Source organism: Actinopolyspora mortivallis (assembly GCF_003001495.1).
Lineage (GTDB): Bacteria > Actinomycetota > Actinomycetes > Mycobacteriales > Pseudonocardiaceae > Actinopolyspora > Actinopolyspora mortivallis_A.
On sequence record NZ_PVSR01000003.1, the window covers coordinates 56,926 to 114,596 of the forward strand.

A 57,671-nucleotide genomic window follows, 5' to 3' on the forward strand; every position below is an offset into this window, starting at 1 on the left:
GAAAGGCGACAAGGATGCGCAAGGGAACCTGCGGGAAGCGCGAAAAAAACACCCTTCTGGATGACACTTGTGAATCGATCAAACACGAAACGTGTAAGCATGAATCGCTGTTCGAGACAGCTCCGACTTCTCCGGAGCGCTCCGGAACACACCTCCGCCACGGCGTACGAATCAGCTCCCGCCGTGGAGTACGAATCAGCTCCCACGCGGCGGAACGGAAAACGGACACCGGAAAAAGGGACAGGCTCCGCGACCGGACACTTCCCGTCGTGCTCCGACGACGGTCCCCGACCAACCCCCACACGCCGGCCACGGACACCGCCCGGCCACCGCGTGGCCCCCTCCACTAACGGGAGGCGGTTTCTCCCAGGTAAGGAAGCCACAGCGGATCGGGATCGGTGGATCCGGCCAGCAGCCTCCAGTGCCTGCCCCGGGGAGCCCGCGGGGTCTCCGGCAGGGACCACCCCAGCTCACTCAGGGTGTGGTCCGCCTTACGCCGGTTGCATTTCGTACAACACGCCACACAGTTCTCCCAGGTGTGGGAACCACCCCTGCTCCGAGGCACCACGTGGTCGATGGTCTCGGCCCGAACACCGCAGTACACGCACCGGTGATTGTCCCGCATCATCAACGCCGGCCGGGACAGCGGAACCCTCCCACGGTACGGAACCCGGACGAACTTGCTGAGCCTGATGACCGAGGGGACCTCGATGCTGTGCGAGGCCGAGTTCCAGGTGGACCCCGCCGAATCACCGTGGACGACCTCGGCCTTGCCACAGACGAGCAACACGATGGCCCTGCGCAGCGGCAGAGCGGTCAACGGCTCGAAAGTCGCGTTGAGCAGCAGCACACGCCGCTTCGACCACGTCCCCACGCCCTCGGAACGCTCGGCCGAGGTCGACGGCACGTGTCCGCGCCTGCGGCCCCCGGCGCGTGCACCCCCTCGGTAGGGTGCCGGCGACGGAGCACCGCACGGAATCGGTTTTCGGTCGGGCACTCGACCACCTCCACCGTCTGCCGAGAACAGTCGAACACAAAACCCTCCCGGAACGCACGTGTGATCCGTGCCGCACCCGCCGGGTCAAACCAGATTCGGAAAGAACATCCGGTTAACCAGTCGGAAATCACGGCACCGAATCGATCAATGTCCGACCGTCCCGGCCGGTCGGTATCCCTTCCCTGGAAGGAACGTCCGCCTTCGGGAGGACACCCGAGGCGCGGTACGCACCCCTGTGGGGGTCGCGTACCGTGGGGACGGCGACCGAGCCCCTCCTGTTTCTGCCGAGGTCACCGGCCCGGTCCGTGAACAGAGCGGTCGAGGTGGGTGTTCTCCCACGAACACCCACCGGCGCGTCGTGGACGGCGGGGCGTTCACGAAGCGGACGAGGACGGTCGACCGCGCCTGCCGGAAGCGGTAGTCGAGCGGATCACCGCGGCCACGTCCTCGGAGGGCCCGGGCCGTAGGCACAAGGCAGTTCCCAGCGTCCGCATGGAGCCCCGAGACCATGAACGCGTTACCACTAGCGCAGTCCCAGTGTTCCGACGACGCCAGCCAGTGGTGCAGAACCGTCCTCGACTGGACCGGCAACGCGTGGTTGGCCAACTACTCCAAACTGCTGATCATCACTCCACTGAAGATCCTGCTGATCACGGTTCTGGCGTTCCTGCTGCGCTATGTGCTGCACAGAGTCATCACCCGACTCAGCCGCACCAACGGCACCGCCCCCAAACTGCTGCAACCACTGCGGGAACGACACGGCGACTCGGTCTCCGGTGAGACCCTGGCCGAGCAGCGCAGCCAGCGCGCCAGAACGCTCGGCTCCGTCCTGAAGTCCGTGGTCAGCTTCGTGATCTTCGGATTCGCGGCCATCTACGTCCTGCAGGAGTTCGGGGTCGATCTGGCCCCCCTGATCGCCTCCGCCGGAGTCGTGGGCGTGGCACTCGGGTTCGGCGCGCAGAACCTGGTCCGGGACTTCCTGTCCGGCATGTTCATGATGGTCGAGGACCAGTACGGGGTCGGCGACTGGGTCGACCTGGGAGAGGCCACCGGCACCGTGGAGACGGTGGGGCTGAGGGTGACCACGCTCCGCGACGTCAACGGAACCGTGTGGTACGTGCGCAACGGGGAGATCCTGCGGGTCGGCAACTCCAGTCAGGGCTACGCGGTGGCCGTGGTGGACCTGCCGATCGCGCACAGCAGCGACATCCGCCGCGCCCAGGAGGTCGCCGAGTCCGTCGCCGCCGCGGCGGCGCAGCGCGAGCCCCTCTCCAGGGACGTGCTGACCCCTCCGGAGATGCTCGGCATCAACCAGATCACGTCGGATACGATCACGTTGCGGTTGACCGCGAAGGTCCGTCCCGGACAGCAGTGGGCCGTACAACGTCTGCTCCGTGCCGAGATCAAGCGGGCCTATGACGAAGCGGACATCAAACCGCCTTATCCTGCGGGACGCCTGATGCCAGACTCGGGTGAGCAGCAGTGACGTCGACAGCCTCGCGAGGAGGGCACGTGAGCACTCCGGAAACCTTCTACGACCAGGTCGGCGGCGAGGCCACCTTCCGCGCCCTCGTGGCCCGCTTCTACCGGGAAGTGGCCGAGGACGAGCTGCTGCGCCCGCTGTACCCGGAGGAGGATCTCAGCGGCGCCGAGGAACGGCTCCGTCTGTTCCTCATGCAGTACTGGGGCGGCCCGCAGACCTACTCCGAACAGCGGGGACACCCCCGGCTGCGTATGCGCCACGCGCCCTTCAAGATCGGCCTGGCCGAACGGGACGCCTGGTTACGGTGCATGCGTATCGCCCTGGACGAGGTAGAGCTCACCGACGAACAGCGCGACCGTCTCTGGCGCTACTTCGAGATGGCCGCGCACAGCATGGTCAACTCCTGGTTCTGAACCGCCGGGCCCGTACGGACACGACCTGCGGATTCTCCTCCGTGAGGGAGCACTCCCCGCCGCGTCACACGGTCCTTCCGGGGAAGGCCGTGGCGGCGGTGGCGTGCCCCGTCCCCGGCCCCTCCCCCACCGCGAGATCGTCCTCCCCACGGGGTAGGACATCATCGACGGACGTCGACACCGGTACCAGCCCGGACCGGATCTCGTCGTAGCCCGGCAACCACACGCGTGGTCCAATGATCGACCAGGCACCGTCTGAGCGCATCGACACCGTGCCCGTCCTGCCCGCCGGGCCGGGAATCGGACGCAGTAAGGGGATGACCACTGTGCGCCGCTGGACCGAACAGAACCATGTCACCGGATCTCGTCCCCCTTGGTGGTGGAGCGCGACTCACTACGCGGTCGACGTCCGCCTGTTCGCCGACTCGGACGCCGACGGCGTCGGGGACCTGGACGGGATGCGTCACCGACTCGGTTACCTGGAACTGATCGGCATCGACACGATATGGCTGACCGGCGTGGCGATGACGGGTATGGGGCCCAACATCGGCGATCCACGCCAGGCCGCCTCCGTGCTGGAGTCATTCGAACGGCTGACATCGGCAGCACACGATTGCGATCTGCGGATCACTCTCGATATCGGTGTGGACGTGGCCGACCTACGACAGCCACGTTCCCAACAGGAGCTGGTGCGGACACTTCGTTTCTGGAACGACCTGGGAGTCGACGGTTTCCGACTGGCCCTCTCCCAACGCGGAACACCGCCGGAGGCCGACACCGGCGGTCCGGACCCGGAGACGACCAGGGCCATCAGGGCCGCGTTGGCGGACGACTCCAACCGGCTGATCGGCTCGTTCGTGGAGGAGCAACGCGCCAGTCGCGGCGTGTGGGACGTCGACTTCAACCGGACGCTGGCCGAGACGGACTTCGAGGCGGGCAGCATCCGCGAGGCCGTCGGCAAGGAGCTGGCCGCGTGCAGGGAGTTCGACACCCGCCCCGGATGGCTCGTCTCCGGACGTCATTTCCCCCGGCAGGTGACTCGCTTCGGAGGTGGGGAACTCGGGCGCGCACGCGCCCACGCCATGGCCCTCGTGCTGCTCGCCCTGCCCGGGGTGGTGTGCATAGACAGCGGCGAGGAACTCGGGCTTCCCGAGGTCGTGGGGGACGAGACCGAGATGCCCACCCAGGAGCTGCTCGGGGCACGGGTCCCCATGCCGTGGGAAGGCACGGCTCCCCCGTTCGGCTTCAGCGAGGCCGTGGACTCGTGCCTGCCAGCCCCGCAGGACTGGGGCGGGCTCACGATCGAGGCACAGTTGGAGAGCGCGGACTCGACACTGTCGTTGTATCGTGGGGCGCTGGAGCTTCGGAGGGCCTCCCTCGCCGGTGAGGACTCCGTGCCACCCGAGCTGTTCGCCGAGGACGAGGTGGAGTGGTACGGGGCTCCCCCGGGATGCCTGGCCTTCCGTCGGGGCTCGCGGGGACTGACCTGCGCGCTGAACACCTCTGCCCACCCCGTCCCACTGCCTCCCGGAGAGGTGCTGCTGTCCAGTGCCCCGCTGGAGGACGGACAACTACCGGCCGACACGGCCGCCTGGCTGAGCACGGGCTGAGCGCGCGCACCACCCGTCCGGTTCCGCCGAGGAGGAGGCACGTCACGCTCCCCGTCAGGGGAATTCCGAGGAGGCACGAAGGCACCCGCGCACCACGGCGCTCCGGAGGACGGCACACGAATTCCGCCCGGATGGGAAAGGAGAAACGTCGCATCGCGGGCGGTTCGCGACGACACACCACGGAGAACCGGAACGGGAACGAGTTCCCGAAAGAATCGTTACCCACGTGGTCGATTCAAGATCCACTCGATCGTGGGAACATCACACCTCATCCGGTTCTCCTCGTCCTTGACAGGATGGCCGCTGTGCACTTGACCGACTCGAACCGCCACCCTCCCGCGCCCTCTCCGGGATGGTGGCGGAACCGGATTTTCTACCGCGTCGACACCCGCGCGTTCAACGATTCCGACGCGGACGGGATCGGCGATCTCGAAGGAGTCCGTCACCGGCTCGGTTATCTGGAGCTGATCGGGATCGAGGCCGTCTGGCTGACCGGCGTGATCGCCTCCCCCGTGGGGCGGGCGAGGCAGGGGCGCGACGTGGACCCTCTCGTCGGAACCGTCGAGACGCTGGAGACGCTGGTCGCGGAAGCCCACGAGGCGGGCATCGGAATCGTGCTGGATCTGGCCGTGGACGGCTCCGTTCCGACCGATCCACGCGGGGTGGAGGAACTGGACGCGACACTGCGTCACTGGACGAGACACGGCATCGACGGGTTCAGGGTGGCCTCCACTCCCGGCATCACCGGCCCCGTCGACGAGAACACCCACGCGATACTGCGTCTGGCACGCCAGTGCCTCGGCGAGTCCCGCACCGTACCGCTCGGTGGACTCGTGCAGCACTGGCACACCGCGAGCGGTCCCCTGGTGGAACTGGACCTGGGGGTGGACGACCGCTTCAGCACCACCCCTTTCGAGGCCTTACGGATCCGCCAGGTCATCGACACGGTGCTCAACGACAGCGGCAAGGTCGGGAGCACACCGGTGTGGACCCTGTCCAACTGGGACCACCCGAGGCCGACCACGCGTTTCGGTGGCGGGGCCACCGGACTGGCCCGCGCCCGTGCCATGGCACTCGTCCAGTTCGCCCTTCCCGGCGTGGCCGGAGTGGACAACGGGACCGAACTGGGCTTACCCGAATCCGAGCGCCCGGACCGGACCAGCAGCCACCCGGTGCGGGGCATGATCCCCTGGGAGGGTTCCGACCCCCCTTTCGGTTTCTCCTCGGCCCCGGCGGGCTGGTGGCCCACGCCTCCCAGTTGGGCGTCCAGCACGGTGGAGACCCAGCTCGAGGACCCGGGCTCCACCCTGTCGCTGCACCGCAACGCCATGGAGCTACGCCGCTCCTACGAGCTGGCCACACTGGCACCGATCCGCTGGTACGGGGCGCCCCGAGGGTGTCTGGCCTTCCGACACGACCGGGGGAAGCTCACCTGTGCGTTGAACACCTCGTCCACATCGGTACCGGTACCTCCGGGCGAGATCGTGCTGTGCAGCTCCCCCCTCGACTCCGGCGATCGACTACCCCCGAACACCGCCGTGTGGCTGGTCTGAACACGCTTCCGCCCCGTCACGACCGGATGCGGTGTCCTCCTCGGAACCGTGCGGGGCGGCACTTCCACGAAGATCAGCGGTCAACCCCGCGAGGTCGTAGCCGTCGGTGTGGCGGGACAGGTCCAGATAGCGGGTGAAGTACATCGCCGCCACGACCGGCAAGGACAGCACGGCACTCGACGAGTCCCGCACCACGTTGTCGAACCAGCCGGCTTCGGCGCCTCCACTGACCACGGTCTCCGACACGGAAGCCACCACCGAGGGAAACGTCAGCGCCACGGACACCGTGACCAGGGTGGGAGGCACCCGACGCAGCACCATGTGCACCACCCCGCGCAACGCCTCCCGCGCCCCGGAACGCCGCACGGTGAAGGGAACGACGGCCACGCTGGCGAACACCCCGGAGACGATCCCGACCAGGGAGCCGAGCATCACGCCCACCGACAGCACCAGGATCAGCACGAGCCCGCCCGAGGAGGCCGGGGCCTCCTCGGACAACATCGGAGCCGCCCGCAGTTGGAGAAAGTACAGGGGCAGGGCCGTGAGCACCGCGGGAAGCACCACCAGAACCAGTCCGAAGCCGCACAACCCCGCCCAGCGCCTGCTCAACAGGTGCCACACACGACGCGGAACAGCCCGGTAGCCGGCACAGACCCAGGCCAGAGCAGCCACGCTGACCGCTATCACCGCGATCCGCGCGGGCATCACGAGCATCGCCCGCAGCACCCGACTCCAGACGTCCACCCAGCTTCCCTCGTCGACCCGCAGCAACCCGTCCCGCAGACCGACCCGTCGACACATTCCGAAACGACAGCTCACGGCCCAGCTCACGGCGTTGAACGGGACCACCACGAGCGCGGCCAGCGGGAAGAGCCACCACGTCCGCAGCAGCAGAACCAGCGCACCGCTCAGCGGCCCGGGCAGCCGGAAAGCCTCCCGGAAGGAACGGCTCATGCGCAACGCGTCCGGACTTTCCGGCATGGCGGGGTAGTCGTACACACCCCGATTCTCGGACACACGGTGTCCACGCGGGAACACCGCACGGAAGCACGGGGGAAGGCGGGATCAGGTCAACAGGGGCAGCAGTGCCCTCCTGCGCCGCACCACCGCACCGAAACGGGAGTCGATGCGCAGCCACGACTCGGTGGCACTGACCCGCACCACCTCGTCCTCCGAGGGGTCACTGACCAGAAAACCCATCCCCGTCAGGACGAACAAACACCGCAGCGGCACTGTCACCCGCAGACCGGAGCCGCTGACGGTGAACACCTCCTGGTCCATCAGCGAAGCCGGCGGGGTCCCCTTGGGACCGACGTTCTCCCGGGCGACCCCGACTCCGCGTTCGGCCACCTCCCCCACCACTCTGGCGGGGAGGTCGTCCACGTGACGCCACCCCTCGGGAGGAGGGAGCTCGGAGCGCCACAGCAGATCACGCTCCGGGCCGGGGTCCATCACGGGACCGTTCGACACCGTCAACGCGGCGAGCAGTTCGTTGCCGGACACGCTCACATCCCCGGGCTCGACCTCGCCCTGGACCGATCGGGTGCACAACGCGTCGAACGGGGTCGCCGACCACGCGTCCAACCGCCCGTCGGCCCTGGTACGCAGGCGGATCACCGCCTGCTCGTCCAGTCGTACGGCGCGGGCGACGAAAGCGCTCAGGTCGTCCCGTTCCACCGAGCGTGGCATCCGCAGCTCAGGCAATTCGACGCTCCTCGTCGGGGGCGGCCGGTTCGCGTACCCATTCTTCCAGGAAGGAGTACTCCCCCTCGGTCAGGCGGCGCGGTCGTCCGGCCCGCAGGTCGTAGGGCACCATGAGCGTTTCCGCCGTGGTCACCACCTCCTTGCCACCGGCCGCCACCGTGTAGTCCACCACGAACGAGGAACGCCGCAGCTCACGCAGTGAGAGACTCACCCGGACACGTCCCATCCGGTAGTCCACCGGAGCGCGGTAGTCGACCGACAGCCTGGCCACCACCAGACCCTCGGACATCCCCGCGTGTCCCCGGCGCTCCGCCTCGGTGAACAGCAGACTCGCCCGGGCCTCCTCCAGCAGCGTGACGGTTCTGGCGTGGTTGACGTGGCCGAAAGCGTCCATATCGGACCAACGCAGCGGTACCTCGGTGACGAAGGCTCCCACCTTTTCCTCTCCTCCAAGGGTCGGGCCGCCGACAGGGCCGACGCGGTGCGTGACACACCCGTCCGGGTGAACCACGGTACTCCGTCACGCTACGGACACCGCACCCGACGAGTCCTCCGTCACCGCGTCGGCCCCACAGATCAACGCACCATGCTGCGCAACTGCCTGGCGGCCACCGAGAGCGTGGCCAGATCCTGCTTGCCGGCCTGCTTGATCTCCTCCAGGGAGGAGCGGGCACGACCGATCCGGGAGGCGTTGGCCGCCTCCCAGTGGGCGATCTTGTCCTCCGGGGACTCACCCGGGTCACCACTGCGCAGCACGTCCACCGCTATCGCCCGCAGCGAGGTGTACAGATCGTCCCGCAACGCCAGCCGGGCCAACGCGTGCCAGCGGTTGCCCCGTTCCAGCTCGCCGACCGAAACCAGCATCCGCTCCATGTCGAGATACTCCGACAGGGCGAAGTAGAGCTCGGCGCTCTCCCGGGGGCTGCGTTCGGTCGGGACCCCGGCCTCACGCTCGGCCAACTCGGTGATCTCGGTGATGTCCAGCAGGGCGAAGGTGTCCAGCAACGTCCCGATACGCCGTGCCAGCTTCTCAGGCACTCCCCGTTCGATCAGCTCGTTCGCCCGCTTCGCGGCGTTCTCGGCCGCCTTGCCCTGGACCATGTCCCAGACGGACTCGGACAGTTCCACCACGGCCGGACGGAAACGGTGTATCTCGGCGCTGATGGCCAGTGGCTGGGGACGGTTCGACAGCAGCCACCGGGAGGCCCGGTCCAACAGCCTGCGAGTCTCCAGCATCATGGAGTCGACCACCTCGCTGGGCACCACGCCGTGCAGCCGCTCGATCTCGGCCCACAGCCCCGGCAGGTCGTAGACGGCGGTCACAACCTCGAAGGCCCGCACCGCGTCGGTCGTCTCGGCGCTCATCTCCTCCAACAGCCGGTAGGCGTAGGAGATGCCGGCCCCGTCGACGACCTCGTTGACCAGCAACGTGGTCGTGATCTCCCGTCGCAGCGGATGGTGCCGCACCGCGTCCGCATAGTGCTCCCGCAGCGGAGCCGGGAAGTACTCGGGAAGCCGGACCGCGAAGGACTCCGTGTCCGGCAGGTCGCTGGCCAGCACGTCCTGTTTCAACGCCAGCTTGACGTGCCCCATCAGGGTGGCCAGTTCCGGCGAGGTCAACCCCTGCCCGGCCTTCTCCAGCTCCCGGAACTGCTGGGGACTCGGCAGGGCCTCCAGGTCACGATCCAACCCGGATCGTTTCTCCAGCTCGGCCACCTGCCTGGCGTGCACCGAGACCATCTGGGCCGCGTGTGCCCGCGAGGTTCCCAGCACGGCGTTCTGCCGCTGGTTGTCGGTCAGCACGAGCTCGGAGACCTCGTCGGTCATCTCCCGCAGCAGCTGGTCACGCCGCGAGCGGTCCAACCGCCCCTCGGAGACGAGCTGGTCGAGCAGGATCTTGATGTTGACCTCGTGGTCGGAGCAGTCGACTCCGCCGGAGTTGTCCAGGGCGTCGGTGTTCACCTTGCCGCCCGCGCGGGCGAACTCGATCCGGCCGAGCTGGGTCATGCCGAGGTTTCCGCCCTCGCCGACCACCTTCGCGCGGAGTTCCGCCCCGTCCACCCGGACGGGGTCGTTGGACTTGTCACCGACCTCGGCGTGGGTCTGGGTGCTCGCCTTGACATAGGTGCCGATGCCGCCGTTCCACAACAGGTCCACCGGAGCCCGCAGAATCGCCTTGATCAGTTCGCTCGGAGCCAGCGCGGACACGCTCTCGTCGATGCCCAGTGCCGCACGGATCCGCGGGTTCAGCGGAATCGACTTCGCCGAACGCGGCCAGACACCGCCTCCCTCGCTGATCACACTGCGGTCGTAGTCGTCCCAGGTGGACCGGGGAAGTTCGAACAACCGGGCGCGCTCGGCGTAGGACGCCGCGGGATCGGGGTCGGGGTCGACGAAGACGTGCATGTGGTTGAACGCCGCCACCAGGCGTATGTGCTCGGAGAGCAGCATCCCGTTGCCGAACACGTCACCGGCCATGTCACCGATACCGACCACGGTGAAGTCGTCACGGTGGACGTCGGTGTCCAGCTCGCGGAAGTGCCTTTTGACGCTCTCCCAGGCTCCTTTGGCCGTGATCCCCATCGCCTTGTGGTCGTAGCCCACCGAACCGCCGGAGGCGAAGGCATCGCCGAGCCAGAAACCGTAGGAGGCGGCCACCTCGTTGGCGATGTCGGAGAACGTGGCGGTCCCCTTGTCCGCGGCCACCACCAGGTAGGTGTCGTCACCGTCGTGGCGCACGACCCCCTTCGGAGCCACGGCCCGTCCCCCGACCAGGTTGTCCGTCACGTCGAGCATGGCCGAGATGAACATCCGGTAGCAGGCCACACCTTCGTTACGCGTGGCCTCCCGGTCCGTCGCGGGGTCCCCCGTGGGAGCCGGCGGACGTTTCAGCACGAAACCGCCCTTGGCTCCGACCGGGGCGATCACGGCGTTCTTGACGGCCTGGGCCTTGGCCAGTCCGAGGATCTCGGTGCGGAAGTCCTCCCGACGGTCGGACCAGCGCAGCCCGCCACGGGCGACGGAGCCGAACCTGAGGTGGACCCCCTCGAAGCGAGGGGAGTACACGAAGATCTCGTACTGCGGACGTGGCTCGGGCAGACCGGGGATCTCCTGCGGTTCCAGTTTGAACGACCAGAACGAACGCGGGCTCTCCTCGGAGTCCCGGACGAAGTGGTTGGTCCGCAGCGTCGCACGGATCAGACTGAGGTAGTTCCGCAGGATCCTGTCCGCGTCCAGGCTCGTCACCTCGTCGATCGACCGGTTCAGGGCGGCGACGAGCTCCTGCTCGTGGGAGTCGCGGACGGAGTCGGACAGCTCGGGGTCGAAGCGGGTCTCGAACAGCCTGACCAGCCGCACCGTGATGTCACCGTGCGCGATCAGCGCGTCCTCGATGTAGTCCTGGCTGTAGGCGACACCGACCTGGCGCAGGTACTTCGCGTAGGCACGCAGCACAGTGGCCTGACGCCAGGTCAGCCCGGCGCGCAGTACCAGTGAGTTGAACCTGTCCACCTCCGAGTCACCCTGCCAGGCGGCCCGGAAGGCCTCCTCGAAACGCTGCCGCAGGGTGTCGAGTCGTTCCCCTCCGGACTGTTCGGCCAGATCGCGCTCGGGGCGCAGTCCGAAGTCGAAGATCCACCGCCGGGTCGTCTCGTCCGGGGACACCTCGTAGGGACGCTCGTCGACGACCTCGACCCCCATGCTCTGCAGCACCGGAAGCACCCGGGACAGCGTCACCCGCTCGGTGAGGAACATCTTGAACCGCCGGTCGCCCGGCAGCCCCTCCCGGGGCGTGTAGAACGACATCGCCAACTCACCCGGCTGGGAAAGGCCCTCCAACCGGCGCAGATCGGCCAGCCCCTCGGCGGCGTCGAAGTCCTCCTTGTAGGCCTCCGGGAACGCCGCTGCGTAGCGCTGCCCCTCCTCGCTGGTCGTCTCCGGGCCGAAGGAGACCGCTCGCCCGTCCCGCCTGGCTTCGTTGCGGTGGCCCCGGCGTTCGGAGTCGACCTCGTCGACCATGTCGTCTTCCCAGGTGCGGGTGGCCTCGCTGAGCAACCGCTGCACCCGGTTGAGATCCGGTTCGAGTCGGCTGCCGGGTTGCGTGTGCACGACGAAGTGGATCCGCGCCAGCGCGGACTCCCCCACCCTGGTGCTGTACTCCAGCCCCGTACCGTGCAGCTCTGCCAGCAGCACCTCCTGCATGGCCAGCCTCGACCGGGTCGTGTAACGCTCTCGGGGCAGATACACCAGGCAGGAGAAGAACCTGCCGTAGGGGTCACGACGCAGGAAGGGTTTGAGCTTGCGACGCTCGGCCAGGGCCAGCACCCCGGTGATGATGTCGAGCAGCGTGTCCGGATCGGTCGCGAACAGCTCGGTACGCGGATAGCTCTGGATCTCCTCCAGCATCCGCTGCCCGGAGAAGGACTCCATCGGGAAACCGGCCCGATGGATCACCTCACGTGCGCGTCGTTCGATGACCGGGATGTCGAGGACGTTCTCGTGCAGCGCCGTGGTGGTGAACAGGCCGATGAAACGGTGTTCGCCGGTCACGACGCCGTCCCGGTCGAAGGTACGCACTCCCACGTAGAAGGGGTGTCCGGCCCGGTGGACCGGGGAGCCCGCGTTCGCCTGGGTGAGGACGAGCAGGTCTCCCGCGTTGGACTCGGTTTCCGTCCTCGCCGAGAGGCTCCGGGCGGTGCTGCTGTCGGAACGCAGCACACCGAGGCCGCTGGCGAGCACCCCCCGCAGTTCGGACTCCCCGGCCTCCGGGTTCACGGCCACCTCGTCGTGGCGGTATCCCAGGAACACGAAGTGCCCGTCGGCCAGCCAGCGCAGCAGTGCCGCCCCGTCCCGGATCCGCTCGGCGGAAAGCGGCGGGGCGTCCTGCTCCAGAGCGTCGGCGATTCCGCGGGCGGTGGCGTGCATCCGGTCGGTGTCCTCGACGACCTCTCGCACGTCCGTGAGCACGGTCAACAGTCGCTGTTCGAGTTCACGAACCCGCGCGGACTCGGGGAGCCGGTCTATTTCGAGGAACATCCAGGACTCGGCGAGCGCGTCCTCGGGAGGATCGGAGGGGTCGGCGTCGGCCAGGACCTCACGCAGCTCACCGGCCACATCCCGCCGCACGATCACGATCGGGTGCACGACCCGCTGCACCTGGGCTCCGGCCCTGGTGAGTTCAGCGATCACCGAGTCGACGAGGTAGGGCATGTCGTCGGTGACCAGCTGCACCACCGTGGCGGGGCTCTGCCATCCGTCGACGGAACGCTCGGGGTTGAAGATCCGCACCAGAGGGCGGCCGGGAGCCCTGTGGGCGGCGAGTTCGTGGTGGGAACGGAGCGCTCCCACGAGGTCGGCGGGTTCGTCCCCGGCCATCTCCTCGGCGGGGACGTGTCGGTAGTAGGTGCGTAGCAGGTGGCCCAGTTCCGGGGCCGTTTGTACGGCTCGCTCCACCAGATCGGTCACATGCTCAACATCATCCGCGCCGTTCTCGGACAAGGGGGCCCGGTCCGTGTTCGACGCGGTGTGTTCAGTACTCAACTGTCCGGATTCAGAGGTCATCGTCACGCAGCTCCACAACTAGCGGCACCTCGTTGTGCCAACACGAACCACCCTAGAGGCTGTGCGACTCGCTGTGGGGACGGCCTCGAGCAGAGCTCGGTGAACGCTCAACGAACCTGGGGGGTCCAGGTCCGGCTGCCGTCGGAGCCCTCCTCCCCCACCGCGTGGCGTCTGTGCGCGCGTCCTTCCCTCCCCGGCACGTCGCTCGGGGAAGCGTCGTGTGTGCCCGTGGCGGACCGGTCGAACGGACTCCGTTCCCCGGAGACGGGCTCAGCGTCTCCGACCGTGGAGGTGTGGGAAGCCGCACCCGCCGCGTCGTGTCCGGTGGTTTCCTGACGTCCGTGCTGGTAGGCGACCAACGCCTCGGCCAGCAGGTCCGCCAGCCCCGACTGGTCGGTGCCGTCGACCCGCTCGCTCGCGGCCTCGACCCCGGGGAGGTCCCTGATCAGTTCACGACTCTGTTCCAGCAGCTCCTCGGAAACGGTCCCTCGGGGACTCTCGTGGTCGGTCTTGTCCGGGGAGGGGACCGCCGTGGACCCGGTGGACTGCTCCGCCGGGTCGTCCTCGGAGGCGGCACGCCGTCTGCGCCCGCCGGAGCGGAACGTCTCCGGTCCGCTGTCGCGAGCCGAACGCCCGCCCTGCTGCTCGGCCTCGATAGCGGCCTTGATCTCGGCGAGAGAACGCCCGTGGGAACGGCGTCCCGAGGAGGACTCCTCGTGTTGGTCCACGCGGTGTTCCTCCTCGGAGGCCGCTGTGGAGTTTCGGGACGTGTGGTGCTGTCCCGACGCGGGGGTCTCCTGCCGGGAGAGGGGAGGCTCGCCCGGAGTCCGGCCGGTGGGCCCCCGGAGATCCTCCGAGGGAGGAGACGACACCTCCGATGAGGTGTCGGCGGTCTCCGGCTCGGATGGCAGGATCGGCAACACGGTCGTCGTGTCGGCCGAAGCGCTCTCGGAGCCGGGGAAGGTGGAAATCAGTGAGGTCTCCCCGGAAGGATCCTCCCTGGGAGCGGCGAAGTGCCACCCGTAGTCGACCCCCGAGGCGGAGACTCCGTGGCTCCGGGGAGTGGGTTCCGGCTCCGTCATGGGGAAGTCCGCCGGTTGGTCCTTTCTCGTGGCCTGCTCTCCGAGGCTTACGGGAGTGTCCTGCCCCCCGGTCAGGTACGAGACGGTCGGTGTCGAAGCAGCCTCCTCCGAGCCGTGCTTGGTTTCCTCCGCCGCTGTGGCTGAGGGTGTGGACGTACCCGACTGGGGTGGGACGGAGGGTTCGGCCTCCCTGCGCCGTCTTCCGCCGCCGCCTTTCGCTCCGGTCGCCGCACGAGTACGACGTTCCCCTCGGGTCGGAGTGCCGACGGCGTCCTCGGCCGCCACTCGCGTGGGGGACTCCCCACGCTCCTGGCCCCGTGAGGTGTCCGGACCGGAAGGGCCGGTGAGGCTCTCCCCGGACTCGGTCTCTTCCGACCGCCGGACCAGAGCGTCCAGCAGTCTCCGAGCGGCTTCGCCGGTGTCCTCGTTCTTGGCTGTGCTGGGGCTGGGGACCTCGGGAGTCCGGTGGAGGGCCGCACCACCCGTGTCGCCGTTTCCGGTGGACCGGACGTCCCCCACCGACTGTTGCCGGGGAACGGCAGCCCCCTGGAACCGCCGGGCCGGGAACTCCTCGAGCAAACGCAGACGGGCGTGCTCGAGTGTCCTGCGGTGCCGGTGATCGACCGAGTAGGCCTCACGGAGGCAACGCAAGGCCTCCGGAAGTTCGGAGGCGGCCTCGTGCAGGTTCGCCAGCACGTTGAGGGCCGCGGTCTGCACGTCGAACAGCTCGTGCTTGCGCGCCCCGTCCAGCGCCTCGTGCAGGGACTCCACCGCCGTTCGTCTCCGCCCCGAGGGGAGGTGGACTCTCGTGGCCAGTGCCAGTCGCAGCCATCCCACGGGAGCGGCCGCGGCGGCCCGGGGAGGCTGGTGCAGCAGCTCCTCGGAGCAACGAACCGCTTCCGCTGTTCTCCCCAGTTCGAGCAGCCCCTGGGTCTGTTCGAGCACCAGTCCGGCCCGCACGCCACCACTGTCGATGGCGGGGTCACCGAGCCGTCGCAGGTACTCCATGCCACGCAGCGCCGCGTCGATCGCCACGGTGAACTCGCCGTGCCCCCGGTGGTGGCCGGCCCGGGCCATGTCGACCCTGGCTCGCAGCAGTCCCACCAGGTCCCGGTGGTGCTCGGACTCCGCCGCATAAAGCCGGTCCGCCTCGTCCAGGGCCCTGAGTCGTTCGGCGGAACGGCGGTGCATCGGAAGCGAGCCGCAGAACTCCACCAACGCGTGGGCTCGGAGGCGCGCAGGCACGTCCTCCTTCTCCAGCAGGGGGTCCAGCACCCGGCTGGCCACGTCGTAGCTGCCGCTGCCACGCGCACAGCAGGCCAGTTCGATCCGTAGCCGGTCGAGCAGTTCACCGGAGCCGGCCCGTTCCGCCTCCCGGAACACGCCGAGCGCGCGTTCGGTCTCGGCGGCGGCGTGTCCCAACCTGTTGGCGGCGAACAGCGCCACGTACTCGGCGTGGAGACGCTGTTCGGGATCACCGTTCTCTCTCGCCCACGAGGCAGCGCGGTTTCCGAGCAGCAGAGCCAGTTCCGGAACCCGCCAGCGCCACTGCCAGGCGGATTCCAGCAGCTCCTGGCCGGGCCTGCTCGCCCACGAACCGCGCTCCCTCGCCAAGACGACTCTCCGATCTCAGCCGCGTGTGAGTTTGCGGTGGGTCACCCGGTGCGGACGCGCGGCCTCGACGCCCAACCGGTCGATCTTGTTCTTTTCGTATCCCTCGAAGTTACCTTCGAACCAGAACCACTTGGCCGGATTCTCTTCGTCGCCCTCCCAGGCGAGGATGTGGGTGGCCACCCGGTCCAGGAACCAGCGGTCGTGGGAGATGACCACGGCGCAGCCGGGGAACTCCTGCAACGCGTTCTCCAGCGAGGACAACGTCTCCACATCCAGGTCGTTGGTCGGCTCGTCCAACAGCAGCGTGTTCCCACCCTGCTTGAGAGTCAACGCCAGATTCAACCTGTTGCGTTCACCGCCGGACAGCACTCCGGCTGGTTTCTGCTGGTCAGCGCCTTTGAATCCGAATGCGCTCACGTAGGCCCGCGAGGGCATCTCGACCTGGCCAACCTGGATGTGGTCCAGCCCGTCGGACACGACCTCCCAGACACTCTTGTCCGGGTCGATGCCCGCACGGTTCTGGTCCACATAGCTGAGCTTGACCGTGTCCCCGACCCGCACTTCGCCGCTGTCCGGCTGTTCGAGACCGACGATGGTTTTGAACAGGGTCGTCTTGCCGACTCCGTTGGGCCCGACCACGCCGATGATGCCGTTGGGCGGCAGCGTGAAAGACAGCCGGTCGATCAAGAGATTGTCCCCGAAGCCCTTGCTCATCTCGTTCGCCTCGACGACCAAGTTACCCAACCTGGGCCCCGGCGGGATCTGGATCTCCTCGAAATCCATCTTTCGGGTCTTCTCCGCCTCGGCGGCCATCTCCTCGTAGCGCTCCAGACGGGAACGCGACTTCTTCTGGCGCGCCTTGGTGTTCGACCGCACCCACTCGAGCTCGTCCTTGAGCCGTTTCTGGAGTTTGGCGTCCCGCCTGCCCTGCACGGCCAGTCGCTCGGACTTCTTCTGCAGGTAGGTCGAGTAGTTGCCCTCGTAGGGGTAGGTGTTGCCGCGGTCCAGCTCCAGGATCCATCCCGCCACGTTGTCGAGGAAGTAGCGGTCGTGGGTCACGGCGAGCACGGCACCGGAGTAGTTGGACAGGAACTGCTCCAGCCACTGCACGCTCTCCGCGTCCAGGTGGTTGGTGGGCTCGTCGAGCAACAACAGGTCGGGCCTGCTCAGCAGCAGCTTGCACAGGGCGACCCTGCGGCGCTCCCCACCGGAGAGGTACCGAACCTCCGCGTCGGCCGGTGGGCAGCGCAGAGCGTCCATGGCCTGTTCGAGCTGGGAGTCCAGCTCCCAGGCCTCGGCGTGGTCGAGCTCCTCCTGGAGCTTGCCCATCTCCTCCATGAGCTCGTCGGTGTAGTCGGTGGCGAGCTGCTCGGCGATGGTGTTGAAGCGGTTCAGCTTCTGCTTGATCTCACCGACGCCCTCCTCGACGTTGCCGAGGACGGTTTTCTCCTCGTTGAGCGGGGGCTCCTGCTGGAGGATGCCGACGCTGTAACCGGGTGACAGGAAGGCCTCACCGTTGTTCGGGTGGTCGAGTCCGGCCATGATGCGCAACACACTCGACTTACCGGCCCCGTTCGGCCCCACCACACCGATCTTGGCGCCGGGGTAGAACTGGAGCGTGGCGTTCTCCAGTATTACCTTGTCTCCGTGCGTTTTGCGCACGTTCTTCATGGTGTAGATGAACTCGGCCATATCTCCGATCGTAGATGTGTCCGCACGTGGCGTCTGCACTGCCATCCGTACGGTGTGCGCCCGCCCGAGCAGCGGGCGAACGCACACCTCACAACCCCGGGGCCAGCGGATTTCCTCGGTGGGCTACTCCTCAGGCACCCACCGGACGAGGTGTCCGCTCATCCGTGCCGGAGCCGACGATGTTGACGGCCCGCAGGTGGTACGGCAGAGCCTCCTCCTCGTTCGAGGTCTGGGTGTTCGAGGTCTCGGTCGAGTCCTCGCCGGCGCGGATGTCGTAGAGCACGTCGAGCCCCACGGCGCTGGCCTCCACCTCCGCGGTGACGCGGCGCTGTCCCTCGACCTCGTACTCCCTGGTTCGCAGCTTGCCGGTCACCACCACGGGGTCCTTCCTGTCCAACGAGCTCAGCACTCCCTGGGCGAGTTCCTTCCGACAGTGGACCGTGGCGTACACACGGTCCCCGTCCACCCAGCGACGGTTGGTCCGGTCGAAACGACGGGCGATGCTGACCATGCGGAAGCTCACCACCTGGTTGCCGCTGCGGGTCTCCCGGGACTTCGGCACGCTGAGGACTTCTCCCACGAGGGTGACGGTCGTCTCGTACACGAGTTCCACCTTCCGATCGAACTACGGTTGCCACGCCGAACGGCGCTGATCACAGCCTGCCGCCGGAGAACACGGGAAGCGACACCTTTCTCACTGTCTGTGCACAACCGCCGCCGTTGTGGACAACTTCACGAGGCGGAACGGGCGTCGCTCCCAGCGGACACGAACACCGTTAGATTACGAATCGATACAGCAAGCACAGCGAACACGAAAGAACGCAGATCGAGTTCACGTTAGTCGAGATGTACTACAATGGCTGGTCAGAGCTTCGGGGAAGCCCCCGAAGTCGTGCCGGGAAGTGATCCGGACACGGGGAACCGACCGCGTCCGATTATGATCCGCTTGCCATTCGATAGCGTCTCGGCAACACCGGCCGTGTGGGTTCCCCGCAAGCCGCCCACGAGCGATAGTCTCCCCCGTGCGACGCGCCACGCACCGGCACGTGCGGAGACGGGTCGTCGAGCCCTCGTAGCTCAGACGGATAGAGCAAGAGACTTCTAATCTCTAGGTCGCAGGTTCGAATCCTGCCGGGGGCGCCACCAAGTCATCCCGTTGGCCCGTGACGGGAGGCCAGGTCGATCACCGTGGCGTGATCGCCAGCATCCTGTTCGTGGGGCAGATGTGGGGCACCACCGTGGTGCGAGTGCTCCGCACTCTCGAATCCTGTCCCACTCAGTGCCCCGCGGACGGCGTCCCCCTGGGTGTCGGCGAGGTGGGCGTAGCGCTGGGTCATGGTGATCGTCGAGTGCCCGGGTTGCGATCCTCGCCAGCCCCGGAGGGCTGGCGCCACTGCGGTTGAACAGGGATTTCCAGGGTAACCACACCTCGGCTGTGACAATCCTGTGACCGACACGCCGAACAAACGCTTCGAAACCTCGCGGCGTGTCGACACACGCTTCCACCTCCGAAGCCGTACATCGACACTCGCTGATGCTCTTGCCGGAAACTCAGAACACCAGCGGCGTACCGTGTCCCTAAGCAAGATCAAGGACACCCTAACCATCAGGCTTCTGAAAGCAGCTATTCGTGTAGCCAACATGCGTCTCTTGACTGATGTCAACGCGCTGCCACCCGACCTGGACCTCAGCCCCCGTGGTACAACCAGCCTCACTACCTACATGGAACACGGCTAGCACTGACCCACTCCGTCCGAAGTGAGTTCTCCTCGGATGAGCGACGACTTCGGCAAACACAAGAGGACCGGCTACGAGACTGGCACCCCTTGAAGCAACTCAGAATTCATGTACCTAGGGACATCAAGCAGGTACACCCCCATCCGATAAGCCACCAAGCGTGAGGTAGCGTAAACGTACCGTTCCAGAGTGGAGCGTGCGCTACGAAGAGGAGCGAACTCGTATGGGTTGGAGAGAGCAAAAACCAGGCCGCAAGGCCCCGGATCCTTGGTTCGTATTCGGAGCACTGTTGAATGCAGCGCGGTTAGTAGTGGAACTAGCCAGACACCTGGGAGGAAACCTGCTTCGGTAGTCCACGTAGCGGCAACTACACAGAAGACTACCGAAGCATTGACTGACTGCACCCCACTGGAGAGACACTGGAGAGACAGCAGTCATGTAGCTAACTAGCAATACCAGTGTATCGTCCTCTGAATCGCATGCGATATATGGGCACCATCGCTGCTTCGCCTATACTATTTTAGCTGGCCAAGTGCTTATATGCTCATGGCAATCGCACTGCTCTAGTGGTTGGGGTCTTCTCCCGGGAAGACCCCAACCAAGTAGGACAACCGCTGATGTTCCTGGTTACATTTTGCGATCCTCGTCAGCCTTCAGAAGCTAACGCCACATGCTGCGCCCAGAGTACTCATTACGACAGTCATAATGTTGCCCCCCCTCGCCAATGTCACCAGCGTTACGTCATTGCAGCAACTGAGCAGGGGTCTTCCAGCCAGCCACACCCTACTTGCACCGCCTTCAGGTCGACATACCGAACAGACACTTCGGAACTTCACGGCATGTAGGAACAAGCCTGCTTCTCTGACGTCAGTACTGCCTTTTGTCGTATTATCCCGGAACGAACACAGGACTCATGCCCACTCATGTTCACCGCGCCACGACCAATGCTGGCACATCCCACCACGCTCTCGGGCGTCTCGACCTCCAATCACTGGCTCTCCCGCCAGCTCCGGGCATCCACTTGAGAACCTCCCGGGGTTTCGGGACACGCTTGGGGTTCCCAAGCGGCCTTGCGGTCCTTCCTCACCCCCGAAGCAGGGCCGGGTGATCGCTGTCGGTTGTTCGCGATACGTTCCTGGCCGATTCCGGTGAGTGAAGTAACCGACTGGGGTGAGTGGTGTACGCACACAGCGTCAACATCAACGGCGACAGACACGGCTTCTCGGAACACGCGCGTGCCACCGCGGAGCTGGCCGCCCGGTTCGCGGAACCGTTCGGGTACGCCGAGCTGGCATACGCCCTCGGCCTGTTCCACGACTGTGGGAAAGCTCGGTGCGCGTGGCAGGAAAAGCTGCTGCGAGTCGAGGGCACCGACGAACCGGTCGGCGTTCCTCACAAGGATCTGGGAACACACCTGCTGAAACCAGCGGCGGGCATCGCCGCGATGGCGATCCACGGCCACCACGGCGGGCTCTCCAACCGGGAAGAGCTGAAGGAGTTGGATCCGGAGGACGGTGACCTCACCGACGAGCCGGTGAAGCGCTTCCTCGAAGCCCTCCCCGAGGCGAAGGAATTCCTGGACCTGCCGGTGAACTCACTGCTTCCGCAGGAGTGGGCCGGTTCCCGGCTGCTGGCCGACCTGGGGATGCGGCTGGTGTTCTCCGCCCTGGTGGACGCCGATCATCTCGACACCTCGGCACACTTCGACGGCCTCGAGGCGCCACGGGTCTCCCCCGACACCGACATGTCCGCCCTCCGCGACACATTCGAACGAGCCCGTCAGAAGCGAATCGCGGACAGCGAGGACTCCCTGATCAACCGGGTCCGCGAGGAGGTCTACCGCACGGCGGTCTCATACGCGATGGGGCCGACAAGCATCTACGGCATGCCCGCCCCGACCGGGATCGGCAAGACCCTCACCAGTGCCGGTTTCGGGCTGCACCACGCGGCCGCGCACGGCAAGAAACGGGTGATCGTGGCGGTTCCGTTCACCACCGTCACCGCTCAGAACGCGGCCGAGTACCGGGAAATGCTCGGCGCGGAGAACGTGCTGGAGCACCACTCGGCCGTTCGCATGCCGGAGGAGGACCGGCAGGCGCTGAAGTACCGACACGCAGCGGAGAACTGGGACAGCCCGTTCGTCGTGACCACCACGGTGCAGCTGTTCGACTCGTTGTTCTCCCGCAACCCCGCCAGGATGCGCAAGCTGCACCGCCTCGCCGACTCGGTGATCATTCTCGACGAGGTGCAGGCCCTGCCGCTTCCCGTACTCACTCCGATTCTCGATGCGCTGCGCACCCTCTCGGAACACTTCGGAACGACCGTGCTGCTCACCTCGGCGACCTTGCCCTCGTTCCAGAGCCTCGACGTCTGGCGGGACCTGGAAATTCCCGAGATCGTTGATGCCCCGGCCGAACTGTTCGAGCGGATGCGCCGGGTGAATTACGAGTGGTGGCTCGACCCGCGGCCCACGTTGTCGGAGGTCGCCGACCACGCCGCCGAGCACGAGCAGGTGCTGCTGGTCGTGAACACGACCGATGACGCGAGGAGGATCTACCAGCACTGGAAGGAGTCCGGCCTCGAGAACATCGTCCACCTCTCGAACAGGATGTGCGGAGCACACCTGAAAACCCAGCTCGACGAAGTACGTACCCGGCTCACCTCCGGTGAGCCGGTCCGCGTGGTGTCCACGCAGCTCATCGAGGCCGGTGTGGACATCGACAGTCCGGTGGTCTACCGCGCCATGGCACCGGCCGACTCGTTGCAGCAGGCAGCGGGGCGAGCCAACAGGGAGGGCAAGGGAGCGGAGTTCGGACGAGTGATCATCTTTGATGCTTCGGACATGTCGCAGCCCGCCGGCTACCGGATCGGAAGCGATATCACGCGCCAGTACTTCGGTCCACAGTCCGACGGCTCGGTGATCGACCCGGACAACCTGGAGGTCCTGGACAGTTACTACCAGGTGCTGTACCGGCGTTCCAACACGGAAAACGCCGACCGCGCCACCGCGATTCAGGAAAACCGTTCGAAGCTGGATTTCCAGGCAGTGGCGGAAGGACCGCTGCGGCCGTCCCCCTCAGGGGGACAGGTACGCGAACCGTCCCTGGCGTTCCGGATGCTCGACGACGACACCGTTCCGGTGGTGGCGATCAAATACGACCCCGAGGCCGAGCGGCGCCTCAACCGTCTGCTCAGCGAGCCGGAGCGGAGCGGACCACTGCTGCGCGAGCTTCAACCCTACGTCGTGTCGCTGCCGCGTCGGCTCCTGCAGGATCCGGGGATCCAGGCGCTCTGCAAGCCCGTACTCGGTGACCTGCACGTGTGGGACCACAAGTACCACAAGGCCTACGGCATCGACACCTCGACCCTGATCGAAAGGAATGTCTTTTGAATCGGGAACTGCCGAAATCCCCCGAAGGAGCCCCACCTCTGACCGTTCAGGTCTGGGGTAAGGGAGCTCTGTTCACCCGCCCGGAACTCAAGGTGGAGCGGGTCACCTACCCCGTGATGACACCGACCGCCGCCATCGGCGTGCTCGAAGCGATCTTCTGGAAACCGGAATTCGGTTGGCGGCCGGTGGCCATCGACGTGCTCGAGCCGATCCACCAGTTCACCCAGAAACGCAACGAGACCACCGACCTGGTCATGCTGGAGGACGCGGTCAAGCACGGGACCACGGTGGACTCACCGGGCAAGCGGACCCAGCGGAACTCGGTGTGTTTGCGCAAAGTTTCCTATCGCATTCATGCCCACGTGGAGCTCCGGGAACACGCCACGAAACCCGAGGCGGCTTACCGCGACCAGTTCCGGCGGCGGGTGGAACGCGGCCAGTGCTTCCACCAGCCCTACCTCGGGACACGCGAGTTCAGCGCGCACTTCGGCCCCGCGGACGACACCACTCCGGAGCCGATCACCGCCGACCTGGGGATCATGCTGCACAGCGTGCACTACGGCGAGAAGTCCCCGTCGTTCTCCTGGTTCACCGCCAGGCTGGAATCCGGCCGGATGCACATCCCCCGCACGGGCATCAACGCGGGCGTCCCGGTGGAGGCGTGATGCTGCTGCAACGCCTGGTCGAGTACGCGAAGCAACACACCACCACACAGCCCTTCCACCGACGGCGTGAGTTCCGCTGGCAACTCGCGTTGTACAGCGAGAACCGCCGCGAGCCCCGGCTCGCTTCCCTCGTGGACCCGGACGACAAGAAGTCGCGCGGCCCCGCGCATCTGGCTCCGGCCGTGACCCGCACCGTCGGCATAGCGCCGCATCTGGGCGCCGACGACGTGCAGTACGTCCTCGGATGGGGCGACGACACCACCGACCCCGAACGGGTGCGCCAGTGCCACGAGGCCTTCGTACGACTCATCGAGGAGTGGGCCAACAGCGCGGCCGACACGGACGCCGCCGCCCGTGTCGTGCGGGAGTTCTACGCCAACGGCGGCGTGAACGAGCTGGCGGTTCCGCAGGAACCGTACACCGCCAAGCAGGGCGTGCTCATCACCGTGGACGAGGTTCCGATCATCGAGCACGAGTCGCTGCGCCGGTTCTGGGTGCAGGAAGTGGCCAGGCGCAAGAGCGGCGGCAACGAGGGGCTCTGCCTGGTGTGCGGCCAACACGCCCCGTTGGCCGAAACCATCCCCGGCAAACTGGCCAAACGGCTCGTCCCCGGAGCGGGTAACGATCCGGCGCTGGTCAGCGTGAACGAGATGGTGTTCGGCTACGGACTGACGAAGGGCCTGCGCAACACACCGATCTGCTTCGACTGCGGCGACGCGGTCAACACCGGTCTCACCCACCTGCTCGACTCCGAGCACGTCGTGCGCTTTCCACGGCAGGACAGCGCCATGGCGTGGTGGACTCTCGGAGAGCCCGACGACGACTTCCTGTCGGCGATGTCGACTCGGCCGAACGCCGACTCGGTCACCAGGTTGATCAGCCGGATGCACAACGGGCAGCTCGGTGCTGCCGGCAAACGTGCCGAGGAGTTCTCCGGGGACCGGTTCTGCTCGGTCACGCTGGGCGGAAACTCCTCGCGGGTCGTGATCCGCGACTGGATCGACAGACCGCTCGAGGAGGTCATGCGCAATCTCGCCCGGTGGTACGAGGACATTCTCGTAGCTTCCCGCTGGGAAGCCGAGGCGGTGCCCAGCGGCTACTGGAGTTTGGTGCTGGCCACCGGCAAGTGGGACTCGGAACGCAGGACGTATGCCGACCTGACCTCGAACTCAGCCCACCGTCCCGAGCACGTGCAGCGTGACCTGCTGAGCAGTTGTCTCCGGCGCAGCCCGCTGCCCACCTCGGTGCTGCACCACGTGCTGGGACGCGTCGCCGCGGACGGTCACCTCGATGTTCCGCGAGCAGCGCTGCTGCGCCTGGCGCTGCGTCGTCATCCTTCCAAGGAGGTTCCCATGTCACCAGGTCTGGACGAGAACCGCACGGACACGCCGTACGTGTCCGGCAGGATCTTCGCCCATCTCGAACAGATCCAGTACCACGCCAGCGACGGGCAGCTGAACGCCACTTTCGGCGACCGATTCCTGTCCTCGGCGATCGGGAATCCGACGCCGGCCATCCTCGCCGGTGAGAAGCTCGCCACTTCGTGGCTGGCCAAGCTGCGGCGTCGCGGGGACACCAAGGCCAAGGCCAACGCACTCGGGCAGAAGTTGTCCGAGCTTCACAGGCTGATCGATTCGGAACACGGCACGACCGGGTACCTCTCGCCCGATCAGCAGGCGATGTTCCTGCTGGGCTACCACCACCAGAAGGCCCACGACATGGACCAGGCCCGCAAACACAAAGCCGAGAAGGACTCGGGCTCGGAGTCCGAGGCCGAAAACTGACCACCCACTACTTCCCCGGAAAGGAACCGGCAATGGCCATCGAACCGCACCTCGACCCGACCGTCCGCCACGACATGGTGTTCCTCTTCGACGTCGCCGACGGCAACCCCAACGGCGACCCCGACTTCGACAACCGGCCTCGCATGGACGAGGAAACCGGGCACGGCCTGGTGACCGACGTGGCGATCAAGCGCAAGGTGCGCGACAGCCTGCCCATGGCCGCCCAGGGCACCGACAACGAGGACCGCTACGGCATCTTCGTCGAAGCCGGTCATGCACTGAACACCAAGCTGGGCGCCTCCAAGACCGAGACCGGTTTGGACAAGAAGAAGTCCCTCACCGACGAGGACCGGAAAACGGCGCGCTCCTGGCTGACCGAGCGCTATGCGGACATCCGCCTGTTCGGGGCCGTGCTCAACACCGGAACCACCAAGGACCTCGGCCAGATCTACGGCCCGGTGCAGGTAACCAACGCCCGCAGCGTCGATCCGGTGATGCCGCAGCACCACGCCATAACCCGTATCACCCAGACCAAGCAGGAGGACATCGACAGGGGCGAGACCACCGAGATGGGCGGCAAGTGGACCGTTCCCTACGCGCTCTACCGGGCCGAGATCTACTACTCCGCCAGCCGCGGCCAGCAGACCGGCGTGGACAGCACGGACCTGGAGCTGTTCTACCGCACGCTGGCCATGATGTTCGATCACGATCGTTCCTCCACACGTGGAACCATGACCGCACGCGGGTTGTACGTGTTCAGCCACGACAACGCGTTCGGCAGCGCCCCCGCGCACACCCTGCTCAACAGGGTGGATATCCCCTCGGCCGTGAAAGCCGGGAAGACGCCTCGTGGTTTCGGCGACTACACCGTCAACGTGGCCGACGACGACCTGCCGCGCGGAGTGACGATGACCAAGGTCGTCGCCTGATGTACCCGGTGGAAAGAGCGGACGAACCCGCGTGGTCGAGCATCCCGATCGCCGCGATCGAGCACTACGCCTACTGCCCCCGGCAGGCCGCTCTGATTCACCTCGAACGCTACTTCGAGGACAGCGCGGAGACGGCGCGAGGGCAGATCGCCCACAGCGCCGTCGATCGCGGCGATTCGAGAACGAGCAGATCGGGACAGCGACGCTGGACCGCCTTACCCGTGTGGGATGACGACCTCGGCGTCCACGGCATCTGTGACGTGGTGGAGTTCGGTGCCGACGGTCCTGTGCCGGTGGAGCACAAGTCCGGCAGCTACCGCCCCGGAAGCGCGGCGGATCTGCAGGTGGCCGCGCAGGTGCTGTGCCTGCGCGGCATGTTCGACGCCCCTGTTCCGAAGGGCATCGTCTTCGCGGGCAAGCACCGACGGCGTCACGAGGTGACTGTCGACGACTCGCTCGGGAACCGACTACGCGAAACCGTGACCGAACTGCGGGAAATGCTGCGCTCCGAGGTGGTTCCCGAGGCGGTCAACGACTCGCGATGCGATCGGTGCTCGTTGCGCACGGGGTGCATGCCCGAAGCGAACGTCCGGCCTTCCGCCTCGCTGTTCACACCACTACCCCTGGGGGAATGGGATGACTGAAGTGCTGAAAACGTTGTTCCTGACCACGCCGGGAACGAGTCTTCACCTGGAGGGGGACACCGTCCGGATACACCATCCGGAAAAACCGGGACGGAACGTGCTGCCGCTGGTACGGATCGACCAGTTCGTGGTCTGGCGGGGTGTGGAGGTCAGCAACGAGCTGATGCATCGCTGCGCCAAGGACTCCAGGGGAATCACGTGGCTGAGCCGCAACGGACGCTTCCTGCACCGCACGACAGGCCCGCAGAACGGGAATCCGGTGGTGCGGCTCGAACAGGTCAGGGCCTACGACGACTCCCGGCGGCTGGAACTGGCGAAGGCCTTCCTGGCGGGCAAGATCCAGAACTATCGCCAGCTGCTGTTGCGTACGGCCCGCGACGCCTCGGGAGAGCGCAAGGAGAAGCTCCGCGAAATCGCGCAGCGGCACGCGGAGTCGCTGCAGACCCTCTCGGAGAGCCCATCCGTCAGCGAGGTTCTCGGTGTCGAGGGCAAGGCGGGGCAGGACTACTTCCAGGAAGGCATGCCGAAGCTCGCCCCCGGTGTCTTTCCGGGACGTAACCGGAGGCCACCGCAGGACACGTTCAACTGCCTGCTGTCGTTCGGGTACGGCATGCTGCGGGTCGCGGTCGAGGGTGCTCTGGAGCAGGTTGGGCTCGATCCCTACATCGGCTACCTGCACGGAGTGCGTTCCGGTCAGCCCTCACTCGCGTTGGACCTGATGGAGGAGTTCCGTGCCATGCTCGTCGACCGCCTGGTGGCGACCCTCTACAACCGGGGGCAGGTGAAGCCGGCGCACACCGAGAGTCTGCCCAGCGGAGAGGTTCGGTTGACCGATGAGGGACGCACCATGTTCCTCGAGCAGTGGTCGAAGGCACGGGAGCGCTCCTGGAGGCACAGTGAGTTGGGGCGAGACGTGCCCGCGGCCACGCTCCCGCTGATCCAGGCACGTTTCCTCGCGCGCTACCTGCGCGGGGACCAACCGGGCTACACCCCGTGGATTGCGAGCTGACCGTGGAGCTGCTGATCACCTACGACGTGGACACCACCACCCCGGAGGGGCGCCGCCGGCTCAGGCACGTGGCCAAGGCGTGTGAGGCATACGGGATCCGTGTGCAGAAGTCCGTGTTCGAGGTCGTCTGCCGTCGCTCCGACTGGATGTACATGAAGCAGCGACTCAACGAGATCATCGACCCGGCCGAGGACAGCATCCGGATCTACGCTCTCGACCGTGGGAGCTTCGCGGCGGCCGAGCACATGGGGCAGTCGCCGCCCGCGCCGCACGACACGCCGCTGGTGTTCTGAACTTCCGGCAAGAACATGATCGAGTGTCGATGTACGGCTTCGGAAGTGCAAGCGTGTCTCGACACGCCGCGAGGTTCCCAAGCACCTGCTCGGCGTGTCGGTCACGGGATAGTCACAGCGGCGAGGTGGCTAACCTGGAAACCCCTGTTCAACTGCCACAGGTGGCGCCAGCCCTCCGGGGCTGGCGAGGATCGCAACGGCTTGGTGCGCAGGTGTCGGACCCACTCCTCGACGTGTGGCGCCAGCCTTCCGGGGCTGGCGAGGATCGCAACCACATCCACCACAACGAACGCCACTGGTGGGGACAGTGGCGCCAGCCCTCCGGGGCTGGCGAGGATCGCAGCCTGGATCTCTCCGCAGAAGTGGGACGCCTGCCAGGACGGTGGCGCCACATCGGTTACCTCGGCGGCGGGAACTCGGCGACCGCCGTGTTCCAGTCGAAGGTGGCCAGACCGTCCGCGCCGCGGCCGGTGAGAACATCCGGGTCGAGCAGCCGGACACCGGCCTCGACCAACGAGCGAGCAGTGGTCGGGTAGGCCGGATGTCGGCGCAGCACGGGTTTCACGCAGGGTGCGGCGGTGGGAGTCGGCACCACACACCTCCCAGCCCACCCCGTGCAGCAGCCCGACCGGTTCGGCCAGCTCGCGCACCGGCGGCGCAGCCGCACCGATCAGACACACCACAGACTTGTCCGATCCGGTCATTGCAGCACCCCGCACGTGGGGCCAGCGGCCGCAGGTCCGACGTGGCCGAGCGGGCACAACGGCGTCGCATCATCGAGGCGGCCAGCGGCATCCCCACCGGGTTCACCGAACTCGACCGGCTCACCAACGGGCCGCAGCCGGGACAGCTCGCCGTCGTGGCGGCCAGGCCGGGACTGGGCACCCGCACCCGCCCCGGATCGCTTGCCCGATCTGCGGACTTCTCACCGCCACCTCCAAGAGCGGAACCCTGTACCGCCACTGGTCACGAATCCGCGGACGGAGCGACGCCCTTTGCCCAGGCGGAAAAACCCGAACTGCACGACCGCGCGGCGAAGGCGGCCCTCACCGAGGTCGGCTCCGAGATGAACGCCCACGGGCTCGGCTTTCTGCACTGGCTGTCGGTGACGCTGGCGACTGCCACCGTGCATGAGTCCTTCGACAACGAGTTCCACGACCCGTCTTGATACTGACCTTCTCCTCCGGGAGAACGAACCGCGCGGACGATGAGGGAGCACTGTGGCCGTCTTGCTTGTCCGGGGACCTTTGGGACTCCTCGAGAGATTTCGATCGTCGGTCTCAGCGCTTGTCAGCGGCCTCTGCCTCTGCCGTCTTCGGGTGGCCGGTGGAAGGTGTTGTCGGGATCGGCTGTGCTGGTCATGAGGAAGAGACCTCCGCGGCATCGAGGGTTGGGGTTCGTTGGCGGGGTTGGAAGCGGCTGGCGACGAGGGCCAGCACGGTGATGATGACGACGAGCAGACTCGCCGCCAGGGTGATGGGGTGTCCGGCAATGCGTTCGACCACGAAGCTGGTGACCGGAACGAGCGTGATCAACCCCATCGCGATCACTGGCGGGGTTCGACTCATGCCGACTTGGTACAGCGCGAGTGGGGCGATGATCCCGAGCACCGCGAAGACGACGATCTCGGACCAGGAGAGGTGCTCGGCCGAGGTTGCCTCAGGCACCACCCACACGGCCGCCGTGGCGAGCAGGTAGGTCAGGTGGTAGCGGACGGCGAGCACGTCGACCGAGCGGACGCCGCGTGAGCCGAGCTTGCGGGTGAGTGCCGAAATGGTCGTCATGCCGAGTCCAGCCATCATGGCTAGTCCGATGCCGAACAGGAAGTCGATGGGTGTGGTCGCGGCGATGTCGTATTGGATCAGTCCGAAGGCCACGCTGGCCACGAGCAGGGCAACCACGATCAGCCATTGGTAGACCGTGCTGCGGCGGCCCCACAGTGCGAGGGCGACGGCGGGGGCGATGCCGGATTCGACGCCGGCGACGACCGAGGCGGGGATCCAGACCAGCGCGGTGTAGAAGGACAGGAAGGTTACCGCAGTAGCGACGTTGAGAGCGATCGCGTCGCTGGGCGGCACTGCCTTTCCGGGTTTGTCGGTACCGGTGGCTTTCTGCGCCACGATCGCCCCGAACGCGGCCAGGGCGAACGCGACAGCACTGAAACGCAGGGACTCGGACACGGTCAGCCCCACGCCGAGCAGCGCGTTGCACCCTCCTTGGAGTAGGACACCGAGAATCAGGTAGCGCATGGCTGCACCCGAAAGAACTCACCGGCGTCTTCGAGGTCGTGGATGGCCCGCACCGAACTGGCGATCAAGGAGGCGTCCTCGTGTACGAAGTAAGCCACGCCGGTCTTGGCGGTGGTGAGTCGGATGTCCTGCAGGGGACGCCCGATTGTCGGCAGGCAGACCACGCTGTGAAAACCGGGCAGCCGGCGCAGGGTCTCCAGGCCGGGACTGCCAGCCAGGACCCCTTCGTTCGGGGACCGTAAGAATACCTTGCAGAGGGTGGCCTGCGGTTGGTAAGGGCGCGACATGCGCGTCGTGAAGTTGGTGGGAGAAAGTACCTGTTCGACGACAAGGTGCTGATGCGTGTAGCCGAAGGCCAGCATGTACGGGTCCGGATCCAATCGTGGTCCCATGACCCGTGAGTTCACCTCGACCAGTCGTGGCCCGTCCGGCGTCAGACGCACCTCGCTGTGGGCAGCTCCGTGCAGGATCTCGAGGGCGTCCAGACACGAAAAGGTGTAGTCGACGATCGCCTGGGCATCCTCATCGAGGTAGCTCAGGCTGGTGATGTGGCGCAGCACGGGTGAGCCACTGCGTTCGTCGATGTGTTCGTAGTAGATCTCACTGAGGTAGTGCTGCCCGAACGAGGAGACCGTGTTGACGATGTATTGCGGCCCCTCGGCGTAGTCCTGGATCAGTACGGAGGTGTTGGGCTGTCCCATCAGGTTCGACTGACCGAGCAGACTCTCAACGGTCGGTACGATCTTTTCGCTCTGAGTGACGAGCGAGCAGCCGTCCCCACCAGCGCTTTCCCTCGGCTTGACGATGTGTGGCCGGTGTGGTGCGTTCATCCGGCTGACCACGTCGGCGGCCTCAGCAACACTGCTGACCTCATGAGTACGTAGGGAAGGTACTCCGGCTTCCTCCAGGGCGCGCTGCATCGCGGGCTTGCTACGGCGAGCCTCACGCTTGTAGGAACCGTGGTGGGCCATGCCGAGATGGTCGGCGATTTCGCTGGCCCGGGTAACTCCGAACTCGCTGGCGGCGACGACCTCGGTCACACCGAGATGCTCAAGTTCTGCGTAGTCACCAGTCTCGGAGAGCACCAGTGATCGGGGGTGCGGGTCCGCCGCTGCCCGGTCAGCGAATTCTGTGCCGTACGCGTGGACAGTTTCGGCACCCGACTCGGCAAACGCGGCCGCTAGGAACGATCCGGAGGACACCGGGTCAATCAGCAGCACGGACATAAGTCTCTCTTTCGGTGGTCCTGTCGAGGATGCTGTCTGCCACCTCCGCCGCCTGAAGGGTGGCGGTGCGCAGATAGTTCACGATGGGAGTGCGGGTGTGGGCAGCCGAACCGATCGCCCAGACCGGCCAGGCGACGTCGCCGGCCCACACGCGGAGGTCGATGTCGAGTCGGGCGGCCGCGTTTCCGTCCTCTTCGGTATCGAACACCAGGTCGTCATGTCCGATTCCGGGTTGGACGGTCGGCAACGTAGGCGGGAGGAAGCCAGTGGCGTTGAGCACCGCGTCGTAGGTCTCGGTGAGGCCGGAGTCCCAGCTCACGTCCGAGTGCGAATCGCTGTGGGTAAGCCTGTCCGGTACTCCTCGGCGCACTTCGAGGCGTCCCTCACGCATCGCCGCCAGAAGGATGCGCGCGTTGTGAAGCGGCATGGCCGAGACATAGCGCGCCAAGAGACGCGCATGGTCAGCACGGAAACTCTTGACATCGGCGCTGCTCCACCCTCTCGCGCTGGCGTTCAACTCATCGATGAACGGCCCCACCAAGTCCTGCCAGGGTGCCTGATCGGCTTCAGCGAGAGCGACCTCCTCGGCCAGCTTGGGCTCCGGGGCGGCGTCGGTGTGCGCGGGAATTGCGGGTGCGGCCACGACGTTGTGGCCCCGCGGTGGTGTGGGGGCGCAGGACAACCGGGTACGCACCGCTGGAAGCAGGCCGGACGGCGAGCACATCACCACGTCGTTGCCTGCGGCGAGGGCGGTAACCGCAGCGTCGATCGCGGAGAGCTTGGTGCCGAGTACAAGCACCCGGCCAGTGCTGGTGCCCGGATTCGTCCGCACGGGCTCGACTGCGGTCTCCTCACCGCGGCAACTGCCTGCTACGTCGGTGTGACGCCGACTCAGCCCCATGGCGAGCACCACACTGCGAGCACGCAGCACACGTCCTTCGTCGGTGTGTACCTCGACGGGCGTGGACCCGCCGTTGGCGAGGGCCATTCTCCGGCAGCGGCCTTTGACGTGCCGGACCTCACCGCCGGTTTGGCGCATCATGGTGCCGGTGCGGAGGTAGCGCTCGCGGCAGTATTGCGCCACCAGATATCGAGGTACGAAGCTGTCGGGGCCGAAGTTCCAGCCACGACGGTGCAGGTAGCGTTCGAAGTCATACGGGTCGTCAACGTCGAGCGACATCACTCCCACCGGCGTGTTGGTGAGCAGCATCGGGTCAGCGAACCCGAACGCTCGACCGAACCCGATCTCTTCGGGGTCGACCAGCGCGATTCGGCTCGAAGGGTTCCGGGCGGAATAAGCTGTCAGTGCCGCAATTCCGCTGGCCCCGCCGCCGATGATCACGAGATCAAAGGTTATTTCCACAGCGAGAACCTCTTCGTCGACGGGTCCAGCACCTCGCGTGGATCGGTCACGAACAGACCACCCGCCGTGAGAATTCTCTTGTCCCCGCTAATCATTTCGGAAGAATCAGCAACCTGACCGAACACATCGAGACAGGTCACCTCGTCGACGGAATTATCGAACATCGGAAAACGCACAGTAGCGACAGTTATCAATTGCGCGCCCGGGCATGAGCTGAGCCTGTCGGCGCTATGTCAACACCCGAGCATTGGAAACCGGTTTCACAGAGCACGGTCAGATCGCGGCCGTCTCCGCAGCCGAGATCAACCATCGTCATAGCGCCCCGACCCCGGAGGTTCTCAATCGTGGGATTGAGAACCGGAATAGGATTGTCCTGCCATAACGGATCCATCCCCTGCTGGTAAACGTCCTCCCACCCGTTCTGCGAGGTGGAAACGGAAACCGACGTCATTAAAGCATCCCTCTACACCCAGTTCGCGTAATTACACCTGCATGGACCAACGTTGTACGTGATCGTCACGACGAAGACGACCACAAGTCAAGAAGACTTCCCACAGGGCGAGAAAAGAGTGATGCAGACAACATACCCATTGTCGCTTCGTCACCAGCTCGTCACCGCTACGACAATCTCGAGTTGAGCATGGAAAACGAGGTTACAAGCAGCCAGATCCATCTCGTCCACCTCGGCGGCCGCAGTTGCGAACTCGATGCCTTGCGTACCCTCTGCTGTGGGCCGTGTGGACCATCAATGACGACTCATACGCACAGATCACCGCCGAAGCGATACGACTCCGGAAGGCTCTGGTCGATGGACCGGAGGTGAACCGGCACCAGCTCTCCGGGGTTGGACCAGCCACGAGCCTGGATCAGGGTCGAACTGTGTCGTAATAGGTCTCCTTGAACGGGGCGGTCCACCCCAGAAGTCTGCCCACCAGGGTGGTGACACACCCATCCAGACGGGATTCCCACACGCCAAGACACCGCGCTGTCGCCGGAGTCACCCAGTTCGGCACAGATACTCACCGCGCGATCCTGGATGGGGGCGATCCATCGGCCACCGAAGAAACAGTCGACCGCGCCGAGCACCACGACGAGAACAGCGACGATCGCCCTACCCAGCATCGGTGCTCGCACCTCCTGAGCCGATCCGGACGGCACCGATTCCGGTCCTGCCCGAGAGCAGACCCCTGAAGGGGATACGTCCCCACTGCGGCTGTCGGCAGATCCGACAAGCGGCGGGGCTGGCACGCTCGTCCCGGTCGCAGGTTCGAACCCTGCCGGGGGCGCCACCATCACCATCCCGTTGACCTGCGACGGGAGGCCAGGTCGATCACGAGGACTTCGACGAACCACGGCGGGACGCGGACCTGCTTCGCGAAGACACCCGCATTGCGTCGAACACCGCCGACGCGGAGACTGTGGTGGAGCTGGCACCCCAGATCCGCCCCTCCGAGGCCCAACGACGGCGAAAGGCACACAGCGATGAAACGGGTTCCTCCCACCGGAGTCTCGGCCGCGATCCCGGTCGGACTGTTCCTGGTGTGGCTGGTGATCGGTGCCCCGAGGTGGGTGCTGTGGACTCTCGGAACACTGGCCGGGGTCTCGGTGGCAGTCGAAACCACGAGACTGGTGGTGCTGCGCAAGTCCTGACCCCGAGCCGCACGACCGTGACCCACCGTCTTTCGAGCAGGACGTGAACCACCCGGCGCTGCCGCGCACCGGCGGAACCGCACTCCCCACGCGAAGCCAGGCCTCCGAAGTCGACTCCAACGACCGCGGAGTACCGACCACCTCACCCGCTCACCCAGCGATACCGGTGTTCGGGCCGTCCCGCCGAGCCGTAGCGCAGACTCAGCTCCACCGTGCCCACCTCGCTGAAATGGTCGAGATACCGACGCGCGCTCACCCGGGACAGCCCGGATCTGCGGGCCACCTCCGTGGCCGAGAGGTCCGAGTCCGCCGCCCGCAGGGTCTCGCTCACCAGCCGCGCCGTCACGGCGGAAAGTCCCTTCGGCAGCTCGGTCCCGCTCCCGCCGGAACGCGGCAACCCGTACGCCCGGTCCACCTCCGCCTGCTCGGCCTCGGTCACGGCGTCGAGTCTGCGCCGGGCCTCGGCGTAGCTCTCCAGTCGGACCCGCAACTCGTTGAACGGGAACGGTTTCAGCAGGTAGTTCACGGCCCCGCCCTGCATGGAGGCCCGCACCGTCTCCACGTCGCGGACGGCGGTGATCACGAGCACGTCCACCGCCCGCGCACTGCCGCGCAGTTTCTGCAACACCCGCACCCCGGACTCGTCCGGCAGGTAGAGGTCCAACAGCACCAGGTCGGGGGACAGCTGTTCGGTCAGTCGCAGCGCCTCCGCCGCCGAGTGCGCGGTCCCCACGGTTTCGAATCCCTCCATGGTGCCCACGAACCTGCGGTGGTTCTCGGCGACCAGCACGTCGTCGTCGACCACGAGCACACGAATCACTCCGACCCCTCCGGAATCCCTCTTCGAGCGGTGGCCGAAACCGGGGTCCGCTCCCCACGCCGTTCTTCCTCCGGGTGCGTGGGCAGCAGGGCGGTGAACACGGCTCCTCCGTCGCTGTCGGCGCGCACCCAGCCGCCCCGGTTGCGGCAGGTCTGCCGGACCAGGGCCAGTCCCAGACCTCCCGTGCCGCCCCGTTCGGCCACCTTCGTGGTGAACCCGGCGCGGAACACCTCCTCCACCAGCTCGGGAGCTATTCCCGCGCCCGAGTCGCCCACTTCGACCCACGTGGCCGCCGTTCCGTTCTCCTCCGTCGACAGCAACCGGACACGCACCCGCCCGCCCGGTTCCTCCAGCGACTCCAGGGCGTTGTCGATCAGATTGCCCACCACGAGAATCAGATCGTCCCGCGCCGTGGACCCGGGTAGCGCGTCCAGGGAGGTCTCCGGGTCCAGCACGAACTCCGCACCGCGTTCGGTCGCCGCGGCCGACTTGGCCAGCAACAGCGCGGAGACCGCCGTGTCCCGGACACGTGTGGTGAGTTCGGCGGTGAAACTGCCGTGGGTGTCGCTGAGTTCGGCCACGAACTCCCGTGCCCGTTCGTGCTCGCCCAGTTCCAGCAACCCCGCGATGGTGTGAATGCGGTTCGAGAACTCGTGCGCCTGGGCGCGCAGCGCGTCGGTGGTGGTTCGCGCCCCGTCCAGTTCCCGCGCCAACCGGTCCAGCTGGGTGCGGTCGCGCATGGTCACCACCGACCCTCCGTCCCTGCTGTCCACCCGCACCGGCATCCGGTTCAGGGCGAGCACCCGTCCCGCGCGCAGCACGATCTGGTCCGTGCCGCCCGCCTCCCCGGCCAACACCTCGTGCAGCCTTTCCGGAAGCCCGAGTTCGTCCAGATCGCGTCCCTCGACGTCGCCGACAAGCCCCAGCAGTCTGCGTGCCTCGTCGTTCACCAGCGTGATCCGCCCGGAGGGATCGAGGGCGACCACCCCCTCCTTCAGCGCGTGCAGCATGGCCAGCCGGTGTTCGACGAGCGTTCCGATCTCCTCCGCGGCCAGACCGAAGGTCTGACGGCGCATGCGGCGGAAGACGAGATACGTGCCCAGACCTCCGAGCAGCACCAGCACGAGCACCGTCCCCAGCAGTTCCGGCAGGCTGCGGGCCACCTCCTCGCTGACCGTGGAAACGGGAACCCCGACCGAGACGACCCCGATGACGGTTCCCGTGTCGTCGAGCACGGGAACCTTCGCCCGCATCGACCGTCCCGTGGTGCCCGTCTGTATGCCGGTCCAGGGCTCACCGGCCAGGGCGGGGGAAGCGTCGGTGGACAGGTGTTCGCCGATCCGGTCGGGGTCGGGATGGGAGTAGCGGATCTGCTTCCTGTTCGCCACCACGATGAACGAGGCGCCGGTGGCCCTGCGGACCCGTTCGGCCAACGGGGCGATCGTGCGTTCCGGACGCGGATCGTCGAAGGCCTGCCGGACCGTGTTCAACGTGGCCACCGACTCGGCGATGGCCAACACCCGCTGCGCGTACTGCTCGTCGAGTTCGGCGCGGGTGTCTCGCCACCAGAACAGGCCGCTGGCTGCCAGGGCGAGCACCACGAGCACCAGTTGCAGCACGAAGAGCTGCCCGGCCAGCGGCCAGCGGCGGCCGCCACGGCGGCGGCAGGGATTGTCCCCGTCGACAGTGTCCATTCCCCTCACGGTCGGGCACCGCACCGGCACGAGGGCAGTACCGGGTGAACCACGTCACAAGAGATCGGCGCGTGACCGACCCGGCCTCGTGACCACAACGACCACTACTGAACTTATGACCACCACGTTTCCCCCGAACGGGTGTGACCCACACCCTGTGATCCACAGCTCTCGACGTGCTGCTTCTCCGGACACCACAGGGAAAGAACCATGGCAGGACGACCGACTCTCCGCGTGACAGCCGCGGTCCTGGGCGTGGTCATCGTGGGAGGCGGACTCGCGGACGCCCACACGAAGGCCGCGGAGGGAACCGGACCACGGGACAAGCTGCACCTGGTCGCCCCGGCCTCCCCGGGAGGGGGTTGGGACACCGTCGCCCGCGAGATCCAGGGCGCGGTCGACGCCCACGACCTCTCCGGGACCACGGAGGTGCTCAACATCCCCGGCGCGGGCGGGACCATCGGTCTCTCCCGACTGGCCCAGCAGGAGGGGCGGGCCAACCGGTTGATGATGACCGGGGCGGTCATGACGGGGGCGATCCAGACCACCGACTCGGCGGTGACCCTGGACGACGTCACTCCGATCGCGCGCATGGCCGACGACTACGAGGCGGTGGTGGTTCCCTCCGACTCCCCGTACCGCACGGTGGACGACCTCATGGCCGCGTGGCGACAGCACCCCCGGGCCGTCGTGGTGGGAGGCGGCTCGGCGGGAGGAACCGACCACCTGTTCGCGGGGATGCTGCTGCACGCCTCCGGAGTGGACACCTCCCGGCTCAACTACGTCGCCTACCCCGGTGGGGGTGAGGTGGTCACGGGCCTGCTCGACGGAGGACTGGACGTGGGGGTCTCCAGTTACCAGGACTTCGCCGGACAGATCGAGGCGGGCAACCTGCGCGCCCTGGGGATCTCCGCACCGGAACCACTGGAGAAGGTCGACGTCCCGACCTTCGTGGAACAGGGTGTGGACGTGACGCTGGCCAACTGGCGCGGGGTCGTCGCCGCCCCCGGTATCACCCCCGAGCAGCGTGCCGAGCTGGAACGGATCGTCGAGTGGGTGCACCGCACCGGGCAGTGGCGACGTGCGGTGCGTCGCAACGGCTGGAAGGACACCTTCCGGACGGGGGCCGCGTTCGAGCGGTTCCTCGACTCCGAGACCGCACGCATCGGCCGGATCAGTGAGGAGCTCGGACTGTCATGAGCGCTTCCACCCACCGAACCGCCCTCTCCGACGGCGGTTCCGCCAGGAACACCCGACGGTTCCCGGTCGGAGGAGGCGAGTTCCCCGTCGGGGCCGCCGTGTCCGTGCTCGGCGGGTTCCTGCTGGTGCGCACCGCCGCGATGGACGTGCCGTCCTCGGTCAGCTTCCTCGGACCGCGTTTCTTCCCCGCGGTGGTCGGAACCCTGCTGCTCCTGCTGGGCGTCGCGCTGGCCGTGCGGGCGCTACTGACGAGGGGCTCCTCCTCACACGACGGTTCGGCCGAATCCGAGGCCACGGAAAACACCGGAGGAAGCGGCCGGAAACCGTTGCTGTTGACGGCAGCGAGTCTGCTGGCGCACCTGCTCCTGTTGCGCCCGGCCGGGTGGATCATCGCGGGGGCCGTGCTGTTCTGGGGGGTCTCCTGCGCCCTCGGCAGTGCCCACCGGCTGCGGGACCTGGGGATCTCCGTGGTCGTTGCCGCCTCGGTGCAGCTGGCCTTCTCCGCCGTGCTCGGCCTGCCCCTGCCCTCCGGTGTCCTGATGGGGGTGTTCTGAGTGGACACGCTGTCGCTGCTCGGCGGAGGGTTCGCCGAAGCGCTCACCCCGTTGAACCTGCTGCTGTGCCTGGTCGGGGTGCTGCTGGGCACGGTGGTCGGTGTGTTGCCCGGACTCGGCACGGCCATGGCGATCGCCCTGCTCGTGCCCGTCACCTTCCGGCTGGAACCGACGGGGGCGTTCATCATGTTCGCCGGGGTCTACTTCGGCGGGCAGTTCGGCGGGGCCACCACGGCGATCCTGCTCAACACTCCGGGTCAGAGCTCCTCGATGGCGACCGCTTTCGAGGGATTCCCGATGGCGAAGAACCGCCGGGCGCCGCAGGCGCTGGCCACGGCGGTCCTCGGGTCCTTCCTCGCCAGCCTCGTCGCGGTCACACTCGTGGTGTTCTTCTCCCCGCTCATGGTGGAGCTCGCCGTCGGGTTCGGCCCTCCGGAGTACTTCGCGCTGGCGGTGCTGGCCTTCCTCGCGGTCTCGGCCGTGGTCACCGGCGACGTGCTGCGTGGCATGACCGCGCTGTCCCTCGGTCTGGCGCTGTCCGTGGTCGGCATCGACGAACAGAGCGGGGCCGTGCGCTTCACCCTGGGAAGCGCCCAGCTGCTCGACGGGATCAGCATCGTGGTCGTCACGGTGGGGCTGCTCGCCGTCGGCGAGGTGCTGCACGTCGCCGCGCGTTCCCACCGCGAACCGGTCACCGAGACGATCTCCTCCGGCAGACCCTGGTTGAGCCGCCGGGACCTGAGACGCTGCTGGGGACCGTGGCTGCGGGGCACCGCGCTCGGTGTTCCGTTCGGGGTGATCCCCGCAGGCGGGGCCGAGATACCGACCTTCCTGTCCTACGGCGCGGAGAAGTCCCTGGCAGCCCGACGCGGCGACGGCGAGTTCGGGAAGGGCGCCATAGAGGGGGTGGCCGGGCCGGAGGCGGCGAACAACGCCACGACCGCCACCTCGCTCGTGCCGCTGCTCGGACTCGGGCTGCCCACCTCGGCGACCGCGGCGATCATGCTCGGAGCGTTCCAGCAGTACGGGATGCGGCCGGGGCCGTTGCTGTTCTCCCAGGAGTCCGATCTGGTGTGGGCGTTGTTGGCCAGTCTGTTCGTCGGCAGCGTGATGCTGCTGGCGCTGAACCTGCCCTTCGCCCCGCTCTGGGCGAGGTTGCTGCGCATACCGCGGAACTACCTCTACGCGGGGATCGTCGTCTTCGCCACCCTGGGTGTCTACACCACCAGGTCCTCGGTGTTCGACGTGCTGCTGCTCTACGTGATGGGTGCGCTCGGCTTCCTGCTGCGTCGCCACGGTTTCCCGATCGCGCCGGTACTCATCGGGGTCATCCTGGGACCACTGGCCGAGACCTCGCTGCGTCGGGCCATGGCCATGAGCCAGGGCGACCCCGGGGTGCTGGTGTCCGGGCCGTTCACCATCGTGATCCACACGCTGGTGCTCGTCACGGTGATCGCTTCCGTGGTGTACCGGCTGCGCCGCCGCCGAACCGGGTGAGGCACCTCGGTGGAGCACCGGAACGGACGTTCCACCGGGGAGCCTTGTCGGATCCTCCCGGTGGCGGGCGTGACCACCACCGGGGGCAGGGCGTCGTGGTCCCGCTTCCGCGTCCACGGAGGAGCTGGTCCGGACGTACCACTGTGGCCACACGTTCTTCACCGCCTCATTGACCGGTGTTGGCCGAGGCTTGCCACGCTGCGGAGGCGACACACCCCAGCACGTGAGGAGGACGCTCGTGCGACGCCTCTGCACCATTCTCACCACCACGCTGTCCGTCATGACCCTGTCGGTGGTCACCACGGCAACGGCCACCGCCTACCCGCCCACCCCGCCGGGAGAAACCACGGCGCGTGAGCAGCTCGGGGAGCTCGTGGTGCGTTCCGAGGGATCCATGGACGGCTACGACAGGGACAGGTTCCCCCACTGGTCCCGGCAGTCCGGAAGCTGCGACACCCGGGAGACCGTGCTGAAGCGGGACGGCAGCGGCGTCTCCGTCGGCGAGGACTGCTACCCCACTTCGGGAAGCTGGTACAGCGTCTACGACAGCAGGTGGGTGGACGAACCCGCCGAGGTGCACATCGACCACGTGGTCCCCCTGGCCGAGTCCTGGCGTTCCGGAACGGCGGACTGGAGCGACGCCCGGCGGGAGGACTTCGCCAATGATCTGGACACCCAGCAGTTGATCGCGGTCTCCGCGGAGTCCAATCTCTCCAAGAGCGACGACGACCCGGCGGAGTGGCAGCCGACGAACACCGGATACCACTGCGTGTACGCGCGCAGCTGGATCAACGTCAAACACGTGTGGGACCTGAGCGTCGACCCGGCGGAGAAGAACGCGCTCTCCGCCATGCTCGACGACTGCTGATCCTTTTCCGAGGGGAATTCGGCGGGTGAGGTCGTGGAAGTCCTCACCCGCTTTCCTCTCCCGAAGAGGGAAACGGGGCCGCGTGTTCCGTCGGCGCGGGATCATCGCCGGCCGGGGTGATTCTCACCCCTCGACACCGCGAGGTACCCGGTGGGAACGGGAGAATTGGGTATCGTTGTTCGGACAGCCGGTTCTTTCCGGTCCCAGCGGTTTCGGAGGTACTCGGGAATGGACCAGCACGGCTCCCCACCTCGGGAGGAACCCCGGACGGACCGCCCGAACGCGGCCAGAATGTACGACTACTACCTCGGCGGTTCCACCAATTTCGCCGCCGACCGCGAGGCGGCCGAGGCGGGAGCGGCCGCCATGCCGCACGCCCGGCAGTACGCTCGCGCCAACCGCGCCTTCCTGCAACGGGCGGTCACCCACCTGGCCGAGCTCGGGATGGACCAGTTCCTCGATCTGGGCTCGGGGATACCGACCGTCGGCAACGTGCACGAGATCGCCCGTGGGGTCAACCCCCACGCCCGGGTCGCCTACGTCGACCACGACCCCGTGGCGGTGGCCCACGCCCAGCGGCTGCTGGGCGAGCACCCGGAGGTCACGATCACGCTGGGAGACATCCGTGATCCGCGCACGGTGCTGAACGCTGCCGGGGTGGCCGGGCTGCTGGACTTCACCCGTCCGGTCGGGTTGCTGGCGGTGGCGGTGTTGCCCTTCGTCCCGGACCAGACCGAGGCCCGCGAGGTGCTGGCCGCCTACCGGGCCGCCTGTGTGCCCGGCAGCTACCTGGTGCTGTCCCACATCTCCGCGCTGTCCGCGACACGACAGCAGGTGGCCGCCGCCGAGGAGGTCATGGCCCGCACCCCCACCCCGGTGAGGTGGCGTCCACCGGAGGAGATCGCGGAGCTGCTGGAGGGGGTCGAACCGGTGGAGCCCGGTCTGGTTCCGCTGCCCCGCTGGCGTCCGGACACTCCCCCCACCCAGGAGGACGTGGACGAGGCCAACGCCTACGGGGCCGTCGGGCGCATCGGCTGAGCCCCTCAACCACGCTGCCGGGGCACGGGGTCGGGATAGCCGAACCTCATCAGGATGTGCGGCTCGCCCACCAGACCGAGCCGTTCTGCCAGGCCACGACGCACCTCGGAGAGGTGGAGCGGTTGGGTGATCACCGAGGCCGCCAGCCCCAGGCTGGTGGCGGTCAACCACGCCAACTGCATCGCCTCCCCGGTACGGAGGTGGTCGTCCCTGGCGTCGGACTCCGTGGAAAGCACCATCACCGCCTCCCGCTCGATCCACTCGGCGAGTCGCTGCTCGTCGGGCAGCCGGGTTCCCGAGGTGGTCAGTCCCACGGCGGGCACCCCCTCGCTGGCGAGCTCGTCCTCGCGGGTGGAGGCGTGTCCTCCCACCGATGACCCTCCGGTCATCCACATGGCCAGCTCACGCTGGTAGTGCCGGTCCTTGCGGTGCACCCTGGCCGCGTACCCGAGCAGCTCCGCCAGGTTCCGCGCGTCGTCCGGCCCGCTGAGCCACCTGGCCCGTACCCCGGAGGAGGAGCCCGCCGCCAACAGGGCCTCCCGGGCCACGTGGGCCAACCCCTGGTCGTGGAAGGGGCGGCGGTAGCTGCTGCGACGAGTGATGGCCCGGAAACGCTGCCCCTCCAACACCGTGGGGTCACGCCGCTGCGTCCCGGTCACCCTGCCCACGAGATCCGCTTCCTCCGAGTCCGTGGGGCGGTTCAGCTCGGCCTCCCACCCGATCCCCCGCACCGCCAGGAACAGGTTGGTCAGCGCGGCGCCGCAGGACAGTCGCCGGTCCCTGCCCTCGGGGTCGTGCTGTTCCAGCGCCACGGTCGGACGCTCGTACAGCCGTGCGGTGTGCTCCCGCACGACGAGGGACCACGGTTGTGTGTTGTGGACCGACGGGGCCCGTCCCACCGCCTGTTCGAGGGTGTGGACTTCGTCGGCGGTCCATCCCCGGTCTCCGGTGGTCGTACCGGCTCGTCGCCGGTGCGGTCTCAGCCAGCTCATGGTCGACACCCTCCGGCGCGGTTGGGGGACGAGGTTCCGGCGGCTCCCGACGGGCCCGTCGAGGACGGACCCCGGCTTCGTCGCACGAGGCCCGGTCGGGGCCACTATCCCGCCCTGAGCGCTTCGACGCACCTCGGCGACGGGCCTGCCGCGTTGCGCGGGGAATCCGGTGAACACTCTTGTCGCGCTCCCGGGAGATCGCTACCGTACTAAAACTTACAGCGTTAGTTACTTAGGACACACCCAGGGTTCCCAACCTCCGACACGAAGGGTGCACAGCGATGGCCGGTTCCACGACCACGCAGTCCAGACGAGTGGCCTTCGCCAGCCTGATCGGCACCACGATCGAGTGGTACGACTTCTTCATCTACGGCACCGCCGCCTCACTCGTGTTCAACAAGCTGTTCTTCCCCAACTACGACCCCGTGGTGGGCGCGCTCGCCGCGTTCGCCTCCTTCGCCGTCGGTTTCCTCGCCCGGCCGCTCGGAGGGGTGATCTTCTCCCACTTCGGTGACCGGCTGGGACGCAAACCCATGCTGATCTGGTCGCTGATGCTCATGGGAGTGGCGACCATCCTGATCGGCGCGCTGCCCGCCTACGAACACATCGGGATCTGGGCTCCGATCCTGCTGGTGACCCTGCGCTTCGCCCAGGGGATCGGCGTGGGAGGCGAATGGGGCGGAGCCGCGCTGATGGCCGTCGAACACGCCCCGGCCAACCGACGCGGTTTCTACGGCGCCTGGCCCCAGGTCGGCGTGCCCGCCGGACTGCTGCTCGGCAACACGACCTTCTCGATCGTCTCGGCCAGCGTGACCGACGAGCAGTTCCACGCCTGGGGGTGGCGGATCCCCTTCCTGTTCAGCGCCCTGCTCATCGTGCTCGGCTTCTTCATCCGGCTGAGCATCAGCGAGAGCCCCGTGTTCGAGAAGGTGATGAACACCAAGGAGAAGGTCCGCGTCCCCGTCCTGGAAGCCCTGCGTTCGCACCCGAGGACGATCCTGCTGGCCACGGGAACCTTTCTCGGCACCCACGCCACCTTCTACGTCACCAGTACCTGGCTGGTCTTCTACACCACCGAGGAAGGCCTCTTCGAACGCACCACCGTGCTCAACGCCAACTCACTGCTGAGCTTCGTCGACATCCCGTTCATGATCCTCTTCGGGCTGCTCTCCGACTACCTGGGAAGAAGGCGGATGATACTCGGCGGGATGGCCGTCATGGCGCTGTTCGCGCTGCCGTACATGCTGTTGGTCGACACCGGCTCGATCACGCTCTACCTGCTCGGCGGCATGATCCTGCAGCTGTGCCGCACCTCGGTGTACGGACCGCAGTCGGCCTACTTCTCCGAGCTGTTCTCCACCCGGCTGCGCTACAGCGGGATCTCCATCAGCTACCAGCTGGCCTCGATCCTCGGCGGGGGCATAGCCCCGATGATCTGCACCTGGCTGTACGCGAGCACGAACTCCCCGGTGGCCATCGCGGGCTACATGGCGGCGCTGGCCGTGATCTCCTGCGGATCGGCGTACCTGCTCACCGAGACCTACCGGACGGATCTCACCGACGACCCCGCCGCCCGGGAACGGAACACGGCGGACCCGGCGGTCTCCGGCTAGGCTCCGGATCGCACGGTTCCGCACGACCGCCCGGACACACGTCGTGCGGAACCGTACCGCGGGGCGGGGCGAGGCGAGTCAGGCCAGCACCGGCAGACCGACGGCCGCGTCCACCGCTATGGCCAGGAACAACCCCGTGAGATAGCTGTTCGACAGGTGGAACAGCTTCATCGGGTTGACCTCCGCGCCCCTGCGCACTCCGCTGTGCAGCCGGTGGGCCATGGCCAGGAAGGTGACCCCGACGATGAACGCCCAGGCGACGTAGATCCAGCTCGTCACCGGGATCAGCAGCAGCGTGCTGAGCACCGTCGCCCACGAGTAGGCGAGGATCCGCGCGGAGACCTGCTGCGGGGTGGCGACCACGGGAAGCATCGGCACGGCCGCGCGCTCGTAGTCCTCCCGGTACTTCATGGCCAGTGACCAGAAGTGCGGCGGTGTCCAGAGGAAGACCACCGCGAACATCACCAGTGCGGGCCAGGCCACGGTGTTCTCCACGGCGGCCCAGCCCACCAGCACCGGCATGCAACCGGCGGCACCGCCCCAGACGATGTTCTGGGGCGTGCGCCGCTTGAGCAGCAGCGTGTAGACGAAGACGTAGAACAGCGTGGCCGACAGGGCCAGCGCGGCCGCCAGCAGGTTGGCCCCCGCCCACAGCACGGCGAAGGACAGCACGCTCAACGCGATGCTGAACACCAGGGCGTGGGCGCGGGAGATGCGGTAGCTGACCAGCGGGCGCGACTTGGTCCGGTCCATCACCGAGTCGATGTCCGAGTCGATCACGCAGTTGAGCGCGTTGGCGCTGCCCGCCGCCATGGTTCCGCCGACCAGCGTCACCAGCACCAGCCCCAGCGGGGGGATGCCGCGTTCGGCCAGGAACATGGCCGGGATGGTGGTCACCAGCAGCTGCTCGATGACGCGGGGCTTGGTCAACGAGAGGTAGGCACCGAACAGTCCTCGGACCCCGGTTCCCCCCGAGGTCAGCCCCTCCCGGGCGGATTGCTTCGTGGTTGTCATGAGTGCGCCGATCCGGTTTCCTCGGCGGCCCCTGCGGCGGAGCCGGATGCTGCCGTGTTCCAGGCACGGAACCACTGGACCACCTTGTGCTCGGCGAAGAAGGCCCCGAAGGGAATCGTTCCCGCGAGCAGGACGAGCAGCATCGGACCGACCGGAACCCGCAACAGTCGGGTTATCAGCAGGGCCAGCACCAGGTAGACCATGTACAGCCACCCGTGGGCGATGCCGATGGCGGTCGTGGCGTTCTCCCCGAACCGTTGGACGTCGGTGCCGACCGGCCAGCCGTACTTGCCCACCATCGCCAGGCACAGCGCGATCAGCAGCACGGCCGTCACGTACGCCATCACCCGGTAACCGGTCAGTAGAACACTCGGCTTCACGACAACTCCCTCAATCCCGCCTCGTGCCCGCACCAGGACCACCGCGGCGACGTGCCCACCGCTGCGACGCGGGGGCCCGACCGCCGACGACGACCCACCGGCTGAGGCGGGGCACCGTGACTGCCCATTGTTGGAAACCGTACGCCACGCCCTCGGCCCGCTCGCGACTACCTGCTGTCGAGAGTGGCGCCGCCCACGTCACGGCGGCGGGAAACCGTCGTGACACGGGCACGCGTGACCGCGATCTCCCGTGGCGGGACGATGATAGGACCCGGGGAGAGGACCGCAGGGACACAGCCGCCCCACCGGCCGGTTGGGCCGGGATCCGGGCGCCGACGGAACGGCGCTCCACCGAAGCCACGCGGGCCCGGAGGCCGGGCCCCGCGCCCCGACGAAGGGGCGTCGCCCGCCCGGCCGGCACCTCGACGGCGCCGTGGGAGCTCCTCCACCTGCCGACGGATTCGATCGGGAGCGGCGCGCGGAATCCGTCCACGAGAAGGAAACAAAAACCCTCGTATTTCACGTACTTAGCTCGTTCGAGTGAGAAAACGGACGTGCGCAGCACGCTTGAACAACGAACCCGCTCTGCCTGCTTAGGATACCCGACAGCACAGTCTCGATCAGAAATGCGGTGGACTATGGAAGACGAGGCCATCGTTCCCCTGCGACCGGGGTTCGATAACGAGTTCCGCGGTTTCAACCGCAAACAGGTTCTGGAACATATCGAACTGCTCGAGGACCAGATACGAATTCTCGTCACCGATCGCGACGAGGCGATCCGGCTCAACGAGGACCAGCGGCGCATCACCGACGAGACCCGTCGGCAGATGGAGGAGACCACCAACGAACTGCGGCGGCTCCAGAACGCCGAGACCGGGCAGCCGTACGCCACGGCGCGCATGCAGCACATGCTCAACATGGCCGAGGAGGAAGCCACGGCCATTCGTGAGCACGCCAACCGCGAGGCCGAGACCATCCGCGGCGTCGCCGAAACCGACGCGGAACAGATCCGGAAGGAGGCCGAGGAGCGAGCGGCCGAACTCCGCAAGGAGTGCGCCGAACTGGTCGAGGACCTGGAACGGCGTCGCCAGCACATGGACGAGGAGCACGCGGCCCGCTCCGCCGAGCTGGACGCCAAGGCCGACCAGCTCCAGCAGGTCTACACCAGCACCTACGAAGAGGCCATGAACGTCGCCCGCGCGGAGGCCGACGAGCTGCTCCGGAACACCAGGGAACGCTGCGCGGACCTGGAGGAGCGGGCACACCGCAAGCACTCCGAACTCATGGCCGACCTGCGCGGCAGGGCCGAGCGGCTGGAGGAGGTGCGGAACGCACTGCTGCAACACGTGGAGGCGCTGGTGAACACCGCCGGCCAGCAGCGAACCGTGCTCGACGAACAGCTGAAGCCGCTGACGATCGTCGAGCCGGAGGACCAGGCCTCCAGCACCGCCGCGCCCTCCGGGGAACACACCCAGCCCGGGAACGGAAGTTCGGAGCCCACGGCCGCCACGGGCAGGGACACCACCGACACCCGGATCCCCGTGCAGTCCGGCAACGGGACGGCCGAGTCCACGCACCGCCCGATCCCCCTCGACCCGGTCACCGAGGACGACCCGGTACACGAGGAAGTTCCCGTGCTGAACCGGATGGGCAACTGGGGCGACGACGGCGGCAACCAACCCTACTCCGTCGAATACGGACACTGATTCGATGTTTGCTGAGTTGACGTCACTGTTTCCGGTCGGATGGCATCCGCTCCGACTCGGACTCGCGGCACTGTGCGGAGCCCTGGTCACCGCGCTGCCCGCGGTGATCCTGCTCGTCCGCGCCCGACGGCGCAACACCCGTCTGCGCAGGCAGCTGGCCAGACTGACCACCTCGACGGCACTGCTCACCGGAACGGGACGCAACGGGCAGCCGCGCAGGATAGGTGCGGAGCACGAACCCGACACGGACCCCTCGGAGAAGTCCCCCGCACAACACGCGGAAGCCCCGCCCCGACAGCCCGACCCCGGAAGCTCGCCGCCTCCCGCACCACGGGACCCCGTCGAGCAGGAAACGGTTCCCGACGCCCTTCGCACCCCCGCGCCACAGGCGGATCCGGTGGGCGGCGAGTCGGGGGGCGCGCTCGGCGGAGAACACCCGATCGGTCGGGACGGGGCACAACAACCCACCGGTGACGAGGCCCGGTTCGGCAGCCAGGAAATAGCCGAGCGATTCCGGCGCGAATACGCAGCGGCCATGGACGACAGCAGACAACGACTGGAGGAGCTGCGCACCAGACTCACCGGCGAACTGGGCGCACGCGGAACGGAACAGTCGAGCGACGACCAGCGGTCGACGAGCTGACCACAGCGGCCCCGCCCGGACCGCTGCCCGTGTCCGGGACGTTCGTGCCACCGCACGAGCGCTCCAGGCCACCGACCCGAGAACCCCATCCGCTCCGTCGGGAACAGGCCGACGTCGCGGAGGCAATGGCGGACAGGAGGACTCGACATGGAAGACGCCGCCGACGCCGTGGTGCCCCTCAGACCCGGGTTCGACGTGACGTTTCGCGGTTTCGACCGCGACCAGGTCCTGGAACACCTCGAGATGTTGGAGACCCAGCTGGAACTGGTCACGATCGACCGCAACGAGGCCACCCGGCTCAACTCGGACCTGCGTGCCCTCTACGACCAGACCCGCGAGGAGCTCACCGCGACCCAGCAGCGTCTGCGGCACCTGGAAACCTCCGACACCGGTCTTCCGGAGCTCTCCCAACGCCTCAGGGAGATGCTCGAGACGACCGAGGAGGAGTTGCAGACGCTGCGGGAGCAGGCCAGGCACGAGGCGGAGACCATCCGCGGTGCCGCCGAGACCGAGGCGGAGCAGCTGGTCGAACAGGCCGAGAACACGGTCGGGGAACTGCACGAACAGTGCGAGCGGGTGCTCGACGAGGTCGAACGCAGGCACGAGCGGCTGCGGGGGGAACGGAACCGTCAGCTGAGCGAGCTGCGCACCCGGGAACAGCGCATGAGACGGGCGGTCCGGGACGCCTACAAGTCCCTGATGGACTCGGCACGTCAACAGGCGGCCGAACTCACCGAACGGACCCGTCAGGAGTGCGCCCGTCGCGAAGCCGAAACCGAGCGCTACCGGCAGCGTGTCTTCGAGGAGATCGAACACAACCGTTCCGAACTCGAAACGCTGCGCAACCAGATCATGACCGCCCTGGACACGGCCACCAACCGGATAGGCTTCTCCGTCTTCGCGCTCGGCGAGGGCGAGAACGTTCGTACGGAGGAACCCGGAACGGCCTCCTCCGAGCTCGACGAGGCACCCGCCGGTGGGGCGTGGCTTCCCTCCCCGCGCAAGAACCTGCGGGTCACCACCGTGATGGGAACCCCGCCGCAGCCCTCCGGGAGTTCCGCGGGAACGGAGTCCGAGGCCTCCCCGGAGTCCGGGACGGTCCCGGCGGAGGACGAGCGGCACGAGGACTCCTCCGGCGGCTCGCACGGGAACGGACGGAAGCCCCACGGCACCGACACCCCCGACCCGATCGGACAGAGCTGACCCACACGGAGGGAGACCATGTCACTGGCGCAGTCCACCGTCCCGGCCGTAGATCTGCTGGTGCTGGCTCTGCTGGTCGGTTTCGGACTCGCCTCGGCGGTGTTCGTGCCGTTGCTGCGTCGCCAGCACCGGCACAGCCCCCGGACGGCGAGGCGTTCGGGGCGTGCCCGTCGGGCGCGTCCCGACGCCGCCGTGGCCGCGAGTCCCACCGTCCTGGCCCGCTCCACGGCGGACCAGGACGGGAACGTCCGTCCCCTCCCCGGGGAGGGGACCGCCGAGGGTGCCGCCCACCGGGCGGACGGGCACGAGGATCAGGGGACCTGGGAAGAGGCGGAGCGTGTCTTCCGCAGCGGCACGAGCCGGTGGCAACGACGGCTCGAACGGTGCACGACGGAACACACGGTACGCTTCGGACGGACACGAGCACGTCTGTCGCGCGTAACCCGGCAGTTGGGAATCGACGACTCCACCGCGGGGTGAGGGATCCGGGCCGCCGTCGGACGGGTTTCCGCATCGGCCAAGGAGTGTTTCGTGAGCACCTCGTCCCCCGGTGAGAGGACCGTTTACCTGGTGGGCACCACCGGACACCCCAACTACGGGGACGAGGTCATCGCCGCCACCTGGCTGAAGTACCTGGCCCGGCACGAGCCCACCGCCACGGTGTGGTTGGACTGCCCGAACCCCGGTCCCAGCGAGGTGCTGCTCGGGGATCTGCACCCGAACGTGCGTTTCACCGACACGTTCTGGCGACTGTGCTGGCACGCCTCCTCCAGCGAACCGTGGCAGGTGGCCGCCTTCGTCCGCCGTGCCGTCCGGGACCCCGGCTTGGCTCCCCGCTGGGTGGCGGGCATCGAGCTCGCGCGGCGAGCCGACGTGATGCACGTGATCGGCGGGGGCTATGTCAACGGGATCTGGCCGCACCACATCGGACTGCTGGCCGCGGTGGTGGCCAGCGGTGAGTACTCCGGGGCGCGCCTGGCGATGACCGGCCAGGGGCTGACCCCGGTGGCCGCCGAGGGGCTGCCACTGCTGCGGGAGCTGGCACACCGGTTCGACGTGGTCGACGTCCGGGACGGCCCCTCCCACGAGGCGTTGAGCGGGGTTCCCGGCGTGACCGCCGTCGGCGACGACCTCTTCTTCGACACCGACACGCAGCGCCATGAGCACCAGGACGTTCCCGAGGTGATGGTCTGCGTGCAGTCGGACCTGCTCACGGTCAGCGCCGCGAGCCTGGCGGGCCACGTGCTGCACACCCTGCGTGACTGGGGCGTGCCGCCCGCTCGGGTCGGCTTCGTGGAGGGGATCCCCCGGGTGGACCGGGAGGTGTTCGCGTTGGTCGAGCACGAACTGCCCGGTGCCCGGTTCTACCCCTTCTCCGAGATCACGAAACGGGGCCTGCCCGTCGACCCCGGGCAGCGTTGGTTGTCCACCCGCTTCCACATGCACCTGGTGGCCGCGGCGGCCGGGGCGAGCGGAGCCGCCGTCGTGATCGACACCAACTACTACACCAACAAGCACATGTCGCTGGTCGAACGGGGCTCCGGATGGTCGCTGACCACGGACCTGGGCACGCCTTCCCAGCCCACGGGAGGATTCGACCCCAGCACCCTGCGCAAGCTGCGGACGTCCAAGTCCTCACTGGCGCAGCGGATCTACTGAGGACACCGGCGACGCGGAACTCCCGCACGGCCGGAGACGCTCCCCGCCGTGCGGGAAGCCACGTCACTCAGCGGTCGCTCCCCTGTGGGGAAGCCACCGCGCGGTGGGCCACTGTTCCCGTTCCCACGCGCTGTTCCAGAACAGCCACTCGTACTCGCTGCACCGCACGAACGCGGTGAGCATCCGCTGTCTGGTCCGTTCGTCCGCGGCCGAGGCCAGTCTGTCGGTCAGCTCCCTGGCTCCGAGCACGGCGGTGGCGAACTCCTCGTCGGCGTAGGTCTCGATCCACCGCCCGTAGGGGTGCTCGGCGGTGTCCCCGGTCTCCTCCAGGATCGTGCTTCCCACGTGCTGGTACACCCAGAAGCACGGCAGCAGCGCGGCGACCAGCACCGGATAGGGAGAGCTCTGCGCGCTCGCCCGCAGGTAGGAGGTGTAGGCCAGGCACGTCGGTGAGGTCTCGATGCCGGCCGTCTCCCGCTCGGTGAGGCCGAACCGTTCGAAGTAACCGGCGTGCAGTGCGCGCTCCTCGGCCAGGGCGCCGTGGGCGCTGCGCGCCAGGAACTCGGCGTCCTCCGGTTCGTCGGCCCGGGCCGCCGCCCCCGCCAGTGCCTGGGCGAAGCCGACGAGGTAGCGGGAGTCCTGGACGAGGTAGAACACGAACCGGTCGCGCTGGAGTGTTCCCTCCGCCAGGGCACGGTTGAACGGATGCCGCACGATCGCCCGCTGCAACTCGGCGGTGTGCCGCCACGCCTCGGCGCAGAACCCGTCCGGGTCGGGCTCGGGCAGTCGATGACTCACGAGATCGCCCCCTTGTGGCGCGCGGGGTCACCGGCGGAGAGGCCCGGGGGGTCCTCCGTGCCGTCCCACCACCGGTGGAAGTGGTGCACCGGCCCGTGGCCGTGTCCGACGTCGAGGAGGTCGGCGGCCCGCAGGGCACCGGTCAGGTAGTCCTTCGCCTCGCGTACCGCCACGGACCAGTCCGGGGTGCCGGTCCGCAGGGCGGCGACGGCGGCCGACAGGGTGCAGCCGGTCCCGTGGTCGTTGTCGGTGTCGACTCGACGGCCGTGCAGGAACTCGGCCTTCCCGGCGGTGTAGAGCACGTCGACGCTGTGCCGCGCTGCCAGGTGCCCGCCTTTCAACAGCACCCGGGGGACACCGAGTTCGGCCAGGCGAGCCGCCTGGGCCGGCATGTTCTCGGTGTCGTCGAGTTCCGGCTCCCCGAGCAGGTCGGCGGCCTCCGGCAGGTTCGGCGTGACGAGGTCCACGTGGGGCAGCAGTTCCTCACGCAGGGCCGTGACGGCCTCGGCGGCGAGCAGGCGGTCCCCGCTCTTGGCGACCATGACGGGGTCGAGCACCACGTTGGGCAGCGCGTAGCGACGCAGCTCGGCGGCCACGACCCTGATGATCTCGGCCTCCGAGAGCATCCCGATCTTGACCGCGTCCACCCGCACGTCGTCCAGCAGGGTCCGCAACTGGTCGGCCACGAACCCGGCCGGGACGGGATGCACCGAGCTGACCCCGGTGGTGGTCTGGGCGACCAGCGCCGTGATCACCGACATCCCGTAGGTGCGGTGGGCGGAGAAGGTCTTCAGATCGGCCTGCACCCCCGCTCCCCCACTGGGGTCGGTGCCCGCGATGGTCAGAACATTGGGGATCACTGACGCCCCTTTCCGAGCGGGACGCGCACGTCACCCGCTCCGGCGTCCCCGGACGAACTCCACCGGTGTCGCGACCGGACACCGTCCGTGGGCCGTGAGAGGCGTGTACGACGGCACGGCAGTACCGACGGCATGCGACGTCCCTCCGCTAGTCCGAACTAGGTCAGGTTCGACGGGTCTCTCTCAGCCCGGCGGCGAGCCGGGCACCCCGCGTCACTTCCCGAACCACCGGGCGCTGCCCGTCGGTTCGGCGCACCAAACATAGCAGCGGAGGTCAACGGTGCGGCCCGTTCGCCCTATTCGATCAGCCCCACGGGAAAACCGGGGAACAGCGGCTCACCCACGCGGACCTGTTGGTGCAGCGTCCCGGTGGCGAGGGCGCGCACGTGCTCGTGCCGCCGCCCCCTCCGGACCTCGGCCAGTGGCTGTCCGGCACGGACGAGACTTCCCTCGGTGGCCAACCAACGCACGAGCACGGCGCGGGTGTTGCCCGGCGCGCGGTCGGGGTGTTCGGCGCAGTACAGCAGCTCCGTCATCCTCCGTCTCCGAGTGATCGTCCGAACGTCCCCGCCCCCCGTGCCGGTCACGTTCGTTGGGAACCGGTTCTCGCCCCCCGAACGGAGCCTGTGCAACACGACGTGTCCGCCGCAAGACCGTGCGGGCTCGGGCGGGAACACGTTCGCGGGCACCGGTGGAGTCCCGGTGCTGTTCGACCGTTTCCCTCCGCGAGTGCCACGGTCCCCGGAGAGCGCGAGCCTCCGCGAAAAGCGACATATGTCACATCATCGGTAAATCACACCACACAGCGGATCCGCACCCGTGAACGGTCGCGCCGCTGCCGACTAGAGTTGGGGTAATGAATAGCACTACCGAGGGACTCAGCAGCACGCTCTCTCGGCAGGAGGGTCAGGACCCCGCTGCGGTATGGGCTCCGCTGACCAACCTCGCCGAGGCCGCGGCGCAGTACGCGAACGACTCCACGACGGTGGCCATCAACCGTGGATTCGACCGTAAGGCGCGGGAACGCGCCCGAGCACTGCGGCAGCTGCTCAACGAACGCGGTGTGAACGTCACGGAGATCACCCCCGCTCCGGACAGCGAGGAGCTGCTCGACGACGCCAGGGTCAACTCCGTGGTGAACCTGGTGGGCACCGGGTCCTGGCAACCCTACCGCCTGGCGGCCAAGGAGGGTGCCGCCCTGCTGGCGCCCTGCCCGGAGGAGAGCGAGCCGGGGGAGAGCGTCCGGCGCGACGTCATCGCGATGACCCGTCAGGACTCCACCCGGGATGCCGCGCTGACCCGGGTCGTGATCGTCCCGGAGACCCCGGAGGAGAGCAGCATCACCCTGACCAGGGCCGGGGAGCCGCTTTCCGTTCCGGGTGGGGAGGTGACCATCACGCTGCACGAGGGACTGTTGGACGTTCGCCTGCGGGGTTCCGACTACGCCGAACAGCGTTTCACCGCCGAACGGCTCAGCGTCGAGACCCACGGCGCCCCGCACCGGCTCGTGCGGGACGAGATGCCGGTCGCGGAGTTCGAGGGAACCCTGGACTTCACCTGCGAACAGGACGGGCTGGTCGTCCACTCCGTCTGACCCCGTTCGTTCAGTGCCGCCGGCCCCGGGTGCGACGACCGAACGCTGTCGTCAACCCGGCCGCGGCCAACAGGGGCACCGCCAGCGGCAGCGGTGCCGAGCCCACCGGAAGAACCAGATTCACCAGCGTCCACAGCGCGAGCAGGACCGCCGCGCAGGCCAGCAGCAGCGCCGTGAGCGTCAACAGCCGACGGTGTCGCGGCAGCTCACGAAGTTTCCTCCGCGCGTTCGGGTCCATGCCCCGCACGGTCATCGCGAGCGGAAGCGCGGTGACGGCCAGAATCAGCGCGCCGAGCACCGAGTCCCCACGCCGGGCCCTGTCCCCCAGGGTGACCAGCAACCCGGCGACTCCGAGGGCCAGCACGAGAAACGTTCTGCTCAGGGCACGCCACAGCCACTGGTCGTAGTCGGTCACTCCTGGTGGCCCCTTCTCTGGTGTCGGGGCGCCCGCGCCGAAGCGGGACGCCGGAACGGGGAGGGGCTCCCAGTCTGGCAGCACCCGGCCGGTCGTGGATGTTCGTGGGCCCCGCCTCTTTTCTCGTGGCGGCGCGCAAGGCATTATCTACTCACCAGTAGGTAAAGGATGCGAGGTGCTGCGTGACCGGAGAACGGGCTTCCGAGACGCGACGTCGCGGGAAACGGGTCGGCACGGCCCTGAGGAACTGGGCGCAACGACACGCCCCGCTGGCCCTGGACGTGCTCACCCTGACCAGACAGGGAGTCGTGCGCCCCATGCGCCCCGACAGGCTGTTGCGCACGGCGCTCGCCTACCGGCGCTGGGGAGTCACTCTTCCGCTGGGCTACGCCATCGGCGCAGTACGCCATCCCGACCGACCGGCGGTGATCGACGAGCGCGGAGCGTTGAGCTTCGCCGAGGTGGACCAGCGCACCACACGGCTCGCCCACGGGCTCCGCGAGCACGGCCTCGTCTCCGGCGGCAGGATCGGCATCCTGTGCCGCAACCACCACGGCTTCGTCGAGGCCCTGATCGCCGCGGGGAAGTTGGGCGTGGACTCCGTGCTGCTCAACACCGGAATGAGCTCCGAACAGCTCACCGCGGTGCTCGACGAGCAGAACGTGCGGATCCTGGTCACGGACTCCGAGTTCGTCGACAAACACAGCCTGCCCCCGGACGTGTTCGTCGTGGTCGCCTGGACCGAGGGCACCACGAGCCACACCACACTGGAACAGTTGATCGGTCGTTCCGAGGCGCTGCCGCTCCCGAAACGCCCCCGGCACGGGCGGATGATCGTGCTCACCTCCGGAACCACCGGAACACCGAAGGGAGCCCGCAGGCCCGACCCACCGAGCCTGCGACCGGCCACCACGATCATGTCCCGCGTCCCGCTGCGCAGCGGGGAACGCATGATGATATGCGCTCCGCTCTTCCACACCTGGGGGCTGGCGGGATTCCAGCTCGGAACGGTGCTCGGGGCCACCCTGGTGCTGCACCGCCGGTTCGACCCGCAGCAGACCGTGGCCGCCCTGCAACGGCACCGCTGCACCTCGATGTTCGCTGTGCCGGTGATGCTGCAACGGCTGCTCGAACTCCCCGAAGAACGGCGCCGCTGCCACGACCACCGCTGCCTGCGCATCGTGGCCTGTAGCGGCTCGGCCCTGTCCAGCACCCTCGCGCACGACTTCCAACGCGTCTTCGGGCCCGTGCTGTACAACTTCTACGGCTCCACCGAGGCCTCCTGGGTCAGCATCGCCACGCCCGAGGACCTGCGTACTGCTCCGGGCACGGCGGGCCTCCCCCCACGCGGGACAACCGTACGGATCCTGGAGGAGGACGGATCCCCGGTTCCGCACGACACCGTCGGCGCGGTGCACGTGAGCAACGAGATGCTGTTCGAGGGCTACACCAACGGCGCGGAGGTCCCCCGGAGGGACGGCCTCATGCCCACCGGGGACCTGGGCTATCTCGACTCCCGGGGCCGCCTGTTCGTGGTCGGCCGGGCCGACGACATGATCATCTCCGGTGGGGAGAACGTCTACCCGGCCGAGACCGAGGAACTCATCGCCTCCTTCCCGGAGGTGAGCGAAGCCGTGGTGACCGGAGTCGAGGACGAGGAGTACGGTCAGCGTCTCGCCGCCTACGTGGTGCTGCACGAAGGCAGCACCCTGGACGCCGAGACCGTCCGGGAACGGACCCGGCAACGCCTCTCCGTCTTCGCCCGCCCTCGTGACGTGGTGTTCCTGGACGCGCTGCCCCGCAACGCGACCGGCAAGGTCGTTCCCTCCAGACTGCCGGACAGCTCCCCCCACCGGAACTGACCCCGGTGGGCGGCGACGCAACGCCGGTTTCGCGTACGCGAAGCGTGGCGCGTTAGGCTCACTCCGGTGAACGACCGTCTCGTGTGGATCGACTGTGAAATGACCGGGCTGGAGCTCGGCAAGGACGCCCTGATCGAGATCGCGGCGCTGGTCACCGACGCCGACCTGAACATCCTCGGCGACGGCGTGGACGTCGTCATTCACGCCGAGGAGCGGGTTCTGGAGGGGATGCCCGAGGTGGTGCGGGAGATGCACGACCGCTCGGGTCTCACCGAGGAGGTCCGCAACTCCACGGTCACGTTGGCCCAGGCCGAGCAGCAGGTGTTGGACTACCTGCGGCAGTACCTGCCCGAGGGGCGCTCCGCCCCCTTGGCGGGGAACTCGATCGCCACCGACCGGGGGTTCATCGCCAGGGACATGCCCACCCTCGACCAGTACCTGCACTACCGCATGGTGGACGTCTCCTCCGTCAAGGAGCTCTGCCGCAGGTGGTATCCGCGCGTCTACTACGCACAGCCGGAGAAGGGGTTGGCCCACCGCGCGCTGGCCGACGTACGCGAGTCGATCCGTGAACTCGCCTACTACCGGCGGACCGTGTTCGCCCCGGACCCCGG

The 57,671-nt window shown here is 67.6% G+C and carries 46 protein-coding genes, 1 tRNA gene, 2 pseudogenes and 1 riboswitch (1 of these 50 running past the window's edge); of the genes and pseudogenes, 28 read left to right on the forward strand and 21 right to left on the reverse strand.

The genetic code is table 11. The features are described from left to right. Positions 1-346: 346 nt before the first annotated feature. Entirely contained in the window at positions 347-907 is a 561-nt protein-coding gene (locus CEP50_RS04065) for an HNH endonuclease (protein WP_258174815.1), read from the reverse strand. A gap of 985 nt (positions 908-1,892) precedes the next feature. Between CEP50_RS04065 and CEP50_RS20845 the strand changes: the two are divergent. From CEP50_RS20845 to CEP50_RS04085, 4 genes and pseudogenes are all read left to right on the forward strand, one after another. Beyond that, positions 1,893-2,483, forward strand: a pseudogene (locus CEP50_RS20845) (mechanosensitive ion channel family protein); the annotation flags it as partial. Between the two features lie 26 nt (positions 2,484-2,509). Further along, positions 2,510-2,893: a globin gene (locus CEP50_RS04075; protein ID WP_019855108.1), complete on the forward strand. Its 384-nt coding sequence runs from the start codon at positions 2,510-2,512 to the stop codon at positions 2,891-2,893. A 236-nt stretch (positions 2,894-3,129) separates the two neighbouring features. Then, positions 3,130-4,503, forward strand: coding sequence for an alpha-amylase family glycosyl hydrolase (locus CEP50_RS04080; RefSeq protein ID WP_106112579.1), 1,374 nt, complete (start codon positions 3,130-3,132; stop codon positions 4,501-4,503). A gap of 296 nt (positions 4,504-4,799) precedes the next feature. Continuing rightward, a complete protein-coding gene (locus CEP50_RS04085) occupies positions 4,800-6,056 on the forward strand; it encodes an alpha-amylase family glycosyl hydrolase (protein WP_258174817.1) in 1,257 nt (418 codons plus the stop codon). Here the strand turns inward: CEP50_RS04085 and CEP50_RS04090 are convergent. The 7 genes from CEP50_RS04090 to CEP50_RS04120 all read right to left on the reverse strand — a co-directional run bounded on the left by CEP50_RS04090 (position 6,024) and on the right by CEP50_RS04120 (position 18,311). Beyond that, positions 6,024-7,055, reverse strand: a complete 1,032-nt coding sequence (locus CEP50_RS04090) for a hypothetical protein (RefSeq protein ID WP_106112581.1) — start codon at positions 7,053-7,055, stop codon at positions 6,024-6,026. The genes CEP50_RS04085 and CEP50_RS04090 overlap by 33 nt on opposite strands. A 66-nt stretch (positions 7,056-7,121) precedes the next feature. Further along, positions 7,122-7,760, reverse strand: coding sequence for a hypothetical protein (locus CEP50_RS04095; protein ID WP_106112582.1), 639 nt, complete (start codon positions 7,758-7,760; stop codon positions 7,122-7,124). After that, positions 7,753-8,196: an acyl-CoA thioesterase gene (locus CEP50_RS04100; protein ID WP_106112583.1), complete on the reverse strand. Its 444-nt coding sequence runs from the start codon at positions 8,194-8,196 to the stop codon at positions 7,753-7,755. Before CEP50_RS04100 ends, CEP50_RS04095 begins: the two co-directional genes overlap by 8 nt. 140 nt (positions 8,197-8,336) lie before the next feature. After that, complete coding sequence (locus CEP50_RS04105; protein ID WP_258174820.1) at positions 8,337-13,319, reverse strand: NAD-glutamate dehydrogenase; 4,983 nt, start codon at positions 13,317-13,319, stop codon at positions 8,337-8,339. 107 nt (positions 13,320-13,426) lie between these two features. Beyond that, positions 13,427-16,015: a tetratricopeptide repeat protein gene (locus tag CEP50_RS04110; protein ID WP_106112585.1), complete on the reverse strand. Its 2,589-nt coding sequence runs from the start codon at positions 16,013-16,015 to the stop codon at positions 13,427-13,429. Positions 16,016-16,030: 15 nt separating this feature from the next. Continuing rightward, on the reverse strand, positions 16,031-17,707 hold the full coding sequence (gene ettA, locus CEP50_RS04115) for an energy-dependent translational throttle protein EttA (RefSeq protein ID WP_019855117.1): 1,677 nt from the start codon (positions 17,705-17,707) through the stop codon (positions 16,031-16,033). A 130-nt stretch (positions 17,708-17,837) separates the two neighbouring features. Next, positions 17,838-18,311, reverse strand: coding sequence for a single-stranded DNA-binding protein (locus CEP50_RS04120; protein WP_258174822.1), 474 nt, complete (start codon positions 18,309-18,311; stop codon positions 17,838-17,840). A 462-nt stretch (positions 18,312-18,773) separates the two neighbouring features. Between CEP50_RS04120 and CEP50_RS04125 the strand changes: the two genes are divergently transcribed. The 8 genes from CEP50_RS04125 (at position 18,774) to cas2 (ending at position 28,159) form a co-directional block, all read left to right on the forward strand. After that, a tRNA-Arg gene (locus tag CEP50_RS04125) sits at positions 18,774-18,850 on the forward strand. 1,771 nt (positions 18,851-20,621) lie between these two features. Beyond that, entirely contained in the window at positions 20,622-22,835 is a 2,214-nt protein-coding gene (locus CEP50_RS04130; protein ID WP_106112587.1) for a CRISPR-associated helicase/endonuclease Cas3, read from the forward strand. Then, positions 22,832-23,500 carry a type I-C CRISPR-associated protein Cas5c gene (gene cas5c / locus CEP50_RS04135; protein WP_106112588.1) on the forward strand — a complete coding sequence of 223 codons (669 nt, stop codon included), beginning with the start codon at positions 22,832-22,834 and terminating at the stop codon, positions 23,498-23,500. The genes CEP50_RS04130 and cas5c overlap by 4 nt, the downstream gene beginning before the upstream one ends. Continuing rightward, positions 23,500-25,284, forward strand: coding sequence for a type I-C CRISPR-associated protein Cas8c/Csd1 (cas8c, locus tag CEP50_RS04140; protein WP_106112589.1), 1,785 nt, complete (start codon positions 23,500-23,502; stop codon positions 25,282-25,284). The genes cas5c and cas8c overlap by 1 nt, the downstream gene beginning before the upstream one ends. 32 nt (positions 25,285-25,316) lie before the next feature. After that, positions 25,317-26,213 (forward strand): type I-C CRISPR-associated protein Cas7/Csd2, encoded by an 897-nt coding sequence (gene cas7c, locus CEP50_RS04145; protein ID WP_106112590.1) that lies wholly within the window; start codon positions 25,317-25,319, stop codon positions 26,211-26,213. Next, positions 26,213-26,857, forward strand: a complete 645-nt coding sequence (gene cas4 / locus CEP50_RS04150; protein ID WP_106112591.1) for a CRISPR-associated protein Cas4 — start codon at positions 26,213-26,215, stop codon at positions 26,855-26,857. Before cas7c ends, cas4 begins: the two co-directional genes overlap by 1 nt. Next, a complete protein-coding gene (gene cas1 / locus CEP50_RS04155) occupies positions 26,850-27,866 on the forward strand; it encodes a CRISPR-associated endonuclease Cas1 (RefSeq protein ID WP_181188204.1) in 1,017 nt (338 codons plus the stop codon). Before cas4 ends, cas1 begins: the two co-directional genes overlap by 8 nt. Further along, positions 27,851-28,159 (forward strand): CRISPR-associated endonuclease Cas2, encoded by a 309-nt coding sequence (cas2, locus tag CEP50_RS04160; protein ID WP_106112593.1) that lies wholly within the window; start codon positions 27,851-27,853, stop codon positions 28,157-28,159. Before cas1 ends, cas2 begins: the two co-directional genes overlap by 16 nt. Before the next feature lie 397 nt (positions 28,160-28,556). On the opposite strand, the gene CEP50_RS20470 is transcribed toward cas2, so the two are convergent. Beyond that, positions 28,557-28,751 carry a hypothetical protein gene (locus CEP50_RS20470; RefSeq protein ID WP_258174824.1) on the reverse strand — a complete coding sequence of 65 codons (195 nt, stop codon included), beginning with the start codon at positions 28,749-28,751 and terminating at the stop codon, positions 28,557-28,559. Positions 28,752-28,946: 195 nt separating this feature from the next. Here CEP50_RS20470 and CEP50_RS20850 point away from each other — a divergent pair. Further along, positions 28,947-29,078 (forward strand): annotated as a pseudogene (locus CEP50_RS20850) (DnaB-like helicase C-terminal domain-containing protein); the annotation flags it as partial. A gap of 439 nt (positions 29,079-29,517) precedes the next feature. Here CEP50_RS20850 and CEP50_RS04175 read toward each other — a convergent pair. From CEP50_RS04175 to CEP50_RS04185, 3 genes are read right to left on the reverse strand one after another with little or no spacing between them, the layout of a single operon-like run. Further along, positions 29,518-30,408: a hypothetical protein gene (locus tag CEP50_RS04175; RefSeq protein ID WP_106112594.1), complete on the reverse strand. Its 891-nt coding sequence runs from the start codon at positions 30,406-30,408 to the stop codon at positions 29,518-29,520. Continuing rightward, positions 30,396-31,628 carry an ATP-grasp domain-containing protein gene (locus tag CEP50_RS04180; RefSeq protein ID WP_219905308.1) on the reverse strand — a complete coding sequence of 411 codons (1,233 nt, stop codon included), beginning with the start codon at positions 31,626-31,628 and terminating at the stop codon, positions 30,396-30,398. The genes CEP50_RS04175 and CEP50_RS04180 overlap by 13 nt, the downstream gene beginning before the upstream one ends. Further along, entirely contained in the window at positions 31,615-32,976 is a 1,362-nt protein-coding gene (locus tag CEP50_RS04185) for an FAD/NAD(P)-binding protein (protein ID WP_181188205.1), read from the reverse strand. Before CEP50_RS04185 ends, CEP50_RS04180 begins: the two co-directional genes overlap by 14 nt. Before the next feature lie 1,503 nt (positions 32,977-34,479). Here CEP50_RS04185 and CEP50_RS20035 point away from each other — a divergent pair. Continuing rightward, positions 34,480-34,647, forward strand: coding sequence for a hypothetical protein (locus CEP50_RS20035; protein ID WP_181188206.1), 168 nt, complete (start codon positions 34,480-34,482; stop codon positions 34,645-34,647). A gap of 142 nt (positions 34,648-34,789) precedes the next feature. Here CEP50_RS20035 and CEP50_RS04190 read toward each other — a convergent pair whose 3' ends face one another. Then, positions 34,790-35,467 carry a response regulator gene (locus CEP50_RS04190; RefSeq protein ID WP_106112597.1) on the reverse strand — a complete coding sequence of 226 codons (678 nt, stop codon included), beginning with the start codon at positions 35,465-35,467 and terminating at the stop codon, positions 34,790-34,792. Next, a complete protein-coding gene (locus CEP50_RS04195; RefSeq protein ID WP_106112598.1) occupies positions 35,464-37,161 on the reverse strand; it encodes a sensor histidine kinase in 1,698 nt (565 codons plus the stop codon). The genes CEP50_RS04190 and CEP50_RS04195 overlap by 4 nt, the downstream gene beginning before the upstream one ends. A gap of 234 nt (positions 37,162-37,395) precedes the next feature. On the opposite strand from CEP50_RS04195, the gene CEP50_RS04200 reads away from it, so the two are divergent. From CEP50_RS04200 to CEP50_RS04220, 5 genes are all read left to right on the forward strand, one after another. Beyond that, a complete protein-coding gene (locus tag CEP50_RS04200) occupies positions 37,396-38,361 on the forward strand; it encodes a Bug family tripartite tricarboxylate transporter substrate binding protein (RefSeq protein WP_258174828.1) in 966 nt (321 codons plus the stop codon). Then, on the forward strand, positions 38,358-38,915 hold the full coding sequence (locus CEP50_RS04205; protein ID WP_106112600.1) for a tripartite tricarboxylate transporter TctB family protein: 558 nt from the start codon (positions 38,358-38,360) through the stop codon (positions 38,913-38,915). Before CEP50_RS04200 ends, CEP50_RS04205 begins: the two co-directional genes overlap by 4 nt. Then, on the forward strand, positions 38,916-40,412 hold the full coding sequence (locus tag CEP50_RS04210; RefSeq protein ID WP_106112601.1) for a tripartite tricarboxylate transporter permease: 1,497 nt from the start codon (positions 38,916-38,918) through the stop codon (positions 40,410-40,412). Positions 40,413-40,650: 238 nt separating this feature from the next. Beyond that, positions 40,651-41,280: an HNH endonuclease family protein gene (locus CEP50_RS04215; RefSeq protein ID WP_219905309.1), complete on the forward strand. Its 630-nt coding sequence runs from the start codon at positions 40,651-40,653 to the stop codon at positions 41,278-41,280. 228 nt (positions 41,281-41,508) lie between these two features. Further along, complete coding sequence (locus CEP50_RS04220; protein WP_106112602.1) at positions 41,509-42,318, forward strand: SAM-dependent methyltransferase; 810 nt, start codon at positions 41,509-41,511, stop codon at positions 42,316-42,318. Positions 42,319-42,323: 5 nt separating this feature from the next. Here the strand turns inward: CEP50_RS04220 and CEP50_RS04225 are convergent, their stop codons facing one another. Continuing rightward, positions 42,324-43,310, reverse strand: a complete 987-nt coding sequence (locus CEP50_RS04225) for an Acg family FMN-binding oxidoreductase (protein WP_106112603.1) — start codon at positions 43,308-43,310, stop codon at positions 42,324-42,326. Positions 43,311-43,591: 281 nt separating this feature from the next. Between CEP50_RS04225 and CEP50_RS04230 the strand changes: the two genes are divergently transcribed. Continuing rightward, on the forward strand, positions 43,592-44,923 hold the full coding sequence (locus CEP50_RS04230) for an MFS transporter (RefSeq protein ID WP_106112604.1): 1,332 nt from the start codon (positions 43,592-43,594) through the stop codon (positions 44,921-44,923). A 78-nt stretch (positions 44,924-45,001) separates the two neighbouring features. On the opposite strand, the gene CEP50_RS04235 is transcribed toward CEP50_RS04230, so the two are convergent. Together CEP50_RS04235 and CEP50_RS04240 are read right to left on the reverse strand one after the other, a co-directional pair. Beyond that, on the reverse strand, positions 45,002-45,937 hold the full coding sequence (locus CEP50_RS04235) for a heme o synthase (RefSeq protein ID WP_106112605.1): 936 nt from the start codon (positions 45,935-45,937) through the stop codon (positions 45,002-45,004). After that, a complete protein-coding gene (locus CEP50_RS04240; protein WP_106112606.1) occupies positions 45,934-46,317 on the reverse strand; it encodes a DUF3817 domain-containing protein in 384 nt (127 codons plus the stop codon). Before CEP50_RS04240 ends, CEP50_RS04235 begins: the two co-directional genes overlap by 4 nt. A 638-nt stretch (positions 46,318-46,955) precedes the next feature. Between CEP50_RS04240 and CEP50_RS04245 the strand changes: the two genes are divergently transcribed. The 5 genes from CEP50_RS04245 to CEP50_RS04265 all read left to right on the forward strand — a co-directional run bounded on the left by CEP50_RS04245 (position 46,956) and on the right by CEP50_RS04265 (position 51,528). Beyond that, positions 46,956-48,023 (forward strand): hypothetical protein, encoded by a 1,068-nt coding sequence (locus CEP50_RS04245; RefSeq protein ID WP_106112607.1) that lies wholly within the window; start codon positions 46,956-46,958, stop codon positions 48,021-48,023. 4 nt (positions 48,024-48,027) lie between these two features. After that, positions 48,028-48,666, forward strand: a complete 639-nt coding sequence (locus CEP50_RS04250) for a hypothetical protein (protein ID WP_146134734.1) — start codon at positions 48,028-48,030, stop codon at positions 48,664-48,666. 147 nt (positions 48,667-48,813) lie between these two features. Further along, a complete protein-coding gene (locus CEP50_RS04255; protein WP_106112609.1) occupies positions 48,814-49,869 on the forward strand; it encodes a DivIVA domain-containing protein in 1,056 nt (351 codons plus the stop codon). Positions 49,870-49,887: 18 nt separating this feature from the next. Beyond that, on the forward strand, positions 49,888-50,349 hold the full coding sequence (locus CEP50_RS04260; protein ID WP_106112610.1) for a hypothetical protein: 462 nt from the start codon (positions 49,888-49,890) through the stop codon (positions 50,347-50,349). A gap of 51 nt (positions 50,350-50,400) precedes the next feature. Beyond that, on the forward strand, positions 50,401-51,528 hold the full coding sequence (locus tag CEP50_RS04265; protein ID WP_106112611.1) for a polysaccharide pyruvyl transferase family protein: 1,128 nt from the start codon (positions 50,401-50,403) through the stop codon (positions 51,526-51,528). A gap of 63 nt (positions 51,529-51,591) precedes the next feature. On the opposite strand, the gene tenA is transcribed toward CEP50_RS04265, so the two are convergent. From tenA to CEP50_RS04280, 3 genes are all read right to left on the reverse strand, one after another. After that, a complete protein-coding gene (gene tenA / locus CEP50_RS04270) occupies positions 51,592-52,326 on the reverse strand; it encodes a thiaminase II (RefSeq protein ID WP_106112612.1) in 735 nt (244 codons plus the stop codon). Beyond that, complete coding sequence (thiD, locus tag CEP50_RS04275; RefSeq protein WP_106112613.1) at positions 52,323-53,186, reverse strand: bifunctional hydroxymethylpyrimidine kinase/phosphomethylpyrimidine kinase; 864 nt, start codon at positions 53,184-53,186, stop codon at positions 52,323-52,325. The genes tenA and thiD overlap by 4 nt, the downstream gene beginning before the upstream one ends. Positions 53,187-53,309: 123 nt before the next feature. Continuing rightward, positions 53,310-53,407, reverse strand: a riboswitch (TPP riboswitch). A 75-nt stretch (positions 53,408-53,482) separates the two neighbouring features. Further along, positions 53,483-53,722 (reverse strand): hypothetical protein, encoded by a 240-nt coding sequence (locus tag CEP50_RS04280; protein ID WP_106112614.1) that lies wholly within the window; start codon positions 53,720-53,722, stop codon positions 53,483-53,485. 320 nt (positions 53,723-54,042) lie between these two features. On the opposite strand from CEP50_RS04280, the gene CEP50_RS04285 reads away from it, so the two are divergent. Continuing rightward, positions 54,043-54,780 (forward strand): hypothetical protein, encoded by a 738-nt coding sequence (locus tag CEP50_RS04285; RefSeq protein WP_106112615.1) that lies wholly within the window; start codon positions 54,043-54,045, stop codon positions 54,778-54,780. Between the two features lie 10 nt (positions 54,781-54,790). Here CEP50_RS04285 and CEP50_RS04290 read toward each other — a convergent pair whose 3' ends face one another. Then, entirely contained in the window at positions 54,791-55,195 is a 405-nt protein-coding gene (locus CEP50_RS04290; RefSeq protein ID WP_106112616.1) for a hypothetical protein, read from the reverse strand. A 182-nt stretch (positions 55,196-55,377) separates the two neighbouring features. Here CEP50_RS04290 and CEP50_RS04295 point away from each other — a divergent pair, with 182 nt between their 5' ends. Together CEP50_RS04295 and orn are read left to right on the forward strand one after the other, a co-directional pair. Next, entirely contained in the window at positions 55,378-57,057 is a 1,680-nt protein-coding gene (locus CEP50_RS04295) for an AMP-binding protein (RefSeq protein ID WP_106112617.1), read from the forward strand. Positions 57,058-57,123: 66 nt separating this feature from the next. Further along, positions 57,124-57,671 carry the 5' portion of an oligoribonuclease gene (gene orn / locus CEP50_RS04300; protein ID WP_106112618.1) on the forward strand. Its footprint extends 100 nt past the window's final position, so only the first 548 of its 648 coding nucleotides appear in the window; it begins with the start codon at positions 57,124-57,126; its stop codon lies beyond the right edge, outside the window.

Coding starts and splice junctions, on each gene's coding strand:
- CEP50_RS04080 (WP_106112579.1), top strand. CDS start 3,130: ATGATCGACCAGGCACCGTCTGAGCGCATCGACACCGTGCCCGTCCTG.
- CEP50_RS04085 (WP_258174817.1), top strand. CDS start 4,800: ATGGCCGCTGTGCACTTGACCGACTCGAACCGCCACCCTCCCGCGCCC.
- CEP50_RS04105 (WP_258174820.1), bottom strand. CDS start 13,319: ATGACCTCTGAATCCGGACAGTTGAGTACTGAACACACCGCGTCGAAC.
- ettA (WP_019855117.1), bottom strand. CDS start 17,707: ATGGCCGAGTTCATCTACACCATGAAGAACGTGCGCAAAACGCACGGA.
- cas8c (WP_106112589.1), top strand. CDS start 23,500: ATGCTGCTGCAACGCCTGGTCGAGTACGCGAAGCAACACACCACCACA.
- cas7c (WP_106112590.1), top strand. CDS start 25,317: ATGGCCATCGAACCGCACCTCGACCCGACCGTCCGCCACGACATGGTG.
- cas4 (WP_106112591.1), top strand. CDS start 26,213: ATGTACCCGGTGGAAAGAGCGGACGAACCCGCGTGGTCGAGCATCCCG.
- cas1 (WP_181188204.1), top strand. CDS start 26,850: ATGACTGAAGTGCTGAAAACGTTGTTCCTGACCACGCCGGGAACGAGT.
- CEP50_RS04175 (WP_106112594.1), bottom strand. CDS start 30,408: ATGCGCTACCTGATTCTCGGTGTCCTACTCCAAGGAGGGTGCAACGCG.
- CEP50_RS20035 (WP_181188206.1), top strand. CDS start 34,480: ATGAAACGGGTTCCTCCCACCGGAGTCTCGGCCGCGATCCCGGTCGGA.
- CEP50_RS04195 (WP_106112598.1), bottom strand. CDS start 37,161: ATGGACACTGTCGACGGGGACAATCCCTGCCGCCGCCGTGGCGGCCGC.
- CEP50_RS04205 (WP_106112600.1), top strand. CDS start 38,358: ATGAGCGCTTCCACCCACCGAACCGCCCTCTCCGACGGCGGTTCCGCC.
- CEP50_RS04220 (WP_106112602.1), top strand. CDS start 41,509: ATGGACCAGCACGGCTCCCCACCTCGGGAGGAACCCCGGACGGACCGC.
- CEP50_RS04225 (WP_106112603.1), bottom strand. CDS start 43,310: ATGAGCTGGCTGAGACCGCACCGGCGACGAGCCGGTACGACCACCGGA.
- CEP50_RS04230 (WP_106112604.1), top strand. CDS start 43,592: ATGGCCGGTTCCACGACCACGCAGTCCAGACGAGTGGCCTTCGCCAGC.
- CEP50_RS04235 (WP_106112605.1), bottom strand. CDS start 45,937: ATGACAACCACGAAGCAATCCGCCCGGGAGGGGCTGACCTCGGGGGGA.
- CEP50_RS04245 (WP_106112607.1), top strand. CDS start 46,956: ATGGAAGACGAGGCCATCGTTCCCCTGCGACCGGGGTTCGATAACGAG.
- CEP50_RS04250 (WP_146134734.1), top strand. CDS start 48,028: ATGTTTGCTGAGTTGACGTCACTGTTTCCGGTCGGATGGCATCCGCTC.
- CEP50_RS04255 (WP_106112609.1), top strand. CDS start 48,814: ATGGAAGACGCCGCCGACGCCGTGGTGCCCCTCAGACCCGGGTTCGAC.
- CEP50_RS04260 (WP_106112610.1), top strand. CDS start 49,888: ATGTCACTGGCGCAGTCCACCGTCCCGGCCGTAGATCTGCTGGTGCTG.
- CEP50_RS04280 (WP_106112614.1), bottom strand. CDS start 53,722: ATGACGGAGCTGCTGTACTGCGCCGAACACCCCGACCGCGCGCCGGGC.
- CEP50_RS04285 (WP_106112615.1), top strand. CDS start 54,043: ATGAATAGCACTACCGAGGGACTCAGCAGCACGCTCTCTCGGCAGGAG.